Annotated in this window: 48 protein-coding genes, 1 tRNA gene and 1 riboswitch; of the genes, 23 read left to right on the top strand and 26 right to left on the bottom strand. The window is 65.9% G+C overall.

The features are described from left to right. Nucleotides 1-895 precede the first annotated feature (895 nt). The 8 genes from gcvH to AC1RNP_RS04395 form a co-directional block, all read right to left on the bottom strand. Nucleotides 896-1291, bottom strand: a complete 396-nt coding sequence (gcvH, locus tag AC1RNP_RS04430) for a glycine cleavage system protein GcvH (RefSeq protein WP_493050037.1) — start codon at nt 1289-1291, stop codon at nt 896-898. A gap of 68 nt (nt 1292-1359) precedes the next feature. Beyond that, nucleotides 1360-2493, bottom strand: a complete 1134-nt coding sequence (gene gcvT, locus AC1RNP_RS04425) for a glycine cleavage system aminomethyltransferase GcvT (RefSeq protein ID WP_493050036.1) — start codon at nt 2491-2493, stop codon at nt 1360-1362. Between the two features lie 147 nt (nt 2494-2640). Next, nucleotides 2641-3072 carry an NfeD family protein gene (locus AC1RNP_RS04420; RefSeq protein WP_493050035.1) on the bottom strand — a complete coding sequence of 144 codons (432 nt, stop codon included), beginning with the start codon at nt 3070-3072 and terminating at the stop codon, nt 2641-2643. A 3-nt stretch (nt 3073-3075) separates the two neighbouring features. Further along, nucleotides 3076-4032, bottom strand: coding sequence for an SPFH domain-containing protein (locus tag AC1RNP_RS04415; RefSeq protein ID WP_493050034.1), 957 nt, complete (start codon nt 4030-4032; stop codon nt 3076-3078). Between the two features lie 168 nt (nt 4033-4200). Beyond that, nucleotides 4201-5151, bottom strand: coding sequence for a DUF6607 family protein (locus tag AC1RNP_RS04410; RefSeq protein WP_493050033.1), 951 nt, complete (start codon nt 5149-5151; stop codon nt 4201-4203). Between the two features lie 123 nt (nt 5152-5274). Next, the gene (locus AC1RNP_RS04405) at nt 5275-7509 is read right to left on the bottom strand and encodes a TonB-dependent hemoglobin/transferrin/lactoferrin family receptor (protein ID WP_493050032.1); all 2235 of its coding nucleotides are present in this window, start codon (nt 7507-7509) and stop codon (nt 5275-5277) included. A 221-nt stretch (nt 7510-7730) separates the two neighbouring features. Then, nucleotides 7731-7931, bottom strand: coding sequence for a hemin uptake protein HemP (hemP, locus tag AC1RNP_RS04400; RefSeq protein ID WP_493050031.1), 201 nt, complete (start codon nt 7929-7931; stop codon nt 7731-7733). Between the two features lie 70 nt (nt 7932-8001). Continuing rightward, on the bottom strand, nt 8002-8973 hold the full coding sequence (locus AC1RNP_RS04395) for an aldo/keto reductase (RefSeq protein WP_493050030.1): 972 nt from the start codon (nt 8971-8973) through the stop codon (nt 8002-8004). Nucleotides 8974-9321: 348 nt separating this feature from the next. Here AC1RNP_RS04395 and AC1RNP_RS04390 point away from each other — a divergent pair, with 348 nt between their 5' ends. From AC1RNP_RS04390 to AC1RNP_RS04360, 7 genes are all read left to right on the top strand, one after another. Continuing rightward, entirely contained in the window at nt 9322-9885 is a 564-nt protein-coding gene (locus AC1RNP_RS04390; protein ID WP_493050029.1) for a TMEM165/GDT1 family protein, read from the top strand. A 135-nt stretch (nt 9886-10020) separates the two neighbouring features. Then, the gene (locus AC1RNP_RS04385) at nt 10021-11319 is read left to right on the top strand and encodes a NupC/NupG family nucleoside CNT transporter (RefSeq protein ID WP_493050028.1); all 1299 of its coding nucleotides are present in this window, start codon (nt 10021-10023) and stop codon (nt 11317-11319) included. Nucleotides 11320-11336: 17 nt separating this feature from the next. Then, complete coding sequence (locus AC1RNP_RS04380) at nt 11337-12305, top strand: ribokinase (RefSeq protein WP_493050286.1); 969 nt, start codon at nt 11337-11339, stop codon at nt 12303-12305. Nucleotides 12306-12455: 150 nt separating this feature from the next. Next, on the top strand, nt 12456-12617 hold the full coding sequence (locus AC1RNP_RS04375; RefSeq protein WP_493050027.1) for a hypothetical protein: 162 nt from the start codon (nt 12456-12458) through the stop codon (nt 12615-12617). Between the two features lie 158 nt (nt 12618-12775). Continuing rightward, nucleotides 12776-13111 carry a YegP family protein gene (locus AC1RNP_RS04370; RefSeq protein WP_493050026.1) on the top strand — a complete coding sequence of 112 codons (336 nt, stop codon included), beginning with the start codon at nt 12776-12778 and terminating at the stop codon, nt 13109-13111. Nucleotides 13112-13378: 267 nt separating this feature from the next. Further along, nucleotides 13379-15505 (top strand): TonB-dependent receptor, encoded by a 2127-nt coding sequence (locus AC1RNP_RS04365; RefSeq protein WP_493050025.1) that lies wholly within the window; start codon nt 13379-13381, stop codon nt 15503-15505. Nucleotides 15506-15512: 7 nt separating this feature from the next. Next, nucleotides 15513-16619, top strand: coding sequence for a PepSY-associated TM helix domain-containing protein (locus tag AC1RNP_RS04360; protein ID WP_493050024.1), 1107 nt, complete (start codon nt 15513-15515; stop codon nt 16617-16619). Between the two features lie 22 nt (nt 16620-16641). Here the strand turns inward: AC1RNP_RS04360 and AC1RNP_RS04355 are convergent, their stop codons facing one another. Next, nucleotides 16642-17088: a nuclear transport factor 2 family protein gene (locus AC1RNP_RS04355; protein ID WP_493050023.1), complete on the bottom strand. Its 447-nt coding sequence runs from the start codon at nt 17086-17088 to the stop codon at nt 16642-16644. 111 nt (nt 17089-17199) lie between these two features. Between AC1RNP_RS04355 and dusB the strand changes: the two genes are divergently transcribed. Next, nucleotides 17200-18213, top strand: coding sequence for a tRNA dihydrouridine synthase DusB (dusB, locus tag AC1RNP_RS04350; RefSeq protein ID WP_493050022.1), 1014 nt, complete (start codon nt 17200-17202; stop codon nt 18211-18213). On the opposite strand, the gene AC1RNP_RS04345 is transcribed toward dusB, so the two are convergent. From AC1RNP_RS04345 to olsF, 3 genes are read right to left on the bottom strand one after another with little or no spacing between them, the layout of a single operon-like run. Then, entirely contained in the window at nt 18159-19256 is a 1098-nt protein-coding gene (locus AC1RNP_RS04345) for a metal-dependent hydrolase (protein ID WP_493050021.1), read from the bottom strand. The genes dusB and AC1RNP_RS04345 overlap by 55 nt on opposite strands. Nucleotides 19257-19311: 55 nt before the next feature. Next, nucleotides 19312-20127 (bottom strand): UDP-2,3-diacylglucosamine diphosphatase, encoded by an 816-nt coding sequence (locus AC1RNP_RS04340; protein WP_493050020.1) that lies wholly within the window; start codon nt 20125-20127, stop codon nt 19312-19314. Beyond that, complete coding sequence (gene olsF, locus AC1RNP_RS04335) at nt 20124-21824, bottom strand: bifunctional ornithine lipid synthase OlsF (RefSeq protein WP_493050019.1); 1701 nt, start codon at nt 21822-21824, stop codon at nt 20124-20126. The genes AC1RNP_RS04340 and olsF overlap by 4 nt, the downstream gene beginning before the upstream one ends. Before the next feature lie 359 nt (nt 21825-22183). Here olsF and metK point away from each other — a divergent pair, with 359 nt between their 5' ends. After that, nucleotides 22184-23395, top strand: coding sequence for a methionine adenosyltransferase (gene metK, locus AC1RNP_RS04330; protein WP_493050018.1), 1212 nt, complete (start codon nt 22184-22186; stop codon nt 23393-23395). A 107-nt stretch (nt 23396-23502) separates the two neighbouring features. Here metK and AC1RNP_RS04325 read toward each other — a convergent pair whose 3' ends face one another. Both AC1RNP_RS04325 and AC1RNP_RS04320 read right to left on the bottom strand, forming a co-directional pair. Next, nucleotides 23503-25434, bottom strand: coding sequence for an esterase/lipase family protein (locus AC1RNP_RS04325; protein WP_493050285.1), 1932 nt, complete (start codon nt 25432-25434; stop codon nt 23503-23505). A gap of 233 nt (nt 25435-25667) precedes the next feature. Continuing rightward, nucleotides 25668-26084, bottom strand: coding sequence for a universal stress protein (locus AC1RNP_RS04320; RefSeq protein ID WP_493050017.1), 417 nt, complete (start codon nt 26082-26084; stop codon nt 25668-25670). A gap of 200 nt (nt 26085-26284) precedes the next feature. On the opposite strand from AC1RNP_RS04320, the gene AC1RNP_RS04315 reads away from it, so the two are divergent. The 3 genes from AC1RNP_RS04315 (at nt 26285) to AC1RNP_RS04305 (ending at nt 29536) form a co-directional block, all read left to right on the top strand. Next, nucleotides 26285-27697 (top strand): circularly permuted type 2 ATP-grasp protein, encoded by a 1413-nt coding sequence (locus tag AC1RNP_RS04315; protein ID WP_493050016.1) that lies wholly within the window; start codon nt 26285-26287, stop codon nt 27695-27697. Next, complete coding sequence (locus AC1RNP_RS04310) at nt 27697-28704, top strand: alpha-E domain-containing protein (protein ID WP_493050015.1); 1008 nt, start codon at nt 27697-27699, stop codon at nt 28702-28704. Before AC1RNP_RS04315 ends, AC1RNP_RS04310 begins: the two co-directional genes overlap by 1 nt. A gap of 85 nt (nt 28705-28789) precedes the next feature. Beyond that, nucleotides 28790-29536, top strand: coding sequence for a proteasome-type protease (locus tag AC1RNP_RS04305; protein WP_493050014.1), 747 nt, complete (start codon nt 28790-28792; stop codon nt 29534-29536). Nucleotides 29537-29543: 7 nt separating this feature from the next. Here the strand turns inward: AC1RNP_RS04305 and AC1RNP_RS04300 are convergent, their stop codons facing one another. Further along, nucleotides 29544-30863 carry a DUF6056 family protein gene (locus AC1RNP_RS04300; protein WP_493050013.1) on the bottom strand — a complete coding sequence of 440 codons (1320 nt, stop codon included), beginning with the start codon at nt 30861-30863 and terminating at the stop codon, nt 29544-29546. Continuing rightward, a complete protein-coding gene (locus tag AC1RNP_RS04295) occupies nt 30860-31387 on the bottom strand; it encodes a hypothetical protein (RefSeq protein WP_493050012.1) in 528 nt (175 codons plus the stop codon). Before AC1RNP_RS04295 ends, AC1RNP_RS04300 begins: the two co-directional genes overlap by 4 nt. A 300-nt stretch (nt 31388-31687) precedes the next feature. Next, nucleotides 31688-31790: riboswitch (S-adenosyl-L-homocysteine riboswitch) on the top strand. Nucleotides 31791-31829: 39 nt separating this feature from the next. Here AC1RNP_RS04295 and ahcY point away from each other — a divergent pair. The 5 genes from ahcY (at nt 31830) to AC1RNP_RS04270 (ending at nt 37488) form a co-directional block, all read left to right on the top strand. Further along, a complete protein-coding gene (ahcY, locus tag AC1RNP_RS04290; RefSeq protein ID WP_493050011.1) occupies nt 31830-33260 on the top strand; it encodes an adenosylhomocysteinase in 1431 nt (476 codons plus the stop codon). 147 nt (nt 33261-33407) lie between these two features. After that, nucleotides 33408-34241: a methylenetetrahydrofolate reductase [NAD(P)H] gene (metF, locus tag AC1RNP_RS04285; RefSeq protein ID WP_493050010.1), complete on the top strand. Its 834-nt coding sequence runs from the start codon at nt 33408-33410 to the stop codon at nt 34239-34241. 217 nt (nt 34242-34458) lie between these two features. Beyond that, nucleotides 34459-35052 carry a hypothetical protein gene (locus AC1RNP_RS04280; RefSeq protein ID WP_493050009.1) on the top strand — a complete coding sequence of 198 codons (594 nt, stop codon included), beginning with the start codon at nt 34459-34461 and terminating at the stop codon, nt 35050-35052. Nucleotides 35053-35172: 120 nt separating this feature from the next. Further along, nucleotides 35173-36429: a zinc-dependent metalloprotease gene (locus tag AC1RNP_RS04275; RefSeq protein WP_493050008.1), complete on the top strand. Its 1257-nt coding sequence runs from the start codon at nt 35173-35175 to the stop codon at nt 36427-36429. Nucleotides 36430-36576: 147 nt separating this feature from the next. Further along, complete coding sequence (locus tag AC1RNP_RS04270) at nt 36577-37488, top strand: branched-chain amino acid transaminase (RefSeq protein ID WP_493050007.1); 912 nt, start codon at nt 36577-36579, stop codon at nt 37486-37488. Between the two features lie 33 nt (nt 37489-37521). On the opposite strand, the gene AC1RNP_RS04265 is transcribed toward AC1RNP_RS04270, so the two are convergent. From AC1RNP_RS04265 to AC1RNP_RS04245, 5 genes are all read right to left on the bottom strand, one after another. Beyond that, nucleotides 37522-38874, bottom strand: coding sequence for a sensor histidine kinase (locus AC1RNP_RS04265; RefSeq protein ID WP_493050006.1), 1353 nt, complete (start codon nt 38872-38874; stop codon nt 37522-37524). Continuing rightward, nucleotides 38861-39544: a response regulator transcription factor gene (locus AC1RNP_RS04260; protein ID WP_226469046.1), complete on the bottom strand. Its 684-nt coding sequence runs from the start codon at nt 39542-39544 to the stop codon at nt 38861-38863. Before AC1RNP_RS04260 ends, AC1RNP_RS04265 begins: the two co-directional genes overlap by 14 nt. A 397-nt stretch (nt 39545-39941) precedes the next feature. Continuing rightward, nucleotides 39942-40850, bottom strand: coding sequence for a 30S ribosomal protein S6--L-glutamate ligase (gene rimK, locus AC1RNP_RS04255; RefSeq protein ID WP_226469047.1), 909 nt, complete (start codon nt 40848-40850; stop codon nt 39942-39944). A gap of 5 nt (nt 40851-40855) precedes the next feature. Further along, nucleotides 40856-41305 carry an ATP-dependent zinc protease family protein gene (locus AC1RNP_RS04250; RefSeq protein WP_493050005.1) on the bottom strand — a complete coding sequence of 150 codons (450 nt, stop codon included), beginning with the start codon at nt 41303-41305 and terminating at the stop codon, nt 40856-40858. Between the two features lie 233 nt (nt 41306-41538). Next, complete coding sequence (locus tag AC1RNP_RS04245) at nt 41539-41784, bottom strand: hypothetical protein (RefSeq protein WP_493050004.1); 246 nt, start codon at nt 41782-41784, stop codon at nt 41539-41541. 53 nt (nt 41785-41837) lie between these two features. Between AC1RNP_RS04245 and AC1RNP_RS04240 the strand changes: the two genes are divergently transcribed. Both AC1RNP_RS04240 and AC1RNP_RS04235 read left to right on the top strand, forming a co-directional pair. Beyond that, nucleotides 41838-43655 carry an extracellular catalytic domain type 1 short-chain-length polyhydroxyalkanoate depolymerase gene (locus AC1RNP_RS04240; protein ID WP_493050003.1) on the top strand — a complete coding sequence of 606 codons (1818 nt, stop codon included), beginning with the start codon at nt 41838-41840 and terminating at the stop codon, nt 43653-43655. A gap of 404 nt (nt 43656-44059) precedes the next feature. Then, entirely contained in the window at nt 44060-45970 is a 1911-nt protein-coding gene (locus tag AC1RNP_RS04235) for an XVIPCD domain-containing protein (RefSeq protein WP_493050002.1), read from the top strand. A 74-nt stretch (nt 45971-46044) separates the two neighbouring features. Here AC1RNP_RS04235 and AC1RNP_RS04230 read toward each other — a convergent pair. Together AC1RNP_RS04230 and AC1RNP_RS04225 are read right to left on the bottom strand one after the other, a co-directional pair. Continuing rightward, nucleotides 46045-46118 (bottom strand) — tRNA-Gly (locus tag AC1RNP_RS04230). Nucleotides 46119-46212: 94 nt separating this feature from the next. Then, on the bottom strand, nt 46213-48060 hold the full coding sequence (locus AC1RNP_RS04225) for an autotransporter domain-containing protein (protein ID WP_493050001.1): 1848 nt from the start codon (nt 48058-48060) through the stop codon (nt 46213-46215). Between the two features lie 155 nt (nt 48061-48215). On the opposite strand from AC1RNP_RS04225, the gene thiS reads away from it, so the two are divergent. After that, nucleotides 48216-48419 (top strand): sulfur carrier protein ThiS, encoded by a 204-nt coding sequence (gene thiS / locus AC1RNP_RS04220; protein ID WP_493050000.1) that lies wholly within the window; start codon nt 48216-48218, stop codon nt 48417-48419. Between the two features lie 108 nt (nt 48420-48527). Here the strand turns inward: thiS and AC1RNP_RS04215 are convergent, their stop codons facing one another. The 3 genes from AC1RNP_RS04215 to AC1RNP_RS04205 are packed head-to-tail and all read right to left on the bottom strand — an operon-like array spanning nt 48528 to nt 53820. Further along, nucleotides 48528-50054: a CehA/McbA family metallohydrolase gene (locus AC1RNP_RS04215; protein ID WP_493049999.1), complete on the bottom strand. Its 1527-nt coding sequence runs from the start codon at nt 50052-50054 to the stop codon at nt 48528-48530. Continuing rightward, nucleotides 50051-51223 (bottom strand): phosphatidylinositol-specific phospholipase C1-like protein, encoded by a 1173-nt coding sequence (locus AC1RNP_RS04210; RefSeq protein WP_493049998.1) that lies wholly within the window; start codon nt 51221-51223, stop codon nt 50051-50053. The genes AC1RNP_RS04215 and AC1RNP_RS04210 overlap by 4 nt, the downstream gene beginning before the upstream one ends. Nucleotides 51224-51231: 8 nt before the next feature. After that, on the bottom strand, nt 51232-53820 hold the full coding sequence (locus tag AC1RNP_RS04205; RefSeq protein ID WP_493049997.1) for a TonB-dependent receptor: 2589 nt from the start codon (nt 53818-53820) through the stop codon (nt 51232-51234). Between the two features lie 304 nt (nt 53821-54124). Between AC1RNP_RS04205 and AC1RNP_RS04200 the strand changes: the two genes are divergently transcribed. From AC1RNP_RS04200 to AC1RNP_RS04190, 3 genes are read left to right on the top strand one after another with little or no spacing between them, the layout of a single operon-like run. Continuing rightward, on the top strand, nt 54125-54919 hold the full coding sequence (locus AC1RNP_RS04200; RefSeq protein ID WP_493049996.1) for a thiazole synthase: 795 nt from the start codon (nt 54125-54127) through the stop codon (nt 54917-54919). Further along, the gene (gene trmB, locus AC1RNP_RS04195; protein WP_493049995.1) at nt 54919-55713 is read left to right on the top strand and encodes a tRNA (guanosine(46)-N7)-methyltransferase TrmB; all 795 of its coding nucleotides are present in this window, start codon (nt 54919-54921) and stop codon (nt 55711-55713) included. The genes AC1RNP_RS04200 and trmB overlap by 1 nt, the downstream gene beginning before the upstream one ends. A gap of 18 nt (nt 55714-55731) precedes the next feature. Next, nucleotides 55732-57570, top strand: a complete 1839-nt coding sequence (locus AC1RNP_RS04190) for an SLC13 family permease (protein ID WP_493049994.1) — start codon at nt 55732-55734, stop codon at nt 57568-57570. Nucleotides 57571-57671: the final 101 nt, after the last annotated feature.

Below are 57671 nucleotides of genomic sequence, written 5' to 3'. Positions count from 1 at the left end.
GAAACAGCGCCACGGGTATCGGACCCGCGACCAACCGCCGACGCGCCAGGCGCGCCGGTACGGATTCCTTCCGCCTCGCGCATTGGCGCGGGGCAATAAAAAACCCACGGTGCCAGGTAGCGCCGCAGGTGGATTCGGGAGACGTTGCATTTTCGCAGGGGAGACGACGCCTGATTCCACCGTGATGAAATGCCGGGCAGAGGTCTGTGTTGTGCTGCGCGTTTGCGTTGTGGTTTGACTCACTCGCTTCTGTAACAACGTCTGTTGGGGCGAAACCTAATCACGGTTTTTTCAACTGTCAACACCCTCGCGTAAATTTTTTTACGCCCGGGTCGCGGCGAGCGCCTTCCGCCAAACCGGCTACGACGCATCGGCATCGCGCGCCGACATCGACGCAATGCATCGCATCGATCGATCGCATTTCGCAAAACTACTTTTTTTCAGTGGTTTCGTGCGCGAGGCATGTCGTCGTCGTCGTTGCGGACATCTCTTCGAAGCAGTGCCGCCGACGCGCGCGCGACGGTGCGAAGAAGGTGTATCGAACCTGTCCGGTGCCGTGCCGCCGACGACGGATTTCCGGCACCGCACCAGACGTTTTGCGCAAAACTGCGCAAAACTTTTGGCGTCTCCACCCCGCCGCAAACCCGTCGCGCGACCGCTTCGCGAAGTGTTCCGACGCGATCGCGACACGTCGACGACGACGCCGAACGCGTGTTCCGGTTCGGTCGCGCCGGTCGAGAAATGGCATCGCCGAGGACGACGTGCACGCCGCGTCGACACCGCCGAAGACGTCGGCGACGGCAATTCGGAACTCCGAAAACGCCACCGGCCGCACGTGGCGGCCGGTGGCGGGATGTCGAACCGGGTGTGGTATCCCCGGTGCGGCGCGGACGACTCAGTGCTCGTCGTCCTCGATCAGTTCGGCGTAGTCGTCCGGGCTGAGCAGTTCGTTGAGCTGGTCCGGCTCGCTGACTTCGACCACGAACAGCCAGCCTTCGCCGTAGGCGTCCTCGTTGATGGTTTCGGGCTTGTCGGCCAGCGCCGAGTTCACCGCGGTGACCGTGCCGGAGACCGGCGCGTACACGTCGGACGCCGCCTTCACCGACTCCACCACCGCGCAGGCATTGCCGGCGTCGACACTGTCGCCGACGCTGGGCAGATCGACGTAGACCAGATCGCCGAGCAGGCCTTGGGCGTGATCGGAAATGCCGACGGTGACCTTGCCGTCGCCCTCCACGCGCGCCCACTCGTGGGATTTCATGAACTTGAGGTCGCCTGGGATATCGCTCATCGGGGGCTCCGGAACTGGGGAGACAGTGGAAAGATGGTCAGTAGTTTAAGCGAAGGAAATCGGCAGCGTCAGATGCCTTCCTGCGCCTTGCCGTCTCTGACGAACGGAAACTTCACCACGCGCACGGGCACTTCCTTGCCACGGATGTCCACGCGGACATCACCCGCCGCTCCCAACGGGATGTCGCCGGCGGGAACGCGCGCGAACGCGATCGCCTTGCCCAGCGTCGGCGAGAAGGTGCCGGACAGGATCTCGCCTTCGCCGTGGGCGGTCAGCACCTTCTGACCATGGCGCAGCACGCCCTTCTCGTCCATGACCAGTCCGATCATCTGTCGCGGCGCGCCTTCGGCCTTCTGCTTCTCAAGCACGTCGCGTCCGGTGAAGGCCCGGCGCTTGCCAGGTTCGATTTCGTCCAGCGCGATCGTCCACGCCAGCGCCGCCTCGTAAGGCGACACGGTCTCGTCCATGTCCTGCCCGTAGAGGTTCATGCCCGCCTCCAGGCGCAGCGTGTCGCGCGCGCCGAGGCCGGCGGGCTTCACGCCGGCATCCAGCAACGCGTCCCACAGTGCGACGGCCTGTTCTTCTGGCACGATGATCTCGAACCCGTCCTCGCCGGTGTAGCCGGTGCGGGCGACGAAGACATCGATGCCATCGGCGGTCTTCGCCTGCCCCGCGACGAACTTGCCGAGCTTGCCGATACGGGCGCGGTCACCCTCGGCGATCAGGCCCAGCGCCTTCTCGCGCGCGTTCGGGCCCTGCACGGCGATCATGGCGAGTTCGGCGCGCTCCTTCATTTCGACGCCACCGAACTGCTTCGCCTGCTCGCCGATCCAGGCCAGATCCTTCTCGCGCGTGGCGGCATTCACCACGATGCGGAACCAGGATTCGTCGAGGTAGTAGACGATCAGGTCGTCGATCACACCGCCCTGCGCGTTGAGCATGCAGGTGTAGAGCGCCTTGCCGGAGGTCTTGAGCTTGTCTACCGAGTTCGCCACCAGCTTGCGCAGGAAATCGCGCACCTGCGCGCCGCGCAGGTCGACCACGGTCATGTGTGAGACATCAAACATGCCGGCATCGCGGCGCACCTGATGGTGTTCTTCGATCTGCGATCCGTAGTTGAGCGGCATGTCCCAGCCGCCGAAGTCCACCATGCGGGCGCCGAGGGCGCGATGGCGGTCGTTGAGGATCGTTTTCTGGGTCATGGATGCGGCCTGTGGAATCGAAGACCGCCATTATCGTAGGGCGGGCCTCGGCCCGCCATGGTCTTGACCCGCCATGGCTCCGGTGGCGATGGTTTTCGGCGATGTCAAAACCCGCATCGTGACGACAATGGCGGGCCGGGGCCCGCCCTACGCCGGCTCCACCACCAGCTGCATGCCATCGGCGGCGATGATCCGCACCGCGGTGCCGGCCGGCAGATCGGGGCCGACCACGTCCCAGTACGCATCGGCGATCTGCACGCGGCCCTGGCCCTGCACGATCGCGCGTTCCAGCGGCACGACGCGACCAACGAGCGCGGCGGTGCGGCGGTTCAACGTCGGCTGGTCGGAAGGACGGCCGCCGCTGCGGAACCAGCGCCGGCAGATCACGACGAAGACGAAGCTCAGCACGGCGAACAGCACCGCCTGCGCCAGCAGCGGCATGCCCGGGAACAGCAACGTCACCACGAACATCACGCCGGCGGCAAACCCAAACCACATCATGAAAGCGCCCGGCGCCATGGTCTCCGCGGCGATCAGCAGCAGCGCCAGACCCGCCCAGGCATAGACGACCCAAGACATGGCTCAGCCTCCCGCGCGTGGCAGCGGCGGCACGCTGGTGGTCGATGGCTTGTTCAACGCCTCCTTCGCCAGTTCGGCGATGCCGCCGAGCGAGCTGAGGATGCCGGTCGACTCCATCGGCATCATCACGAACTTCTGGTTCGGCGCTTCGGCCAGCGCCTTGAACGCCTCGATGTATTTCTGCGCAACGAAGTAGTTGATGGCGCTGACGTTGCCGTTGGCGATGGCGTCGGACACCAGTTGCGTGGCCTTGGCTTCGGCTTCGGCCAGGCGCTCGCGTGCTTCGGCGGCGCGGAAGGCCGCTTCGCGATTGCCTTCGGCTTCCAGGATCACCGATTGTTTCTCGCCCTCGGCCTTGAGGATCGCGGCCTGGCGAAACCCTTCGGCTTCCAGGATGTTGGCGCGCTTCTCGCGCTCGGCCTTCATCTGCCGGGCCATGGACTCCACCAGATCACGCGGCGGCTGGATGTCCTTCAGTTCGATGCGATTGACCTTCAAACCCCAGGGATGGGTGGCCGCGTCCACCGCCAGCAACACCTTCGCATTGATCTCGTCACGCTTGGACAACGACTCGTCGAGGTCGAGCGAACCGATCGAGGTGCGGATGTTGGTCATCACCAGATTGAGGACGGCGATTTCCAGCGTCGCCACTTCATAAGCCGCCTTGGCCGCGTCCAGCACCTGGAAGAATACGATCCCGTCGACCTTGACCACCGCGTTGTCCTTGGTGATCACGTCCTGGCTGGGCACGTCCAGCACCTGTTCCATCATGTTGATCTTGCGGCCGACGCTCTGATAGACCGGGATCAGGATGTGCAGGCCCGGATCGAGCGTGTGGGTGTACTTCCCGAAACGTTCCACGGTCCATTCGTAACCTTGCGGCACCATCCGCAGCATCTTCGCCAGGAAGATCACGGCGGCGATCACCACGATGACGGCCAGCAGGAATCCAGCGTTCATCTCGCACCCCTCTTTCCTTGAATCCACGCAGTATAGGCGCGGGGAGTACGTTTAGCCCGTGTCTTGCCGGTGGCTGGCGGCGCCCCCTTCTCCCCCGCTTGCGGGGGAGAAGGAGCGGCAAGGCGCTCCGGCGGAATCAGGGCACGCCTTTCTCTTCTCGACTTTTCCTTATCGACGCCTGGCGGGTTCCACCCACTTCTTGAACACCTTGTCGATGTCGCGATCGGACACTTTTTTGCCTTCCTGTATCCGATCGGCCTGGGTGAACAGCGGAATGATCATCGCCATGCCGTCGACCTTGGTCTTCAGACGCAGCCCCGGCGGCTTCGACAGGAAGCCCTCCCAGCGCGCGCGCACCTTCGCCCAGTAGCCGCTGGTGGCGGTCCAGTAGGCGTAGGCGGGCTTGAAGTCGATGTCCTTGGTCTTCTGGTAGTCGTTGAAGCCGAACTCGCGCGCCAACTCGACCTCCGTGCCGTCGGGCTTACGCAGCACCTTGGTGTTGAACTGCTCGTGGGTCCAGCCGCCCGGCGTGAGGGTGTGGCGGTTGATCGCCGAGATCGCGTTGTAGTCGCTGCGCTTGGTGTATTCGCGGCGCGGCAGCGGGCGCCAGCTCGGGTCGCTGGTCCAGGTGGCGATGCCGTTGTCGTAGGTCCAGCGGCCGGTTCCGCAGTAGCGCGGCGCGTCGCTGACTTCGAACACGCACTGCGTCCAGGCGCCCTGGGTCTGCTCCGCCGCAAGTGCGCGCACGGTCCAGGTCTGGTCGGCGGTGAACTCGAAGCGGCTCGGCGCCTCGTATGTCCAGTCCTGGCGCCAGTGCTTGGTGACGTGCCCGCTCTTCTCGTCCACCAGGATGTGCTGGAGCACGATCTTCGTCGGTGTGTCTTCCACCACGATCACCGTCTCGTTGCCGCCGCTACGCATCGCCGGATGGCGTTCGTAGCCGGGCTGCAGCAGCACGGTCTCGTCGAAGGCGAAATCGACGATGTATTCGCCCTGCATCGCCAGGATCGAAGCGTGGTCGCGCTCCGGATTCGAAGCGTTGATGGTGGAGGTTTGCGCGCCCGCGGCGCCGGTTGCGAGTGCCGATAGCGTCAGCATGGCTGCCAATTGCGATTTCATGCGTGTTCTCTATGTTTGTGGAGAGTCCGGTCATCGCACTGCGCCGTCAGCGCAGTGAGGTGGCCGGGTTTTTGATCAGGGAAGATCACGTTTTCAGATGGAGGCATTCGTTCCGGAACAGGCTCACCACTCCAGCGCCAGGCTCACCGCCACGTTGCGCCCGGGCGATGTATAGCGATCGACGACAACGGAACTGGCCGAGACCAGCGGCATGTCACCCGCGTCGAAGTACTTGCGATCGGCCAGGTTGAACACGCCGGCGTTGAGCTTGGCGCCCGGCGCGAAGTTCCAGTGCGCCATCAGGTCGAGCACGCTGTAGCCGGGCGTTTCCCGATACGGCACGCCCGGTGTGGTGGCCGACGGCAGGCGATCCTTGCGGGCGACGAAGCGTCCCGCGAGTTCCGCGCCCCAGGCATCACTGTCGTAAGCCACGCCCAGCGTCGCCGTGAGCGGATCGACCGACGCCAGCGGCTCGTCCGCGGTCTGGTCGTCGCCACGGGCGTAGGCAGCGGCACCGTGCAACGACCAGCCCTGCATGCGCTCCGACAAGGCGCCCAGGTCGACGCCCGCCTTGATCTCCGCGCCATAGATGCGGGCATCGGCGATGTTCTGGGACTGGAACACCTGCAAGCCTTCGGCGTTGAAGCCGATGAAGCGGAACGACTCGATGAAATCCTTGTACTTGTTGTAGTAGGTGGACACGCTGACGTGCACGGCATCGCCGACGAAGCGCACGCCCGCCTCCAGTCCGTTGCTGGTTTCCGGCTTCAGGTCCGGGTTGGCGATCGCGGTGTAGCCGAACTGCAGATTGGTGAAGCCGATGTTGACATCGTTGTACGGCGGCGAGCGGAAACCGCGCGAATAGCCGCCGAACAGCGACCACTTGTCGGCGAAGTGCCACACCGCGCCGAGCTTCGGCGACACGCTGGTCTTGGTGAGATCGGAAATCGCCACGCCCGGATTGTCTTCGCGGAAGATCGCGTCCGACTGCGGCTTCAGTTCGTAACGGTCCACGCGCACAGCGGGAATCAGGCGGAACTTGTCGCCGGCGAGGCTGATCTCGTCCTGCACGTAGATCGCCGCGGTGGTGGTCTTGCTGATCGGGAAGTCGCGGACCGGGAACACGTCGGGCAGCATCGCATTGCTGACTCTGCCGGTGTCCAGGTTGTAGACGCGGCCATCGCGCTTCTGCCGGGTTTCGGTGCGCGAGACATCCAGCCCGTAACTCAAAGTGTGCCGCGCGCTGCCGGCATCGAAATCCTTGTGGAAGTTGGCCTGGATGCCGTACAGGCGCTGATCAAAGTTGAACTCGCGCTCGCGGCGCTCGTTGACGCCGCGCGAAGTGCGGCGCACCTCGGTCGTATCCTGGGTGGTCTCGCTGTCCTGACGGTAGATCTGCCAATCGAGGCTGTCGGCGAAGCCGGCGCCCACTTCGTCCATCTCGTGCGCCAGCGCCACGCGCGCGCGCGTCTGATGGTCGTTGCCGGTCACCAGAAGGTTGTTGGCGCCGGTGAGCGCTTGCAAGCCGCGCATGCTGAGCAGATCGGTGTCGACGCTGTCCTCGTTGCCTTCCACCGCCAGCTTGAAGCGCTGCGTGTCGCTCGGCGCGTACACCAGCTTGCTCAGCACGCTGCGGCCGTCGCGATCCTGCGGATCGTTCTGCGTGCGCTGGCTGCCCGTGCCGCCGACCGTGCCCATGTTCTCGGTCTCCTTGCCCTGGCGATGATTGACCACGACCATCCCCGACCACCGCTCGCCACCGAACGCGGCGGTGGCGCCGGCGGACAGGCCGCTCCAGTCACTCTCGTAGCCGAACTTCAAGCCGAAGTAGGCGTCCTTGCCGTCCTTCAGATAATCCGAAGGATCCTTGGTCACGAAGGAGACCACGCCGCCGAGCGCGTCGGAGCCGTACAGCGAGCTGGTCGGGCCACGCACCACTTCCACGCGCTTGAGCGTGTCGAGATCGACGAAGTTGCGGTTGGCGTTGGAGAAGCTGCCGATCGTGAACGCGTCGGAGACCGGGATGCCGTCGGTCTGGATGCGCACGCGGTTACCGCTCAGGCCACGGATGCGGATGTCGCCGAGACCGAAGCGACCGAAGTTGGAGGTGACGCTGATGCCGGGCTCGTAACGGAACAGGTCCTTCAGATCGCGCGTCAGCGTTTCGTCCATGCGCACACGGTCGATCACATCGACCGTGTTCGGCACGTCGGCGATGACGCGTTCGGTGCGGGTGGCGCTGACGACGACGCGGTTGAATTCGGTGGCCTGACCGGCGCCGGCTTCGGGAGCCTCAGCAGCGAGGACGGCATTGGGCAACGCCAGGCACAGGGCCAGGGAGAGAGGATGGAGGCGCATGGAAGGCTCGCAAAAGTGAAAACGAGGCGAGCTGGCTTCCGGGGACCCGGTGGCGTGCAGCCTGGAGAGAAAGAGGAAACGCGATCGATCGGAACGATCCGGGGAGATCGCTGCGTCCGGCCCCACCCGGATCGCACGACCCGCGACCGCCGCGGCCATGCCGGGACGGTCTCGAAAAATCCTGCGTGGACCGATGCGGGCACCGGCCCCGCGCGCGTCGGCTACTTGGTCAGGATGAGCTTGTCGTTGCGGGTGTGCCGCAGGCGGTAGCACTCGTTGCCGTGACGGATGCGCAGTTCGCGCTGGCCCTGCAGCAGGCGGGCGCTGTCGATCTCGATCACCTCCTGCGAGGCAGCCTGCCGGTCGGCGGCGCGCTCCGGGGAGATGGGGGTGACCTGCAATTGCGGGCGGGCGGCGAGCATCAGCATGGCTCCGTCAATAGGAGCCATAGATGCTAATGATTCTCATTTGAATGTCAACAGTCCGATCAGGTCACTGCATCGCAGTTTCGATGCGCTTCCAGCCCACCTCACCCACCTGCCGCCCGACCTCCAGCGCCTCCAGGTTCTGCAGCAGCTGCTCGATGCGACTGGCGCCGAGGATCACGCTGGACACGTGCGGATTGCGCAGGCACCAGGCGATCGCCAGCGGCGCCGGCTTCACGCCCAGCTCGGCGGCCAGCGCCGTGAACGCCCGCGCCCGCTCCAGCCGGCGCGAGGCGGCATCGCCGAGGATCACGCCCTGCAGGTCGCTGTACTGCGGATTCGCCAGCCGCGAATCCGCCGGCACGCCCGCGTTGTACTTGCCGGTCAGCAGACCGGAGGCGAGTGGCGACCACACCGTGGTGCCCAGGCCGAACGCTTCGTAAAGCGGCGCGTACTCCACTTCGACCGGATCGCGATGCAGCAGGTTGTACTGCGGCTGCTCCATCGTCGGCGGCTGCATATGTCCTTCGCGCGCGACGGCGAAGGCTTCGCGCAACTGTGCCGCCGACCAACCCGACGTGCCCCAGTACAACACCTTGCCCTGCCGGATCAGCGTGTCCATCGCCGCCACGCTCTCGGCGATCGGCACTTCGGGATCGGGGCAGTGGCAATAGAACAGATCGAGATAGTCCACGCGCAGGCGCTTCAACGCCGCGTGGCAACCATCGTGCAGATGCTTGCGTGACAACCCGCGCTGCATCGGTCGCGGTGATTCGACCGCACCGTTGAACGCCTTGCTCGACACCGCGAAGCTGTCGCGCGGCAGGCGCAAATCGGCGAGCACATCGCCCATGACGCGCTCGGCGCCGCCGAAGGCGTAGTTCTCGGCGTGATCGAAATAATTGATGCCGTGATCCCACGCCGCGGCCACCAGATTGCGCGCGTCGCCACGATCGACGGAATCGCCGAACGTCGCCCATGTTCCGAACGACAACACGGACAACTGCAGGCCCGACGAGCCAAGACGACGGTATTCCATGGCGATTCCTCGATCTGTACGCGGACGCCGGCAAGCGTCTGCTAATGAATGAAGCACAGGCAAAGTTTAGCGTTTTGTGGTGAGTGGCTTGTAGAATGCGCGCCACTTCCTTTCGGGGAGTAGCCCACTCACGATTCTCGTGAGGCTGCGCGTCAACATGCTTGGCTGCGATTTTCGACGGATCGTTCGACGAATCGCCTCGCCATGGCGCGCGAGATGTTCCTTCCGTGACGATCACGCACGGAGGCGACGATCGGGCAAGACCGAAGGCGGACTGCGCACGCACCCGGACCGGGCCGCGCGTTGTCGGCCTTCGCATGCGCGAGCGCCCGGTCCTATCGAGTTGTAATGGACGCGCTGTACGTCTCCACGTTTTCCGTCGCCCTCGCCGAGATCGGCGACAAGACGCAGTTGCTCGCGCTGCTGCTGGCCGCGCGCTACCGGCGTCCGTGGCCGATCGTCGCCGGCATCCTGGTATCGACGATCCTCAATCACGCGCTGGCCGGTTCGCTCGGCGCGATGTTGACGCAGTGGCTCTCGCCCGCCGTGCTGCGCTGGGTGGTCGCGGGCAGTTTCCTCGCTGTGGCGCTGTGGACGCTCAAGCCCGACAAGCTGGGCGAGGACGACTCCGCGATTCCCGCGCATGGCGCGTTCATCGCGACGACGATCGCCTTCTTCCTGGCCGAGATCGGCGACAAGACCCAGGTGGCGACGGTGTTGCTGGCGGCGAAGTACTCGCCGCTGTGGGAAGTCGTGGTGGGCACGACGCTCGGCATGCTGCTGGCGAACGTGCCGGTGGTGGTGCTGGGGAGCAAGTTCGCCGACCGCCTGCCGCTGAAGGCGGCGCGCATCGTCGCGGCGCTGCTGTTCCTGGGGTTGGCCATCTGGGTGGCGTTTCGAGGGCTTGGTTAGGCGACCGCAGCAGCCCCCTTCCCGACCACCATCCCCCTTCTCCCGCGTCGCGGGAGAGGGCTTCAAGCGAGTTTTGTTGCCCCGGCTGGCGCCGTGCTCTAGGCTGCGCCGACTCTTGAGAAGGCGGGGAACGGGATGGAGGCATTGGGGCGGATTGGATTCGGCCTGTTCGGGCTGGCGGTGCTGATCGGCATCGTCTGGCTGTTTTCGAACAACAAGCGTGTGGTGAACTGGAAGCTGGTCCTCACCGGCATCTCGCTGCAGATCGCCTTCGCCGCGCTCGTGCTGCTCGTGCCGGGTGGACGCGAAGCCTTCAACGCGCTCGGCAATGGCTTCGTCAAGGTGCTGAGCTTCGTCGGCGAAGGCTCCAAGTTCATCTTCGGCGATCTGATGGACACGTCGAAGTACGGCTTCATCTTCGCCTTCCAGGTGCTGCCGACGATCATCTTCTTCGCCGCGCTGATGGGCGTGCTGTACCACCTCGGCGTAATGCAGCTGGTCGTCCGGGCGATGGCCTGGGCGATCACCAAGGTGATGAAGGTGTCGGGCGCGGAGACCACCAGCGTCTGCGCCAGCGTCTTCATCGGCCAGACCGAAGCGCCGCTGACGGTGCGGCCGTACATCCCGAAGATGACCGAGTCGGAGCTGATCACGATGATGATCGGTGGCATGGCGCACATCGCCGGTGGCGTGCTGGCCGCCTACGTCGGCATGCTCGGCGCCGGTGATCCGGTGCAGCAGGCCTTCTATGCCAAGCATCTGCTGGCCGCCTCGATCATGGCCGCGCCGGCGACGCTGGTGGTGGCGAAGATTCTGATCCCGGAAACGCAGGAACCGCTGACCCGCGGCACGGTGAAGATGGAAGTGGAGAAGACCACCACCAACATCATCGACGCCGCGGCCGCAGGTGCCGGTGACGGCCTGCGCCTGGCACTGAACATCGGCGCGATGCTGCTGGCCTTCGTCGCCTTGATCGCGTTGATCAACTGGCCGCTGACCTGGATCGGCGAGGTGACCGGCCTGGCCTCCATGCTCGGCAAGCCCACCGATCTTGCCTCGATCCTCGGTTGGGTACTGGCACCGATCGCCTGGGTGATCGGCACGCCGTGGCAGGACGCGACCACGGTCGGTTCGCTGATCGGACAGAAAGTGGTGATCAACGAATTCGTGGCGTACCTGCAACTGGCCGAAATCGTCAACGGCAAGGTCGCGGGCGTCGCGCTCACCGAGCAGGGCAAGCTGATCGCGACCTACGCGCTGTGCGGCTTCGCCAACTTCAGCTCGATCGCGATCCAGATCGGCGGCATCGGCGGACTGGCGCCCGAGCGTCGTCACGACCTCGCCCGCTTCGGCTTGCGCGCGGTGCTGGGCGGTTCCGTCGCCACCTTCATGACCGCGACGATCGCCGGCGTGCTCACCTACCTGGGATCGTGATCGTGTCCTCTCGTGCTGTGTCCTCGCGTGTCGTTGTCGTTGGCTCGTTCAATGTCGATCACGTCTGGACATGCGGAACGCTGCCGCGCGCCGGCGAAACGCTGAGCGGACGCTACGCCACCGGTCCCGGCGGCAAGGGCTTCAACCAGGCCATGGCCTGCGCGCGGGCGGGCGCGGCGACGAGCTTCGTCTGCGCGCTCGGCGAGGATGCGGGCGGCCAGCTGGCGCGTTCGCTGGCCGTCGCCGACGGCATCGATCTGCGCGATCTGCGCAGCGACGAACCCACCGGCACCGCTGGCATCTATGTCGATGCCGATGGCCGCAACTGCATCGTGATCGGCGCCGGCGCCAACGCGCAGCTGACCGCCGGACACATCGCCGCGCAGGACGACGCCATCGCCAGCGCCCGCGTCGTGCTCACGCAACTCGAATCGCCGCACGACACCATCGTCGCCACCCTGCGCGCCGCGCGCGCGCATGGCGTGCTGACCCTCTTCAATCCGGCGCCGGCCAACGCCGCGATCTCGCGCGAACTGCTCGAACTGAGCGACGTGCTGACGCCGAACGAAAGCGAATTCGCCGGACTGATCGCCCGCCACGTCGGCGAGCGCATCGAGGACGACGCCATCGCCGCACTCGACCAGGCGCGCCTGCACGCGCTGTGCCGCGACCTGCTGGGCGCGGGCACCGTGGTGGTCACGCTCGGCGCCAGCGGTTGTTTCGTTTCCCACGCCGAAGGCCAGCTGCACGGCGACGAGCGCCCGTTCTATCGGATGCCCGCGGAACAGGCCAAACCCGTCGACACCACCGGTGCCGGCGACGCCTTCAACGGCGCCCTGGCGGCGGCACTGGCGCTCGCGCCGGACGCACCGTTCGCACAGCACATCCGTTTCGCCTCGCGTTATGCGGCGCTATCGACCGAACAGGAAGGCGCCGCCGCATCGATGCCGCACCGCGTGGATGTCGAGGCGCGCTTCCCTGGCTGAATGCGAGCTTTTTCGCATCGCGGCACATGACATCGGCGTAGAGTGATGGTGACTCCGGACGCGATCCGGAATCCGCCGTTGCCGTGCATCGGCTCGGCGCGTCGTTCTCAACACTCCGCTTTCCCACTGCAAGCACACTGGGAGAACGTCATGACTCGCAATCCCTCATACCACCACACGGCCGCTATCGGGTTGTCGCTCCTCATTGGCCTGATCGCCATCGTCATCAGCGGCAAGGCGCATGGTCTGCACGACATCGGATGGGGAACCGATGTGCATGTCGCGAGCGCCGTCTCGAGCGATCACACCTGAAGCGAATCCGCTCAAAAACAATCGTGCCTTGATCCGGTGCGCGGCCTGCATTTGGCGCTGCCTGCATTTCGGGCGGCATCCGGCATACGCCTTCGTTAACAATCCTTGCGCTACCCTGCCGCCGCCATTCCGCCACCCAACCCAAGGAGCCAACGTCAATGGCAGGCAAGTTCGAGATCAGCAAGCGCAGCAACGGCGAATTCCAGTTCGTGCTGAAAGCCGGCAACGGCCAGGTGATCCTCACCAGCGAGGGATATTCGGCCAAGGCCTCGTGCACCAACGGCGTCGAATCCGTGCGCAAGAACAGCCAGGACGATCAACGCTACGATCGCAAGACCGCCAGCAACGGCAAGCTCTTCTTCAACCTGACGGCGACCAACGGCCAGGTCATCGGCAGCAGCCAGATGTACGCGGACGACAGCGGCCGCGGCAACGGCATCGCCTCGGTGAAGGAAAACGCCCCGGGCGCCACGGTCGACGACCAGACCGCCTGATCCACCTCCACCAAACGCTTTACTCCGACAAGGCCCGCTCACGCGGGCCTTGTTCGTTCAGGCGCCAAATCACGGCTCGTCATTCCGGCGAAAGCCGGAATCCAGCCTTTCGGCCGGGTATCCGATTTCTTCAATGAAAGCTGGATCCCGGCTTTCGCCGGGATGACGAACACGGACGCGACACGGCATCCGGACAAGGTCGGCACTATCAAACGAGAATGCTTCGCATTAACATACTTTGGTTTGCCGTCAGGATTCCCCTCCCCCATGCCCTCCCGCTCCCTCCTCGCCAGCGCGCTGCTGACGGCCCTTGTCATGCCCGCCGCCCACGCGGCCGATGACGAGGTCCGCGAACTCGATCGCGTCACCGTTTCGGCCAGCACCAGCCGCATCCCGCACTCCGAGGCCGCACTGCCGAACACCATCACCGTGATCGACCAGAAGCAGCTGCAGGAGCAGCTCGCCATCACCCAGGACATCTCGCAGGTGCTGGCAAACCTGATCCCCTCGTTCGCGCCGTCGCGGCAGAAGCTGACCAATGCCGGCGAAACCCTGCGCGGACGCAAGCCGCTGTACCTGATCGACGGCGTGCCGCAATCAACGCCTTTGCGCGAAGGCGGCCGCGACGGACACACCATCGATCCGGCGATGATCGAGCGCATCGAGGTGATCCACGGCGCCAATGCGCTGCAAGGCCTGGGCGCGTCCGGCGGCATCATCAACATCATCACCAAGCGCGCGCCGCGCAGGGATGGCGACAGCTTCCAGGACGTCTCGATCTCCAGCAGCACCGCCCTGCCGCATGAGCACGACAGCGTCGGTTATCGCGGCTCCTACGTGTTCGGCACGCGCCGGAGCGCGTTCGATTTCGTCGGCGGCGCCTCCTATGCGAAGGAAGGCCTCTACTACGACGCCGATGGCCGCGCGATCGCCGTCAGCGACGTGCAGGGCGATCTGATGGATTCCACCGCCACCAACCTGTTCGCCAAAGGCGGTTGGAACATCGACGACGAACGCCGGTTGCAGCTGACCATCAACCGTTTCGAACTGGAAGGCGACGGCGATTACACCGCGGTCGACGGCGATATCGCCGCCGGCGTGCCGGCGACTTCGGCCAAGGGACAGCCGCCGCTGCAACCGCCGCGCAATCGGTCGACGTCGGTCTCGCTGGATTACACCGACCAGTCGTTGTGGGGCGGCCAGTTCCAGGGCCAGCTGTACTGGTCCGATTTCGAGGGCCGCTACGGCTCCAGCACCTGGATCGACTTCTGGGGCCCGAACACCGGTAACTGGGACGACCAATCGCAAAACGTGTCGAAAAAACTCGGCGGCAAACTCACTTGGTCGCGCGGCGACATCGCCGGCCTGCCGTTGCGGCTGACCCTGGGCCTGGACGCGGCACGCGACGAGACCTATCAGGAACTGGTGGTCAGCGGCCTGAACTGGGTGCCGGAAACCGTCTACACCTCGCTGTCGCCATTGCTGCAGGCCGAATACCGCATCGGTCCGGTGCAGTTGAACGCGGGCCTGCGCTACGAGCACGGCAAGCTGAAGGTCGACGACTACACCACGCTGCCGTTCTACGGCGCCCGCTTCGTCGAGGGCGGCGAACCGACGACCAACGAGACCTTGTTCAACTTCGGCGCGGTCTGGGAAGTCACCGACGCGCTCAAGCTGTACGCGTCGTATTCCGAGGGCTACACCGTCGCCGACATCGGCCGCGTGCTGCGCGCGATCAACCGGCCGGGACAACGCGTCGATCAACTGGTCGACCTGCAGCCGGTCATCGCCGACAATCGCGAGATTGGACTGGACTACGAGGACGAGCGCTGGGTCGCGCATCTGGCCGCGTACTGGTCGGATTCCGATCTCGGTTCGATCCTGATCCGCGACCCGGCCAGCGGCACCTACAACGTCAACCGGCAGAAGACCAAGATCGACGGCATCGAAGCCAATGTCGCCTACCGGTTCACCGAATCGGGCCGGATCGGCGTGGGTTACGCGCAAGCCGATGGCCGTTACGACACCAACAGCGATGGTCGCGTGGATAGCGATGTGTCCGGCAGCAACATCAGTCCGGATCGCGTCACCGCGTTCTGGGAGCAACGCTGGACGGAGGATTTCTCCACGCGCCTGCAGGCCAACCGCGCCATCAGCCGCACCTTCAGCACGCTCGGCAAGGACGACACTCACTTCGACGGCTATGCCACGTTCGACCTGCAAGCCTCGCTGGCGTTGCCGCTGGGGCGGCTCAACCTCGGTGTCGAGAACCTGTTCAACAAGCAGTACATGACCTACTACGCGCAGACTGTCGCGGTGCCGGTCCGCGACGCCGACGACTATTTCGCCGGCCGCGGTCGCACGCTGACGGTGGGCTGGTCGCACCGGTTCTGATCGCGCCATGGCAGCCGCCGCGCCATCCCCACCTCCGCATGCACCGTCGCCGAAACGGCGCGTGCGCGCGATGCTGTCGTGGCTGCACCTGTGGGGCGGGTTGAGCATCGGCATCCTGTTCGCGCTGGTCGCATTGGCCGGCAGTGTGCTGGTGTTCCATACCGAGCTGCTGTGCTGGCAACACCCGCAATTGACCCAACACCAACCGCGCGCCGACGGCCGCGTGCTGGCGATGCTGATCGAACGCTGGCAGCCGCAGGGACTGCGCTCGCTCGACCTGCCGCGCGATGAGCTGCCGGTCTGGCAGGGCTACTTCCAGGATGGCCGCCGCGCCTATTTCGCTCCCGAGGACGGCGCGCTGCTGCTGCAACGCACGCCGCACGACGACGTGCTGTTGTGGCTGCACGAGTGGCATGTCGAACTGCTCGGCGGCAAGACCGGCAAAGCCGTGCTGGGCGTGATCGGATGGGCCGCACTGTGCCTACTGCTGATCGGGTTGTACCTGTGGTGGCCCAAGCGCGGCCGCTGGCGGACGCAGCTGAAAATGCATGCGAACCCGCCTGTACGGCGCTGGCTCACCTGGCACCGCAGCAGCGGCGCCGTGCTGCTGCCGCTGCTGGTGCTGGCCACGCTGACCGGCACGGGCATGGTGTATTCGAACGGGTTCCGGGCGGTATTGACCGTAGTGTTCGGTGGCGACGCGACACGCGTGCCCGCACCGCCAACACGCAAGTTCCCGTCAAGCGAAGCTCGGCCAGAGTGGACGCAACTCATCGCGCATGCCCAAGCCGCTCTGCCCGATGCACGCATCAGCCGACTGTCCGTGCCAAAACCCAACGACGGCGCCATCAATTTCCGCGCCCGTGCCGATGGCGAATGGCACCCGACGGGGCGCAGCGAAATCCGTCTCGACCGTGACGGACGAATACTGCAGGTCGTCGACGCCACCGCGCAACCGCTAGGCAACCGCATGCATCAGGCGATCTATCCGCTGCACATCGGCGTCGCCGGCGGCGCCGTGCTGCGATGGCTGCTCGCCTTCACCGGCCTGATGCCCACGTTTCTGCTGGTCACCGGCTTCCTGTTCTGGCGTCGCCGCCGTGGCAGGCGCTAGCTGATCGGCAGAGTCCGCGCCCTCAATCCGGTAACGGAATCGACGCCTGCGCGAAGCTGTACTGCCAGCCGTCCGCCGTGCACAGATAAAGATCGCTGAACCACAGCCGGTATTCGAACGGCTTGCCCTTGTCGGTACCTTTTGCGTGCAGCAGCGCGGTCACCATCGCCACCTCGCCCACGAAACGCACACTGTGCCCGGAATCGTCCTGGCGCTCGTACACGACATCGTCCGCACGTGCTTCGGCCAGCAGATCGGACTTGCCATACCGCTTGCCCTTGCCGGTGACCAGCACGAAATCATCGGGCAACAGGCGCTCGATCGCCGCGACATCGCGGTTCTTCACCGCGGCCTGGTATTCCTGATCCAGCGCTACGATCGCCGCTTCGTTCTTCGGACATGCCGCAAACGCGGGCAATGCCGTCATTCCCGCCGCCGCCAGCCATACCGCTTTCGTAAAACGCATCATCCCGCATCTCCCTCCATCGACTGTCGCGCAGCATCCGGGGCCGGAACAGGACTTGCTGGCCGCTTTCGGACGCCATTCCCGCCTTCGCGACGCGCGCCTTAGAATGGGCGAATGCGGATCGGCCCCTTCTCCATCGCCCCCAAGGTGATCCTCGCGCCAATGGCGGGCGTCACCGACAAGCCCTTTCGGCTGCTGTGCAAGCGGCTGGGCGCGGGGCTGGCCGTGTCCGAGATGACCACCAGCGATCCGCGCTTCTGGCATACCGAAAAGTCGTTGCGGCGCATGGATCACATCGACGAGCCCGATCCGGTGAGCGTGCAGATCGCGGGCACCGAACCTGGAATCATGGCGGAAGCCGCGCGCTACAACGTCGATCACGGCGCGCAGATCATCGACATCAACATGGGCTGCCCGGCGAAGAAGGTGTGCAACGCCTGGGCCGGCTCGGCGCTGATGCGCGACGAGGCGCTGGTGGCGCGCATCGTCGAAGCGGTGGTGAAGGCCGTCGACGTGCCGGTGACATTGAAGATCCGCACCGGCTGGAACGCCGACAACCGCAACGCGCCAACGATCGCGCGCATCGCCGAGGACGCCGGCATCCAGGCCCTGGCGGTGCATGGCCGCACCCGCGATCAGCAATACACGGGCCAGGCCGAATACGACACCATCGCCGCGATCAAGTCGGCGCTGCGCATTCCGGTGATCGCCAACGGCGACATCGATTCGCCCGAACGCGCCGCATTCGTCCTGCGCCACACCGGCGCCGACGCGGTGATGATCGGCCGCGCCGCGCAAGGGCGGCCGTGGGTCTTCCGCGAGATCGCGCATTACCTGGAAACAGGCGAACGCCTGCCGCCGCCTTCGCTCCAGGAAATTCGCGACATCCTGATCGGCCATCTGGAGGCGCTGCATGCCTTCTACGGCGAGATCGCCGGCGTGCGCATCGCGCGCAAGCACTTGGGCTGGTACGCGAAGGATCGTCCCGAGCATACCGATGAACAGCGGGCTGCCTTCCGCGCCGTGGTCAATCGCGCCGAGACGGCGTCAGCGCAGATCGCGCTGACGCGCGACTACTTCGACGCCCTGGCGACGGGCGCGACTTCGCCGCTGCGCGCCGCGGCCTGATTCCAGTTCTTCGCGACCGCCTTCTCGCCTTCCTCCGGCGACTGCGGCTCCCGCCAGATGCGCTGCCACATCTCCGGCAAGCGCTCGCCCGCCTGCCAGGGCCACTTCAGCTGCTCGGGCGGAATCTCACGCCAGGTCGGGCTGTTGTGTCTGGCCACAGCGAAGCGAAACGTGTAATCAGGCTCGCTGCCCATTCTCAGATCGCTCAGCACGAGTTTGTCATCGTGCGTCTCGGCCTTCTGGAATCCGTGGTTGAACCAGGTCAGCCGCTGTACCACCTTGAAGTCGCGAACCGCAGCGAGCGCTCGTGTATCCGAGGGATAGGCGCGGAAACGGATGTCTCCACGATCCGCGACCAGCGAACGCTCCCCTTCCACGAATCCTTGCGGCGTCATCGCCACCACCCGCCACAGCAGCGTGTTGAACGGCATCGGCACCGAAAAGCGCGGCGCGCCCCCTAATCCGATGCGCGCCAGCGTGCGGTCTGCTTCGCGTTCGATCATCCACTTGGCGGTCAGCGACCAGCCGACGTAGGCCACGCCCAGCGTGATGCCAGCCACGAGCGCGCGCTGCGCCAGCAACCGCTCGCGCGCAAACCAGGCCACGACGAACGCCACCAGCCACGGCAGCGTGAACAGCGGATCGATGATGAACAGACTCGACCACATCAGCGGCCGCATCGGCAGCGGCCAGAACAGTTGCGTGCCGTAGACGGTGAACGCATCGATCAGCGGATGCGCCATCAGGCAGAGCAGGATCGCCCAGAACCAGCGCGTCGGTTCCTGCGACACGCGCCCGCCACGCCTCCGAAAGAAGGCCCAGATGCCCCAGGCGACGAACGGCAACACGAACCAGGAGTGTGTCAGGCCGCGATGACAGGTCATTTCCGCGACCGGATCGGCGAACAGCCGCAGCGGGATCACGTCCAGGTCGGGCAAGGTGTTGAGCGCGGCACCAGCGAGCAGAGCGGCACGCCGATGTCCGCGCGGCGCGATGGCGGCGGCGATGGCGCCGCCATAGAACAGATGGGTAATCGAATCCATGCGCCGATGCTAAGGGTTTCGACGCGAAACTCCAGGGAGCGGAGGCGGGCGTTCTTTAGGCCGCGCGCGCCAGCCCGTCTTCCTGCACCAAGCGCAGGCGCGGCGGAATCTCCGCCAGGATGTCGCCGCGATGCGAGAGCAGCCGCAGCGTGCCGTCGGCCTCCTCGGCCAGCGCGGTCAGGCTTTCGACCCAGTCGCCGTCGTTGGCGTAGATCAGCCGATCCCGCTGCACGAGACCGGCGCGATGGATGTGGCCGCAGACGATGCCATCGAGCCCGCGCCGTTGTGCATCGTCGAGTCCGGCCTGCACGAAGCGTTCGATGTAGCGTTCCGCCGCGCCGCTCTGGCGCTTGAGGAATTCCGACAGCGACCAGTAACGCAGACCGACGCTGCGGCGAATCCGGTTGAGCACCTGATTGCCGGTGAGGATGCGGTAGTACAGCCAGTCGCCAAACTTCTCCTGCAACCCGCCGAAATGGGTGACCGAATCGTAATCGTCGCCATGCACCACCAGCAGGCGGCGCCCGTCGGCGGTGACGTGGATGGTGCGCCGGCGCACCTGCATCGCCGGCAGCGCGAGACCGCAGAAGCGGCGCACCGGGCGATCGTGGTTGCCGGGGATGTAGATCAGCTCGGTACCCTTGCGGCGCAGCGCATGCAGCGCCTCGACCACGTGGTTGTGCGCCTGCCCCCAGCGCGCGCGGCGCTGCGCCAGCCACCACAGGTCGACGATGTCGCCGACCAGGTACAGCCGCGCGCAATCCAGCGTCGACAGGAACGCCGCCAGCTCCTCCGCATGGCAATGCTTGGAGCCGAGATGGACATCGGATACGAAGACCGCACGTCGGCGTTGTGCGGTCGCGGGGCTCATGCGTCGGCCCCGGCTTGCTTGAGATAGCGTTTTCGCTTGTTCGGGCGCAGCTTGTGCATGTCCACTTCGATCAGGCCATCGATCGAATCGCTGAAATCCGGATCGACGCCAAAGGCGAGGAAGCGCGCGCCACCCGGCTCGCACAGGTCGGTGTACTGCTTGTAGAGCATCGGCACCGACGCGCCCAGCGCGGACAGATTGCCCTTCAGCACACTGAACGCGGTATCGGCATCCATCTCGCCGAACGACGGCGGCGCGGCGAAGTACTGGAACGGCTTCAGCGAGGCCACGAGCGGTTCCTGGCAGCCGTAGTAGCGCTGGTAGTAGGCAACGAGCTGCTCGCGCGCCGGCAGCGGCAGCGCGGCGCTGATCGAAACCGGCCCGAACAGGTAACGCACGCCCGGATAGCGCATCAGATACGCGCCGAGGCCGTACCACAGGTAGTCCAGGCTGCGGCTGCCCCAGTATTCCGGGGTCACATAGCTGCGGCCGAGTTCCATGCCTTCGGCGATGTGCGGGATCAGATCGTCCGAGTAGCGGAACAGCGAGGCGGTGTAGAGGCCGGACAAGCCGCGATCGGCCAGCGCGCGCGAGCCGCGCATCACGCGGTAGCCGCCGGCAATACGTTCGGCGTCCGCGTCCCACAGCACGATCTGTTCGTAGTGAGGATCGTAGGCGTCGATGTCGCGGCTGCGGCCGGTGCCCTCGCCCACCTTGCGGAAGGTGAACTCGCGCGCGCGGCCGATCTCGCGCAGCAGCGGCGAATCGGTGCGCAGCCGCGCCAGACGGATCTGCTTGCCGTCCTGGGTTTCGCCGAGCAGCTCGGTAGCGGCGATTTCGGCGCGCAGCAGCTCGACCGGCTCCGGTGGCGCCAGCGGCTCCGGCCCCGGCGTCTGCGTCATGCCCTGCTTGCCGAGCGCGTACAGCGCCTTGCGTACGGTGCGCAGCGCCGTCACCGGATCGGCGTCGGGTTCGATCTTCAGCGGCTGGCCGATGCGCAGGCTCAGCGGGCGGTTGCGGCGTGCGTACATTTCGCGCGCCAGCAGCGCGGTGCCGGCCGGCTTGAACAGGGCCGAAGCGCCGTAGAACAACGCCGAATTGCGCGCCTTGATGCGCACCGGCAGCACTGGCGCACCGGTCTTGCGGGCGAAGCGCACGAAGCCGCGCTGCCAGCGACCGTCGCGCACGCCGCGCAATCCCAGGCGCGAGACTTCGCCGGCCGGGAACACGATCACGCACTGCTCCTGCCGCAACGCCTGCTCGACCGCGCGCAGGCTCTCCGCCCCGGCGCGGCCGTCGAGAATGCGCACCGGCAGCAGCAGCCCGGACAAGGGTTCCAGCATCATCAGCAGATCGTTGGCGATGATGCGCACGTCGCGGCGCACGGTGCCGACGTGCTGCAGCAGCGCCAGGGCATCGGTCGCGCCGGAAGGATGATTGGCGACGATCAGCAGCCTGCCGCGTTCGGGGATATGGCCTTCGCCCGAATCCACGGTGTAGCGCGCCTGCACGTGATCCAGCGCGGCGTCCACGAAGGCGAAGTCGCGCAGGTGGCCGCTCTCGGCCAGGAAGTGCTCGATCGTCTCGAACCGCGACCAGCGCCCGAGCGTGCGCAGCAGCGGACGCGTCAGCGCCGCACGGCGACCGCTGAACCATTGCGGAAAGCGTTGTTGCAGGCGTTCTTCGAGTGACAGCATGGCGGCGTGGGGACGGCCTGGCAGGGACGGGCTTGTTTTAGAGCGGGCCTGGTTGGCCGGCAGCCTGCGCCCGCCCTGCGACATCGATATTGCTGAATTGCTGCGGCAAGATTACAAAGCGGGCCGGTGCATTGCCAGTGTGAACGGCCACGCCGTCCGACACCTCCCGATCCGCGTCGGCGACCGGAAAACCCAGTCACAGCCCCGCACATCCGGCCCGTCAGGCGCCCCGACGACGCCTCTTCACTTTCCCGCTGCTTAATTCCCGGAAAACATCGTTTCCGTCATGATGCGCGCGTCATCCCGCCCGTGTATCATGCGCGGCCATCTTTTCATCCGAATACAAGGATATTAAGCCGATGTCCAGCTACCTCTTCACCTCCGAATCGGTTTCGGAAGGCCATCCGGACAAGGTCGCCGACCAGATTTCCGATGCGGTGCTCGATGCCATCCTGGCCCAGGACAAGCGCGCGCGCGTGGCCTGCGAGACGATGGTGAAGACGGGCGTGGCGATCGTCGCCGGCGAGATCACCACCTCGGCCTGGATCGACCTCGAAGCGCTGACCCGCAAGGTCATCCTCGACATCGGCTACGACAGCTCCGACGTCGGCTTCGACGGCGCCACCTGCGGCGTGCTCAACCTGATCGGCAAGCAGTCGCCCGACATCAACCAGGGCGTCGACCGCAAGAAGCCGGAAGAACAGGGCGCGGGCGACCAGGGCCTGATGTTCGGCTACGCCACCAACGAGACCGACAGCTACATGCCGGCGGCGATCCACCTCTCGCACCGCCTGGTCGAACAGCAGGCCAAGGTGCGCAAGGCGAAGAAGTCGCCGCTGCCGTGGCTGCGTCCCGACGCCAAGTCGCAGGTCACCCTGCGCTATGAAGACGGCAAGGCCTCGGCCATCGACGCCGTGGTGCTCTCCACCCAGCACGATCCGGACGTGAAGCAGAAGGATCTGATCGAAGCCGTGCGCGAGGAAATCCTCAAGCCCGTGCTGCCGGCCAAGTGGCTGCACAAGGGCACCAAGTTCCACATCAACCCGACCGGCAAGTTCGTCATCGGCGGCCCGGTGGGCGACTGCGGCCTGACCGGCCGCAAGATCATCGTCGACACCTACGGCGGCTGGGCCCGTCACGGTGGCGGCGCGTTCTCCGGCAAGGACCCGTCGAAGGTCGACCGTTCGGCCGCCTACGCTGCGCGCTATGTCGCCAAGAACGTGGTCGCGGCCGGCCTGGCCGACCGCTGTGAAGTGCAGGTCAGCTACGCCATCGGCGTGGCCGAGCCGACTTCGATCTCGGTGACCACCTTCGGCACCGGCAAGATCGGCGACGACAAGATCGAGAAGCTGATCCGCAAGCACTTCGACCTGCGTCCGTACGGCATCATCAAGATGCTCGACCTGATCCATCCGATGTATCAGGACACCGCCGCCTACGGTCACTTCGGCCGCAAGCCGAAGCAGATCACCTACACCGACTCGGCCGGCAAGAAGCACACCGCCACCGCGTTCTCGTGGGAGCAGACCGACAAAGCCGAGGAACTGCGCAAGGCCGCCGGCCTGAAGTAATCGGTGCGTCAGATCAACGTGATCGGATCATCATGATCCGCATGAAACGGGCCGCTTCGCGGCCCGTTTCGTTTTTCAGAACTGCGTGCTCATCGGCGCTGCGCCATTCACTCCGTGCCGATCTGCTTGTGCAGGATGCGGCGAATCTCCAGGATCGCCTGTGGCGTCTCCTGCACGCTGTGCCACGAGGTGATCACCAGTTCCGATTCGGCGTCTGCCAGGTGTGCGCTGCGATAAGGCACCAGGCCGTCATCGGAATCGACCAACGGCAGCTTGGGATCGCGCTGGGCGATGATCGAGTTGTAGCGCACGCGTGGCGAGATCGGCAGATCGGCGGCGGCGCGCACGAAGGGATCGGTGTCGCGCAGGTTGTCGATGCTGTTGGGGATCGTGCGCTTGTGCTTTCTCCCCTCTTCTTTCCCGTTGCCTCCGGCAAGATCGCTCAGCACGTCGGCGAAGCGGGTCAGCAGCGTGGCGGGCAATCGGATGAGCTTGCCCACGAAACGCCCCAGCCCGCCATCGGCCATTGATGTGCCGCGATGCGGCGCGGCGATGAAGACGGCGCGATCGACCTGCGGCAGCGGTTCGAACTTCAGCAACGGCTGCAACCGCCGGCGGATGCGCTCTCCACGGTCGCCGGACAGATCGCGGCCGGCCATCACGGCGCCCCACAGCTCGTCGCCCGAGGAAGACACCAGCAATCGCGCCAGCACGCCGCCCATGCTGTGCCCGATCAGCACCATGTGCTGCGAAGCCGGTGCCTGCCCAGCGGGATCGAAATGCTTGAGCGCCTGTTCGACCAGCCTGGCGATTTCCGCGCGGTTCCAGGCGATCGGCATGTTGGTCGGGTAGTAGACCTGCCAGATCTGGTAATGCCGGCGCAACTGCTCGTCGCCCATGATCTCGTTGGCGACGTTCACCCAGGCCTCGGGGCTGCTCGCCAGTCCGTGCAGCATCAGCACGATCCTGCGCTCCGGATCGTAGGGCTGCATCAGGTACAGATGCGGCCGCACGATGCCGCGCTCGCGGCCGAGCATCGAACGCAGCGACTGCTTGGCGAAACCCGAGCGCGCCAGCCACAACCCGTAGCCTGCGGTGAAGTTGGCCGCCAGCGGCAGCCGCTGTCCCTGTATCGTCACTTCCGCTTGCCGATACGGATCGTAAGGCGAGATCAGCACGCGCCGCGTCGCCAGCACTTCCGCCAGCGTCTGCCCGTCGAAGCGCAGCAGCAGCGTCACCGGCATGAACGGCATCTCGCTGAAGGCCGGCGCCTTGTCGTCGCGGCTTTCGCCGGCCAGCGGCGTGCCCGGAAGCGCCTCCGGATACGCGGCCGGATCGCCCACCGCCGCAGGCGACACTTCGGCCACCAGCTCAGCACCGAAGCCATCGCGGCGATACACGCTGCGCACGCCTTCGAAACGCAACGATGATGCCGGCGCGATCGCATCCGGATACGGAACACCACCCGGCATCCGCAGTTCGGTGGCCTCCGCGTTCACGCGCCAGCCGGCGACGTCCATCTCCGTGTCGCGGCGCACCCCGCCATTGCCGGCGATCTGCGCGCGCCAGCGCGCGAACAGGCTGCCCACCACCTGCTGCACCGCGTAGTTGTAGTAGTCGCGGACCTGGGTCTGGCGATCCTCGAACGCACGCGCCCCCGGCGCGCGAGGACTGAAGAACAGATAGGCGTAGGCATAGCGCGCGGCTTCGAGCCATGCGCCTACCGCGGCATCGCTCTGCGCACCCTCCCCTTTCGGCGTGAGGCGGATCGCGGCCTGCGTCCAGAGTTCGGCGGACGTGGACAGCTTGCGCTCCTCGTCCAGCCCTTCGCTCGTGGACAGCGTCCTGGCGCATGCCGGCACGTCCGCCGTGCAGGTCTTGGCTTCGATGCCCAGCACCTGCAGCGCTTCCAGGCTGGCGGCGCTCAGTTCGCCGCTGCTGAGGACGTCGCCCCGCTTGGCCGCGATGTAGTCCTCGGCGCCGAGCGACTTCACCTTCACCATCGCGCAGCCGCCGAGGGTCAGCGACAGGCATGCCATCGCCAGCAGCAAGGCGGACGAAATGCATCGGCGCGCGCTCCGATACGTCACGGCGAAGCATCCGACGGCAACTGGCCCGGAATGTTTGCTCGAATCGATTTCGGGGGAGAGTTCAAGAAACGGCGATGCAATCGGATCATGCCGGCATGATCCGACAAACCCGTCCCGTCACGCAAAGCGATCATCAAGGCCGCATGAACGCGGAACGGTTCCTCGCCGCCGCATCCCTGCGATCAGCGCACGACCGTCACCGGCACGTGCGAACGCGCCAGCACATCGGTGGACACCGAGCCGACCAGCCAGCGTGCCAGCGCGCCGCGTTCGCTGTGACCGATGACGATATGGTCGATGCCGTGCTGCTCGACCTCGCTCAGCAGCACATCGCCGGGACTGCCGTTGAGCACGGCTGTCTCGACGAGCGCGGCCGCGTCCGGAGACGAATCGACCAATTCCCGAAGCAGTTCCTCGGCATGTTCCGGACCGTTGTCGGCGACCAGCACCGCCATGCCCTCGATCCCGCTCACCGCCGGCTGCAGCACCATCAGCACGCGCACGCGTCCGCCGAACGCGCGTGCCAGATCGACCGCAAGCCGGAACGCCCGCTTGGCCGAGTCGGAACCGTCGTAACCCACAAGGATTCGTCTGGACATGGGAATGCGCCTCCACCGTGGTTCGGGCCGATGTTCGCGGGACCATCTTCTCCCCTTTCTCGTGATCAGCCAATTAACGCCCGGCGGACGATCACGCGGCCTTGATGCCCCGGCTTGATGCAACGCAACATCTAGGCAAGCCCCGCCGCACGTGGTATCAGTGGAACCGGGAATGGCCCCGCTGAACGCAAGGCCACTGCATGCGGACCGGTTACGACGAAATGCACGCTGCCGACGGCGACGTCCGTCCGCACTACCATGCCTTCGACGACTGGCTGCAACAGACGCCCGCTCCCGCGGTCGAACACAAACGGCGCGAAGCCGAAATTTCCTTCCACCGCGTCGGCATCACCTTCTCCGTCTACGGCGAGGAATCCGGCAACGAACGGCTGATCCCCTTCGACCTGGTGCCACGCATCGTGCCCGCCAGCGAGTGGAGGATGCTCGAAGCCGGCCTGCGCCAGCGCGTGCATGCGCTGAACCTGTTCCTCGGCGATGTCTACGGCGAACAGCGCATCCTGCGCGATGGCAAGGTGCCGCAATCGCTGGTGCTGGACAACGAAGCCTATCGCCACGAAATGCGCGGCCTGCAAGTGCCGGGCGGCGTCTATTCGCATATTTCCGGCATCGATCTGGTACGCGCGGGCGACGGCGAGTACTACGTGCTGGAGGACAACCTGCGAGTGCCTTCCGGCGTGTCCTACATGCTGGAAAACCGCCGCATGATGACGCGGCTGATTCCGGAACTGTTCGCGCGCCAGCAGATCGCGCCCGTCGAACGCTATCCGGACGCGTTGCAGGAAATCCTGCGCCAGGCCGCGCCGCCCGGCATCGACAATCCCACCGTGGCGATCCTCACGCCCGGCTCGGCCAACTCCGCCTATTTCGAACACGCCTTCCTGGCACAGCAGATGGGCGTGGAGCTGGTCGAGGGCGCCGATCTGTTCGTGCGCGACGACACCGTCTACATGCGCACCACGCGCGGCGCGCAGCGCGTGCACGTGATCTATCGGCGCATCAACGACGACTTCCTCGATCCGACCGTGTTCCGGCGCGAATCGCTGCTTGGCGTGCCCGGCCTGTTCAACGCCTATCGCGCCGGCCGCGTGACACTGGCGAACGCGCCCGGCACCGGCGTCGGCGACGACAAGTCGGTCTATCCCTACGTGCCGGAGATGATCCGCTTCTACCTCAGCGAAGAACCCATCCTGCACAACGTCCCGACCTATCAGCTACGCAATCCGGACGACCTGCGCTACACGCTCGAACATCTCGACGAACTGGTGGTGAAGGAAGTCCACGGCGCCGGCGGCTACGGCATGCTGGTTGGGCCGGCGGCGAGCAAGGCGGAGATCGAGGAATTCCGACGCCGCATCCTCGCCACGCCCGACAACTACATCGCGCAGCCGACGCTGTCGCTGTCGACCTGTCCCACCTTCGTCGAGAGCGGCCTTGCGCCGCGCCACATCGACCTGCGCCCGTACATCCTGAGCGGCCGCCGCATCCACGTGATGCCCGGCGGCCTCACACGCGTGGCGCTGCGCGAGGGTTCGCTGGTGGTGAACTCGTCGCAAGGCGGCGGCACCAAAGACACTTGGGTATTGGAGGGCTGATGCTCTGTCGGACCGCCAACGATCTGTACTGGGTCTCACGCCACATGGAACGCGCGGAGAACACCGCGCGCCTGATCGACGTGACCTTGCGCATCGCGATGCTCCCCGAGCGCCTGGACCGCGGCAAGGCCGAGGCCGCGCCATGGCGCCGCGCGCTCGACGCGCTCGGCATCGCCGACGACTTCGTGCAGCGCTACGGCATCATCGACGCCGACGGCGTGCTGCGCCACCTGCTGCTCTCGCCCGACAATTCCTCCTCGATCTACAGCTGCTTCCGCGACGCGCGCGAGAACGCGCGCGCGCAGCGCGTGGCCATCACCTCGGAGATGTACGAGGACCTCAACACCTCGTGGCTGGAGATGCGCAGCCTCAACGCGGCACGCATGCGGCGCGACGGCGTCAACAGCATCCTGGAATGGGTGAAGGGACGTTCGGCGGCGTTCCGCGGCGTCACCATCGGCACGCTCGGGCGCGGCGAGGGTTATCACTTCCTGCAGCTGGGCGCCTTCATCGAACGCGCCGACTGGGCGATCCGCCTGCTCGACATCACCGGCAGCGACAGCGACCTCCCCGAATCCGGCGAAGCGCGCGATGCCGTGCAGTACTTCCAGTGGAGTGCGCTGCTCCAATCGCTGTCGGCGTTCGAGACCTATCGCCGGATCTACCGCGAATCGGTCAGCCCGGCCGGCGTCACCGAACTGATGCTGCTGCGGGACGGCAACCCGCGTTCGCTGCAGACCTGCACCAACACGCTGCACGGCGTGTTGCGCACGCTGGCCGGCGGCGACGGCCTGGAAGTCGTGCGCCAGGCTGGCGCGCTGTCGGCGTTCACGCGCTACGCGCGCATCGACGAGATCATCGCCTCCGGCCTGGAAACCTGGCTGCAGGATGCGATGGCGCGGCTGACGCGGCTCGGCGATGAAATCCATCGGCACTTCATGCTGGCGGCGGAACAATCACTGCCGCAAGCCGTGCCGCAAGCACAATCGCACTCCCAGTCGCAATGACGGCCCTCACCGCAGCGCGCTTCCCGTACCGGCGCTGCGCGAGGCAAAATTACCGCGATTCCCCCATCGAGCCCTCGGCGCACCCATGACGTATTGCATCGGCCTCAACCTGGAGCAGGGCCTGATCCTCGCTTCCGATTCGCGCACCAACGCCGGCGTCGACGACGTTCGCCGCAACGGCAAGATGCGCGTCTACGTCAGCGAGGGCGAGCGCGTGATCGTGACCCTGTCCTCGGGCAACCTGTCGCTGACGCAGAACGCGGTGAACCTGCTCGAGCATCGCGCCAACCACGACCCGGAACGGCCGGGCATCGGCAACGCGCGCTCGATGTTCGAGGTGGCGCAGCACGTCGGCGATGCGCTGCGCGAAATCCGGGCACGCGATGCCGCCTACCTGCGCGACAGCGGCGTCGACCCGAGCGGTTCCTTCATCGTCGGCGGCCAGATCAAGGGCGAGGCGCCACGGCTGTTCCTGGTGTATTCCGAAGGCAACTTCATCGAAAGCTCGCCGGAAACGCCCTACTTCCAGACCGGCGAGAGCAAGTTCGGCAAGCCCATCCTCGACCGCGTCATCTCCCCGCGCACTTCGATGACCGAAGCCTGCAAGTGCGTGCTGGTGTCGTTCGATTCCACCATGCGCTCGAACCTGTCGGTCGGGCCGCCGCTCGACCTGCTCCTGTATCGCCGCGACAGCTTCAACGCGAACCTCAAGCAGCGGCTGGAAGAAGACGATCCCTACCTGCACACCGTTCGCACCGAGTGGAACGAGACGCTGCGTCGCGGCGTGCGCGATCTGCCGGGGCCGGCCTGGCTGACGGATCTCCCGGACTGACGCCGGCCTAGCCGATCAGCAGGCGGACCACGCGCACGCCGGCCGCGAGCGCGACGACGAACACCGCAGCCTCATACGCGCGCTGCCCGTAGGCGGTGCGCAAGGCCAGGATCATCTTCGCCACGACCAGCATCAGCGCCATCTGCCCGACGAACTGGACGCGGTCACCGGAGGCATACACCGTCGGCGCGAAACCGAGCATCGCCACGGCCGCCATGCCAAGCGTCAGCGCGACCAGGGAGAACATCGCGTCGCGGCCTGTCCGCCCCGCCGCGACGATGCAGGCGATCAAGGCGGCCGCCAGACAGAACAGGCTCCACGCCGACAGCGCATAGGCGCGGCTCGAACTCGCCTGCAGCGCCAGCGGCTCCGGCAGCACGTAGAACGCGGCCAGCGCATGCCCGAACGGCGGCAGCAGCCGCAGATGGCCCAGCAGCAGGAACGCGATCGCGATCGCCATGACCGCCTGCGCGATCCGGCCGATCGGCCGCTTCATCACCAGCGCCAGGGCAAGCAGGCAGGCCGCGACCATCAGCAGGTTGTGCGGATCGGTCAACCCGTCCATCACCAGGCCCAATCCCATGCTGATCTTGTCGGGAATACCGAGATCGCCGAAGTTGGGGAATCGCACCGACGTTTCCACACGATAGCGGGCCTCCGATCCCGGCGCCGCGAACACCAGCGCCGCGCTCGCGATCGTGACGATCACCTGCACGAAATCCCAAACACCCGCTTGCCGCAATGTTCCTTTGCGCAACAGCAACAACGCGCTGGCGAGCACCATCACCAGCGCCACCTGCTCGTTCTGCACGGACAGGATCGCGGCGATGGCGAATCCGATGCGCTCGATCGGCGCGTGCGGTTTCTGTTCGACCAGCCCGATCAGCGCATAGGCCGCCAGCGCCACCGTCCACAGATAGTTGACCGATCCGGTCACCCACCAAGCGGAATAGAGCAGCACTTCGTGCGACACCAGCATGAAGAGGCAGAACATCAGCGCGGTGGCGACCGACGAGGACATCTCCTCGCGCGCGGTGGCGAGGCGGCCGCCCGCGTAACACAGCAGCAGCAGGAAAGCCGCGTTGCACAGCTTCCACAGCCACAGGTGCCGTGTCAGATACACGAGCGCGGCCTCGACGAGGATCCTGCCGGACCAGTGCTCGTAGCGGAACGCCATGAAATCAAGGAGGCCCTGCTGATCGAGCACCCGGCCGAAGAAGCTGTCGTCGTTCACCCAGCGATTGCCGAACGCGACCACCTGCAAGGCCACGATCGCGGCGACGGTGAACAAGAAGAACAGGCGCCGGGATTTCCAGATCGGCATCATGGCGCGCCCCCGATCCGGCATTCGAGCGGAATGAGCGCTTTCACGCGCCCGTCGTCATAGGCCACGTGGAGTGTGCGTCCGCGCAGGGACTGATCCGCGGCCGCGAGATTGAGCGAAGCGGCGAACCCAGGCTGGACGTAATGGTCCGTTCCGCCCAAACGATGCGCGAGCATGTCTTCGATGTCCGAACGTGTCTGCAACACCGTGCGCAGCGCGCGTGCTTCCCCGCTTGCCGCATCGATGGCCACCACGCGCACGCTGCGCCGGCCCATGGCCGCGCCCTTGCGCGCGATCCAGCCACGCACCGCGATCTTGCGCGGCGTCACCCAGCACCCATCGATCGCATAGGCGACATCGGCCGGCGCGCCGATGGCATACCCGCTGACGTCCACCACCGGCGCCGCGTTGTCGCGCCGGAACAGGAACCAATGGAACAGCGTGGCGGCGAGCGCGGCCAGCACCAGGCCGAGCGCTGTCAGGCGGCCGATCGCGGCGATGCCGGATCGGGCAGATGAATGCGCCATAGGAAGCGCGCCCCCTGTAGAGGTATTCGACAAGCCGTGGTCTCCGACACGAACTGGAGCGCACGGTCCATCCACGGGCGCCGGCTGCCGGTCAGCAGCCGGCGCGGACAATAGCAGAGCGCCCTTGAAGGCGACTACTCCTCCGGATGACAGCCCGGCTCCGATGTTTCGTGTCCCGCGGTGACATCGCCAATCCCCTCCCGGACATGCCGATCACCGCCCTCCGACCCGCCCGGCCGACGGCGCCGAACCCGCCCCGGTTCATCCCTTCATCGCGAGAAAGCGATAGAATTCCCCCGCCTCGCCGAGGGGCGCTGCGACCGTACTCCCGCCCGTGCCCCGCACGGATGCCGGGGAGGCGGCCAGGCTCGGCGTCGCGTCACCGTAACGGCGCCCGTGACTGCGAGTCCCACGGACTCACGACAACGGAGCACCCCCCTCAATGAACGCCGTAGCCAAAACCTTCTCTGCCGAAGGCGATTACAAGGTCGCCGACATTTCCCTGGCCGACTGGGGCCGCAAGGAAATCGACATCGCCGAGCACGAGATGCCGGGCCTGATGTCGATCCGCCGCAAGCACGCCACCGCCAAGCCGCTCAAGGGCGTGCGCGTGACCGGCTCGCTGCACATGACCATCCAGACCGCCGTGCTGATCGAGACCCTGAAGGACATCGGCGCCGACGTGCGCTGGGCCTCGTGCAACATCTTCTCGACCCAGGACCAGGCCGCCGCCGCCATCGCCGCCACCGGCACGCCGGTGTTCGCATGGAAGGGCGAGACGCTCGAAGAATATTGGGACTGCACGCTCGCCGCGCTGACCTTCCCGGGCAACAAGGGCCCGCAGCTGGTCGTCGATGACGGCGGCGACGTCACCCTGCTGATCCACAAGGGTTACGAACTGGAGAACGGCTCGAAGTGGGTCGACGAACCGGCTTCCTCGCACGAGGAACAGGTCATCAAGAACCTGCTCAAGCGCGTCGCCAAGGAACGCCCCGGCTTCTGGACCGAAGTGGTCAAGGACTGGAAGGGCGTGTCCGAGGAAACCACCACCGGCGTGCATCGTCTCTACCAGATCGCCGAGGCCGGCAAGCTGCTGATCCCCGCGATCAACGTCAACGACTCGGTCACCAAGTCCAAGTTCGACAACCTCTACGGCTGCCGCGAATCGCTGGCCGATGGCCTCAAGCGCGCGATGGACGTGATGCTGGCCGGCAAGGTGGCCGTGGTCTGCGGTTACGGCGACGTCGGCAAGGGTTCGGCGCACTCGCTGCGTGCCTACGGCGCGCGCGTGATCGTCACCGAGATCGACCCGATCTGCGCGCTGCAGGCGGCGATGGAAGGTTTCGAGGTCAACACCATCGAGGACAGCCTGGGCAAGGCCGACATCTACGTCACCACCACCGGCAACAAGGACATCATCACGCTGGCGCACATGCAGCGGATGAAGGACCAGGCCATCGTCTGCAACATCGGCCACTTCGACAACGAGATCCAGGTCGATGCGCTGTACGCTTCCGGCGCCAAGCACACCAACATCAAGCCCCAGGTCGACAAGTACACCTTCGACAACGGCAACAGCATCTTCCTGCTCGCCGAAGGCCGCCTGGTGAACCTCGGCTGCGCCACCGGCCACCCGAGCTTCGTGATGTCGAACTCGTTCGCCAACCAGACGCTCGCGCAGATCGATCTGTGGCAGAACAAGGACGTCTACGAGAAGACGGTCTATCGCCTACCCAAGCAGCTGGACGAAGAAGTCGCGCGCCTGCACCTGGAAAAGATCGGCGTGAAGCTGACCAAGCTCACCAAGGAACAGGCCGATTACCTCGGCGTGCCGGTGGAAGGTCCGTACAAGCCGGATCACTACCGCTACTGATGTTTCTTCGCTCCTCCCCCCCGCTCGCAGGGGGAGGTCGGAAGGGGGTCGTGAGGCGCGAAGCGCCGAACTTTCACGCAAAAGCCGAAACCCCTCCCCAGCCCTCCCCTGCAGTCGCAGGGGAGGGAGTCCTTTCGGAAGGCCTGCATGCTCCCCATCTCGTTCGAGTTCTATCCGCCCAAGACTGACGAGCAGCGCGATCAGCTTGATCGCACCGCGAAGAAGTTGAAGACGCATGCGCCGGATTACGTCTCCTGCACGTTCGGCGCCGGCGGTTCCACGCTCGACTACACGCCCGAAACCGTCGAACGACTGCACCAGCATCACCGCCTCGACGCGGCACCGCACATCTCCTGCATCGGCGGCACACGTGCCGAGCTCGGCACCCTGCTCGCGCGCTACAAGGCGATGGGCTGCCGGCGCATCGTCGCGCTGCGCGGCGACCTGCCCTCGGGCATGGCGCGCACCGGCGATTTCCGCTACGCGACCGATCTGGTCGAATTCATCCGCCGCGAGCACGACGGCTTCTTCCACATCGAAGTGGGCTGCTATCCGGAAACGCATCCGCAGGCCGAGCATGCGCTGGCCGATCTGAAGCATTTCAAGGCCAAGGTCGACGCCGGCGCCGATGGCGCGATCACGCAGTACTTCTACAACGCCGATGCGTATTTCCGCTTCGTCGACGATGTGCGCAAGCTGGGCGTCACGATTCCGATCGTGCCGGGCATCATGCCGATCTCCAATTTCAGCCAGCTGCGCCGCTTCTCCGAAGCCTGCGGCGCCGAGATCCCGCGCTGGATCAGCAAGCGCATGCTCGCTTACGGGGACGACATCGATAGCATCCGCGAGTTCGCTGCCGATTTCGTCGCCGCGCTGTGCAGGCGCCTGATCGACGGCGGCGCGCCGGCGCTGCATTTCTACACGCTCAACCTGGCGAAACCGACGCAGTCGGTGCTGGCGCGGCTGTCATCGGCAGCGTAAGTCCGCTTATCTGCGCGATCGTAAAATCCGGGACGTCCATCGGTGTCCCGGGAAAGAGCCCCTTCAAATCAAGGGGCGCCGCCGCAGTGGCGGGGCTGTGGCAATGACACGCCCGGAACCCAAAGCCTGCGCCACAAACTTTGGATCTCGATCTGGCACACGGCAGATCGAGCAGCCCGCACTTCCAGGTGCGGGCGTCCGACGCTACGCTGCGCCGATGCCGCCGTTCCGCCTCGCCTGCATCCTGCTGCTGCCGCTGGCCTTCGTCTGCTGGCCGGGTCGCGCCGACGCGCAGATCAAACGCTGCACCGGCCCCGACGGCAAGTCGATCTTCACCGACCGCAACTGCAATGACGTCGGCGCCACCGACGCGCTGCCGCGCGCCACGACAGGATCACCCCAGGTCGGCGGCAAGCCCTATGCGCGCGGCTGCTCGCGCAGCGTGCGCGACCTGATCTACGAACTCACCGCCGCCATCGACAGCCACGACACCAACCGGCTGGCCGGGCTCTACAACTGGTCGGGCATGTCGAACAACGGCGGCTACGCGGTGCTCTCGCGCCTGGACGCCATCGCCAGCCGGCCCCTGGTCGACATCAGCCCGATCCTGCCCGCGCCGCAGGTCAGTGTCGACGCCGAGGGCAACATGACCGTCAGCGGCGATGTCGATCCCGCCAACTACCCGGAGGCGCAGATCCGACGCACCCCGGTCGCCCTGCGGGTCGACCAGACCTCGCCGGGAGGCGCCACCTCCCTGCGCACGGTGTTCGGTTTGCGCAAATACATGGGGTGCTGGTGGCTGACCCTGTAAACGGGTTGCCTTGAGGACGCGCATTGCTGCACCTGCAGCTTGCCTGTATGCGGAACGAGACGGCAGCGTCCGGAGCGTGACCTTAGTCACGCGAATTCTCCTCCACTCCGGAATCTCCTCATGCAACGATCCCTCCGAATCGCTGCCGGCTTGGCCGGTCTCGCCCTCGCCGGCTCCGCCGCTGCCGCCGGGAAACCGCTGTTCGTCGCCAGCCCCGCCGGCAAGGCGGCCGATGTCCGCAACGAGCGCGCCCTGGAAACCCTCTTCTCGCATCCCAGCACGCTCGACGTCCGGGTCACCTCCGTGGACGCCAGCGCCAGCGACGGCGACCAGATCGAGCTGGTGCTCGGCGGCCGCGTCCTGACCGCCGACCGCAGCCGCAGCGAGCGCACCGCGCGCGGCGACACCGTCTGGTACGGCCACGTCCGCGAGACCGCCACCAAGCGCGCACCGACTGTGCGCGAGACATCGGCCGATCCGCTCAACGACGTGGTGCTGGTGCGCCACGGCAACCAGATCACCGGCAATGCCCGCGTCGGCGGCAAGCTGTTCCGCATCCGGCCGCTGCCGGACGGCACCACCGCCGTCGTCGAGGTCGACGAATCGCGCATGCCGGCCGAACATCCGGATCAGGCCTATCGCGAGATCCTCGACGCCGCCAGGCCCACGGCCAACAAGAAGGGCGGCCTCGTCACCCCGACCGCGATCGATCCGGGCGCGACCGCCACGATCCGCGTGCTGGTCGTCGCCACGCAAGCGGCGGTCAACGCCTACGGCGGCGACATGCAGGCGCTGGCCGAACTCGCCGTGGCCGAATCCAACCAGGGCTACGCCAACTCGAACGTCGGCATCAACATGGTGCTGGCCGGCTATAGCACCGTGAGCTACAGCGAAGTGGGCATGAGCACCGACCTGTCGCGTTTCCGTGGCACCAGCGACGGCTACATGGACGGCATCCACACTACCCGCAACGACGTCGCCGCCGACGTCGCCGTGCTGATCGGCAACGACAGCTCGGCCTGCGGCCTGGCTTCGGGGATCGGCTCCACCGCGTCCACCGCCTTCGCGACCGCCTACTGGGACTGCGCCACCGGCTACTACAGCTTCGCCCACGAGATCGGCCATCTGCAGTCGGCTCGCCACGATCCGGCCACCGATTCCAGCACCTCGCCCTACAGCTACGGCCACGGCTACCGCCATCCGCAGAACCAGTGGCGCACGATCATGGCCTACAACTGCTCGTCGAACTGCCCGCGCCTGAACTACTGGTCGAACCCGGACAAGACCTACAACGGCGCGCCGATGGGCACCACCGACAAGAGCCACAACCAGCGCGTGCTGGTGAACACCAAGGCGACCATCGCCGGCTATCGCTGACACACACGCAACTCCGGCACCTCGACGCCGCGCGGGCTGACCCGCGCGGCGTTTTTGTTGCCCCGCGCCGCCGTTCGTCCCGGACACCCGAAGCGCGAGCGGCGAACAGCCCTTAAACTATGCACCCCTTCGCGAGAGCCGACGCCCATGCAATACCCCGAATGGATCTGGCACAACGGTGCGATCAAACACTGGGCGGAGGCGACGACGCACGTCATGTCGCACGTCGTGCATTACGGCTCCTCGGTGTTCGAAGGCATCCGCTGCTACGACACGCCGAACGGCCCGGTCATCTTCCGCCTCACCGACCACAACACGCGCCTGTTCGCCTCGGCCAAGATCTACGACATGGCGATGCCGTATTCGCTGGAGCAGCTCAACCAGGCCTGCCGTGAAGTGATCCAGGCCAACAACAACACGACCGACTACCTGCGTCCGGTCGCCTATCGCGGCCTCGGCGGGTTCGGCCTGTCGGCCGATACGCCCACCGACGTCGCCGTCGCCACCTGGAAGATGGGCCAGTACCTCGGCGCCGGCGTGCTCGCGCAGGGCATCGACGCCTGCGTCTCCAGCTGGCAGCGCTTCGCGCCGAACACGCTGCCGGCCGGCGCCAAGGCCGGCGGCAACTATCTCTCCGGACAACTAGTCGCGCGCGAGGCCCGCCGGCTCGGCTTTGGCGAAGGCATCGCGCTCGCCTCCACCGGCCTGCTCAGCGAAGGCGCGGGCGAGAACCTGTTCCTGGTCTTCGACGGCGCGCTGCACACCACGCCGGTCAGCGCCGCGCTACTCAACGGCATCACCCGCAACACCATCATCACGCTGGCGCGCGACGCCGGCATCGACGTGATCGAACGCGACCTGCCGCGCGAATACCTGTACCTGTGCGACGAACTTTTCATGTGCGGCACGGCGGCGGAGATCACGCCGATCCGCTCGGTCGACGGCCGTCAGGTCGGCGCGGGCAAGCCGGGGCCGGTGACGCAGAAGCTGCAGGAACTGTTCTTCGGCCTGTTCGACGGCAAGACGCCGGACAAGTACGGCTGGCTCGAAGCCGTGTAAAAAAACTCTCGTGTGACGGCGCCGCGCGAGCGGCTACGCGCTCGCGCCGTTGCCATTCCTTTCCGGCGTGAACGACAGCGTCGCCACCACGCCTTTTTCTTCTCCCGGCACCACGCGCACGCCCCAGCCGTACAGCGCGCACAAGCGACGCACGATCGACAGACCGATGCCGCCGCCCTGCGAATGCTCGGCGTGGGTGCCGCGATAACCGCGCTCGAACAGGCGCGCCGCATCCTCAGCGCTCAGGCCCGGGCCGGAATCGATCACCTCGACCGATTTCTCGCGCAGCCGCACGATCACCTCGCCCTGTGCCGTGTACTTCACCGCATTGCCGATCAGATTGCCGAGCGCGACGTTCACCGCCGCCTCCGGCGAGTCGACCACCAGTCCGCGCTGGCCTTCGATGCGCAGTTCCAACGGCTTGCCGCCAAGCTGGCTGCGATGCGTGTCGAGCAGTTGCTCGGCCACCTTGGCCACATCGGTGTTGCCATGGCCGCGCTCGTTGCGCGAGAGCAGCAGCAACGCGCTGATCAGGTCGGTGCATTGCTGCTCGGCGCGCTGGATGCGCTGCAACCGGGCGCGCGTCTTCTCGTCGAGATCTGGCTTGGACAGCAGCAGCTCCACCGCGCCCTTCACCACCGCCAGCGGCGTGCGCAGTTCATGGCTGACGTCGGCGTTGAACTCGCGATCGCGCTTGACCACCTCGGTCAGGCGCGTGGCGTAATCGTCCAACGCCGAGGCGAGCTGGCCGACCTCGTCGTCCGGGAAATGAGCGGCCAGATTCTGCGGCTCGGCGTTCTCGCCGGATGTCTGCAGGCGGCGCGCAAGCTCCGACACCGGCTTCATCACCCGCGACGCCGACCACCAGCCCACCACCAACGAAAGCAGGGTGAAGGTGATCACCGAACCATACAGGGCACGATTGAACTGCTCCTGGCCGCGGCTCGCCTGCGTCATGTCATACGCGAGGAAAAACCATTCCTTCTGCGTTTTCCGCACCGCCAGCTTGTACGAGAACGCGCGCCCCTGCTCGTCCTCACCGCTGAGGTTGTGGATGCCGTCGCCCAGTTCGTACCAGTCCGGCTGATCCGCGCGCAGCGCCTCGAAACGGTCTTGCTTCACCACGCGCGCCAGCATCTGCTGCACCGGCAGATCGGGGCTTTGGTTGGGATTGGTGTAGTAGCGCCGCGCGTACTCGTCGATGTTCTTGTTCATCACGTCTTCGACCAACGTGTTCTCGACACGATTGCGCGTCCAGTTCGTGGCGAAGGCGAACAGCGTCGTCAGCCCGAAGCCGAGCAGGACGAACGACAGGATGATGCGGCTTCTCAGCCGCCGGCGATAACGAGTTTTTCGTCGCCGGGTGCGACCGTCAGGCGTTCGCATCGGGCGCGGCGATGCGGTATCCGATGCCATGGCGGGTCTGGATCAGCGGGGTCTCGAAGGGCTTGTCGACCACGGCGCGCAGGCCGTGGATGTGCACGCGCAGCGAGTCGGAGTCGGGCAGTTCCTCGCCCCAGACGCGGGTTTCCAGTTCCTGCCGTGTGACCACGGCGGGCGAAGCTTCCATCAGCGCCTGCAGGATCTTCAGCGCGGTCGGATTGAGCTGCAGCAGCTTGCCCTCGCGGCGCACTTCCAGTGTGTCGAGGTTGTATTCGAGATCGCCTACTTCGAGCACGCGCGTCTGCACGCCGCGGCCGCGGCGCGCCAGCGCGTTGAGGCGCACTTCCACTTCCTGCAGCGCGAACGGCTTGATCAGGTAGTCGTCGGCGCCGGAGTCGAAGCCGGCCAGCTTGTTGTCGAGGCTGTCGCGCGCGGTGAGCATGAGCACCGGCGTCTGCTTGCGTGCCTCGTTGCGCAGCTTGCGGCAGACCTCGAGGCCGTCGATGCCGGGCAGGTTGAGGTCGAGCACCACCGCGTCGAAATCGTGGACGACGGCCAGATGCAGGCCCGTGACGCCGTCGGCGGCGAAGTCGACCGTATGGCCGCGGTCTTCAAGGTAGTCGCCGAGGTTGGCGGCGATGTCCTGGTTGTCTTCGATTACGAGGATGCGCATCAATCGGTTGTCCTTTGGGGTCAAGGTCAGACCCGTGTCACGGGCCGCGGTTCCCCTGCGTGAGCAATCTTGGATTCTGTCACACAGGACGGCGCCCTCGCTGAGCACGCCCGATTCCTGCTCGACCGGGATCTCGGTGCAGACAACAAAAGGCCCAAGCGAGGTCGTCGCCTGGGCCAAATAAAGGACTGCCCCGATTACCGTAATCCGCTGACTGACCTGAAGGAACGACCTGGAGAGAGCGGAGAAATTCCGGTCAAGTCACCTTACGGGCCGGGGGGTTAGATGGCTGTTAAACCGGCTTCCGATTTTCGGCTGCATCCCCCAACCGGGTTCAGAAAGTCATGAAAAACGGTGTAACTATTTGTTTTTAATGACTCAAAGGGCTCGGGAAGGTTCAGCCAGTCTTCCGCCGGCGCGTCTGCCGGGCCGGCTGCACCTGGGTGGCGATGTGGTCGATGATGTTGCCGGCGATGTCGACACCCGTGGCCTGCTCGATGCCTTCCAGCCCCGGCGAGGCGTTCACCTCCAGCACCAGCGGCCCGCGCTTGGAGTGGATCAGATCGACGCCCGCAATGCCCAGGCCCAGCACCTGCGCCGCCCGCACCGCCACCGCCTGCTGCGCCGCGGTCGCCAGGGCCGCCTTGCCGCTGCCGCCGCGATGCAGGTTGGAGCGGAAGTCGCCCGCCGGCGCCTGCCGGCGCATCGCCGCGACCACCCGGCCGCCGACCACGAAGCAGCGCAGGTCGGCCCCGCCCGCCTCCTCGATGAATTCCTGGACGAGGAAGTTGGCGTACAGGCCGCGCAGGGTCTCGATCACGCTGCGCGAGGCCGAGAGCTTCTCGGTCAGCATCACGCCCGACCCTTGGGAGCCTTCGTTGAGCTTGATCACATGCGGCGGCGCGCCAAGCATCGACAGCAGATCGGTGGTGTCGTCGGGGTTGTCGCCGAACACCGTCGCCGGCAGATCGATCCCCTCCGCCGCCAGCAGCTGGTGGCATTGCAGTTTGTCGCGCGCGCGCGCGATCGCCGTCGACGGATTGGGCGTGTAGGTGCCCATCAGTTCGAACTGGCGCAGCACCGCGCTGCCGTAACGCGTGACGGAGGCACCGATGCGCGGGATCACCGCGTTGTAGTCGGCAATCGGCTTGCCCTTGTAGTGCATGTCGAAGCCGCTGGCGGTGATGCGCATGTAGCAACGCAACGGATCGAGCACGCGCACGCTGTGGTGCCGCTCGCGCGCGGCCTCCACCAGGCGTCGGGTCGAATAGAGCAGGCTGTTGCGCGAAAGGATGGCGAGTTTCACGAGCGTCACGCAATGGACGAGTGGAGGGGCCGCGGCGGTTTGCCGTGGACGGAAGACTGTGCGGGGTCGACCATGAACGTACCCGCCATGGCGCTGCGCCCGAGCAGCATCGGGAACAGCATGCCGCCGCGATCGGTCAGATTGATTTCAATCTCGCGCTCGACGCCGGCCAGTTGCAACTGCGTGCGCAGGAAGGGACGGCGCGTGCGGTGTCCGCCGGAGTCGACCACGTCGCGCTCCTCGATGAGCGGCGCGATCGCCTCCACGACATGGGAGGGCCGCGTTTTCCACGGCGTGATCCTGAAACCCACCCACGGCGCCCCGCCTTCGGTGAAGCGCCACTGTGCATCCACATGCAGCGCCGAACTGCGTGCACCGGTATCCACCTTGGCGCGCAGACGCGTGATCCCGAGCGATGGCAGCACCACCCATTCCCGCCAGCCGAGCACGATCATCGCTGCTGTACCTTCGTTACTTTGCGGGGACGTCAGTGTGGGGAGAAGCGCCGAATAAATCCGTTATTCCGTCCCGGCCACGCGAACAACCATCGGGAAATCAAAAACCTAGCCAACGCGGGTCGCTCCGACGCTCCGATTGAAACATTCCAGATTAAAAACGGCGGCACGCCAGAGAGCGTGCCGCCGTCGGAATCCGGAACGGATGACAGGAGTCGAACCGTGCTCATAGCTTAGCCGGTGCCGCCGCGCACGTCATCAAGGATGCGCGGCGGCGACCGCCCGCTTTCGACATCGAAGCGATGAATCTCCGACTCCCACTTGCCACCGATGGAATTCGGGTGCCGCACGGTGAGCTCGGTGGCGCCGCGACCGGCACGGAATGCGACCGCGTTCAAGTCCTCACTCATGATTTCGACGGACACCATGCCGTTTTCTCGCGCACATGCCCCTTCGGACGATGGCGTGCGCACCGGCACGGTGGCTCACTGCGGGCACGCCGGGGCTGCTCCCCGGTTCAGGGAGTCACCACATGTCCATCGCATCTCGCGCGCTCCAACGGCCCGCGCGCCGCTTGGCCCGACTACTCCTGCTGTCCGCGCTGTCGTTGTCGTCGCTGTACGGCGCGGCAGCACTGGCCTCCACCGAAGTGACCGGTTTCGGCAGCAATCCCGGCAATCTGCGCATGTTCAAGTACGTGCCCGCCGGTCTGCCGGCCGATGCGCCATTGGTGGTCGCCATGCACGGCTGCGTGCAAAGCGCCTCCAGCTACGACGCCGAAACCGGCTGGGAAATGCTGGCCGAACGCTGGCGCTTCGCCGTGGTGCTGCCGCAACAACAGAGCGGCAACAACGTCCTCTCCTGCTTCAACTGGTTCGAACCCGGCGACACCACGCGCGGCCAGGGCGAGGCGCTGTCGATCAAGCAGATGATCGATCGCATGCATGCCGATCACGCCACCTCGACCGGTCGCGTCTACGTCACCGGCCTCTCCTCGGGCGGCGCGATGGCCGCCGTGATGCTGGCCACTTATCCGGACGTGTTTGCCGGCGGTGCCATCGTCGCCGGCCTGCCCTACCGCTGTGCGACCTCGTCCACGCAGGCATCCAGTTGTATGTCGCCGGGTGTCGACCAGACGCCGCAGCAATGGGGCGACAAAGTCCGCGCAGCCAGCACGCACGGCGGACCGTGGCCGATCGTTTCGATCTGGCAAGGCGATGCCGACACCACGGTCAAGCCAGTGAACGCAACCGAGCTGATGCAGCAATGGACCAACGTGCACGGCATCGACCAGACACCCGACGTCGAGGACAACGTCGCCGGCTATCCGCACAAGGTCTACCGCGATGCCGCCGGCCACGCACTCGTCGAGACCTACACCATTTCCGGCATAGGTCATGGCGTGCCGGTCGATCCCGGCAGCGGCGAAAGCCAGTGCGGCACCGCCGGCGCCTACGTGCTCGACGCGAACATCTGCTCGAGCTACTACATCGCCCGCTTCTGGGGCCTGGACGACCTCGACCCGAACCCACCTCAAGTCGCACTGACCGCACCGACCGATGGCGCCGCGGTCAGCGGCACGGTGACGCTCGCCGCCGATGCCAGCGACGACATCGGCGTGGAGCGCGTCGAATTCCTGCTCGACGGCGGCCTGCTCGGCAGCGACGCCAGCGCGCCCTACTCCCTGCAATGGAACAGCACGACCGCCAGTAACGGCGCACACCAGCTACAGGCGCGCGCGCACGATCTGGCCGGCAACAGCGCGTCCTCCGCCGCGATCACCGTGCAGGTCAGCGGTGGCGGCGATGTGCCGCTGGTCGTGGAATTCGACAACGAGGATGCCAACGATGGCTACGTCAAGGCCAATGCCGACGGCAGCGGCGCCGTGGTCGGCACGTATGAATCCAGTTTCGGCCTGGCCAGCGGTCGCGGCGCCGACGGCAAGCTCAACCGCAGCGTGCTGTCGTTCGACACCTCGTCGCTGCCCGACGGCGCCCAGATCGTCGCCGCGACCCTCAGCGTCGCCTACCGCAGCGCCAGCGGCGACCCCTGGAGCCAGCCGGCAGGCAATCGCCTGCTGATCGACGTGAGGCGCGGCTGCTTTGTCGGCTGCACGATCGAAGCCGGCGACTATGCCGCCGCGGCCGACGCCAACGCGGTCGCGGAACTGACGCGCTTCACCGGCGGCCGACAAAGTTCCAGCGTGTTCGATGCAACGGGATTGGGGGCCATCAACCGCACAGGACGCACCCAACTGCGACTGCGCTTCGAACAGGCGCAGACGAGCACGAACTACCTGTGGATCGATCGCGGCGCCAGCGCCAAGCTTCGGGTGGAATATCGGCCGTAAGACGTAAATGCACAGCGCGCGGCACGTCGATGGCGTCGCCGCGCGCGATCCGAGGAACGGATCGCGCCTCGCCAAGCTCATCACCACACAGGCGAGAGTGATCGGAAAAGTGGAGCGAGTGAATTGAACTCGCGCAGAGCATGCGCCAGCCCGCCTGGGAGAGGCGTCACCTGAAGGCGCAATGGCGCCGAGCTCTCTAAAACATCGTCTTTGTCTGCTTGCCAGCATTGGGCGAAGTGACGCATTGCGCACTTCAAAATGACGATTGGTGGACCCGCGTCACGATTTTGAGCGCGTCCATACGGTCAAACTGAGTCCATCGGGCCGACACATCGTCGCCACTTCGCCAAATTTCCCACTGTGATGCGCGCGTGGCCGCGAGGCCCGCGACAAGGAGGCTGGACATGCCCAAGGACTACGAGAACCCACTCAATCCCGATAACGAGCAGACACCGTGGGAAGCCGCGCGCAAACCCGGCAATGCCACCCAGTTTTACGACCAGGTCGGCAGCGGCACCAAGGCGCTGACCGCCGTGCCAATGGATCTTCTGCGCGTCAATGACGCGACCTTCTTCCGCTCAGACGACCGGGAGCCAAAGGATATCTTCCGCGACGGCTTCGCCCCGCGCGACGGCCAGGGCATCGTCTATCGCCTGATGAAGCAGGACATCCACCCGCGCACCGCGGTCTGCGTGACGGGTTCGCTGGAGGCCGCGTCGCTGTTCCCGATCAAGGTGGACCGCACGCGCGCGGATTTCGATCCGTCCCAGAAGGAGGCGCCGGAGAAAACTTACGTCTACGTCGTCGCGCCGAAAGTATTGTTCGACACCCACGACATTCAGGCGCGCTTCGCGGCGCGCGCAGTCCGCGACCAAGGCGCCGAGCAGCAGACCATGGCCACGGACAACCTGTTCGGCCTTGAACGCGCCGCACCGCGCATCGCGCCGGAGGATGTCATCGGCGCGTTCACCATCAAGCGCACGTGGGCGGGCCGGGACTATCTGGAGGGCGGCACCTATGAGGTGATTGGCTACCAGTCCAACTCACTTGCCCTCGCGCACGCCGACAAGGACGCGACCTTGCGTGCGCACTATACCCCCGGCACCATCGGCGATCTGGCGGTGAAGACGGACGTGCCGGAGACCACCGCCACGCTGGTGACGCATTACAAGGACAATGGCAACGTCGCCGCCCCGGCACCCGGTCCGGCGCTGGATTCCACGGTGTCCGATGCCTTGCGCGATTCGCAGACGGCCGCGCAGGAGTTGGTGCGCGCCACGCGCACCGAACAGGTCGAGGCCTGGAACACCTGGAAGCGCGGCGTCTCCAACCCCGAGCAGGGCATCACCGCGGACATGCCGGTGACGGTGCGCAAGATCGACGACCGCACCGCATTCCTTGCGGAGATCGAAAAGTTCGAGCTGCGCATGGGCAAGACCGACGAGCGCAACGCCATCGCGCGCAAGAAGCATTTCGACGAGGGCGACAACACGCCCGGCACCGAGCAGTACGTCGCCTACAAGAACAACGTGCCGGTCGGCTGGATGACGCTGGACACCAGCGCCGGCGCACGGATCGACAAGATCTGCACCGACGCCAAGCCCGCGCATGACGCGGGCGTGGGCACCAAGCTGTTGGTGGAGGCCGTCGGCGCGTCGCTGCGCCATGGCGGCAACGGCACTGTGTCCATGGCCGGCCCGGACACGCTGAAGTACGCCAGTACCGATGGCGGCCTGTATGCGCGCATGGGCTTCCACGACGCGGGCGGCCGCAGCGAACTGTTCCCGTCCAACCACGTCCGCCGCGATGCCGACGGCACGCCGACGCATCCGTACTGGGAGTCCACGCGGGTGCCGCTGGGCACCTTCAACAAGCGCGGTGATGAGCAGTTCGGCCAGCGCATGGCCTACGTGCAGGACGCCGATCACCGGCTCGAGCCGACGGCCGCGCCGCAGCTCACGGCGCCGGAGCGTCCGAAGCTGTTCAACGACGCGATGGCGGCGATCAACAGGCTCGGCCCGGTGAACGGCCTGCACAGCGACTACGACCGCGCATGCATGGCCGCGTCGCTGGCCGTCTCCGCGCGCGAAGGCGGGATGACGCAGATCGACACGGTGGTGCCCGGCACCAAGAACAACCTCATCGCCGTGCAGGGAGATCCCGCCTCCCCGGCGTGCCAACGCGCATCGGCCAATATCGCACTAGGCACAATGGCATCGCTGGACACCAATCTCGAGCGGCTGAACCACTCGTCCGCGCCGGTGGTGGCGACACCCGACCCGATCGCGCGCGAGGTGGTGGTGGCCCGGCATTGAGGTGCGTCGGGGATCTTGTTTCGTCACTGAAAACGCCTGCCAGATAGGGACTTGCAGGCATTGAGAGATGAAGCTGGAGCGGGTGATGGGAATCGAACCCACGCTAGCAGCTTGGGAAGCTGCAGTTCTACCATTGAACTACACCCGCGTCGGGGCAAGTCTATGCCCGCCGAACGCGTCGTGGCAATCGCGGGCCCGGTGACGGGCCCGAATCGCTTCGCCCGCCCCGGCGGGCCGTTGGATCAGAAACGCTTGCCGAGCGTGGCGAACAGACTGGCGTTGTGATCGCTGCCACGCTCCACGGTGGCGCTGCCGCCGAAGTTGGCATCCAGCCCGAAGAACGGAACGCGCGCGCCGACGGTGAGCGTGCCGTAGTCGCGATCGCTGCTCAGCCCCGGCACCGCGTAGTTCGGCGTGCCGGCCAGTGATTGCGAGCGCGCAAAAGCTTCTTCGTCCGGCTTCTCGAATTCGTGATCGTAGGTGAGCCTGGCATACGGCGTGAAGCCGGAGTCGGCGGTGTAGCTCGCCTGCCAGCCGGCACTGCCGATCAGCGAGTCGTAGCTCTGGCTGGGATAGGCCAGCGACGACGACAGTTCGGGCAAGCTCTCGCGGTAGCCGTCGACATCGATGCGCTGCGCGATCAGGCTGAGCACCGGCCCGTGCCGCACCGGGCCTTCGCTGCCAAGATTCCAGCCGGCGTTGACCGCCGCGGTGATGTTTTCGCCGTCGGGACGCCCGTGGTGATGGCGCATGGCCGGCCCGATCCAGACCTCGCGGTCGACGTCGTACTTGATCTGCGTGTAGCTCAGCTGACCGTTCACCCAAAGACCATTCTCGCCATACCAGCCGACGAATCCACCGAGCGTGGCGTCCTTCTGATCGAAGCTGCCGCGGCGCTCGCCGAAATCCACGTTGCCGCTGCCGAAGCCGGCGAACGCGCCGTACACCCAGCTGCCGCGCATCCAGTCCACACCGCCGCTCAAAGACGGAATCGTGCCGTCGTAGGCATCGCCGTGATTCACGCGCTGGGAATCGGCGCGCAGACTGGTCCACCAGCGCATGCCGTCGCCTTCCGGCCGTTCGGTGAGATGCGTCGCCACGATGTCGGCACGAGCACGGCCCGTGGCCGCCGCCGAGCGCGGCAGCACGGCGATCTGGCGCGGCGCTTCGAGCATGCTGATCGCGAGCTGGCTGAGCATCGCGTGCGCGCCGCCGGTGGGATGCACGCCGTCGGCGAACAGATAGGTGGTCTGCACGTCCGGTTCGACGAAGGAACCGGGATTGCAGAACTGCGAGGAATCGTTCGCCGGCGGCGGCTGCATGCCGCAGCCCGGCGTGGTGACGTTGCGAAGCCCGTACAAGCCCGGATTGGCGACCGCTTCCTGCAGGAAGTGGAAGGTGTCCACCGGAATCACGCGCAGCCCCTGGCTGGCAAGGCCGTCGAACAGCGACTTGTTGTAGAAGTCGGCGAGCGCCGTGCCCGCCGCCATCAGGGCCGGGCCGCCACTGCGCGCACGCGGCGTCAGGCCGATGTCGGGCAGGGTTGGCACCAGCACGTAACGCGCGCCGGCGGCCTGCAAGGTGCTGACGATGCCGATCTGCGCGGTGACGGCGCCATTGATGATTTGCAGTGCGTTGCCGGGATCCGCCTGCACGGCGAACAGATCATTCGCGCCGCCCCACACCGTGTACAGCGCCTTGGGATCGGCCCGACCACCGTGTGCGGCGAGATAGTTGTTCATCTGCGTGGTCAGCGACGGGATCGTGCCCAGCGGACTGCTGACATCCACGCCCACGCGCGCACCGCCGGCGGCATAGTTGTTGCCGTTCTGGCCGTTGCCGTTGGGCGTGGCGCTGCTGCCGTAGTACTGGGCCACCAGTTCCGACCACACCAGATTCGGATTGGTGGTGAAGCGTCCCAGCAACAGACCCGACGGGCCGAGCAACGGGCGGAAGTAGCCGGAATCGGAGAGGCTGTCGCCGAAGAAAACCGTCTGCGAATAGGGATGGTCCCCGGCGAAAGCGGGCGCCGCGACCAGGGCGAGTGCGGCGGCAAGCGCGCGACGGGCGGGACGAGACAACAACGACATGGACGGGATCTCCTTGAATCCGGACGACGCCTTCAATGACAGGCGTATGACAGTCCATTATCGTTTCATGCACCGCAACATGGATACACGCTGCGTTGCGGCATGGCCGACGCCCGCCGGGTGCGGACATCGCCGCGAGCGGCGACAATACGCGCATGAACATCCTGCTCAACGGCGACACCTTCGCCCTCTCCGACGACAGCCCCACCATCGCCGCGCTCCTGCAAACCCAGCATCTGGCCGAGCGCCGGGTCGCGGTTGAAGTGAACGGGGACATCGTGCCGCGCGGCCGGCATGGCGAGTACCAGCTCCAGCCGGGTGACCGGGTGGAAATCGTGCATGCGTTGGGAGGAGGCTAGCGCGCCCGGTTCTGGCGCGGCTTTAAAACTTGTCATTCCCGCGAGGGCGGGAACGACAAGCCCATGCAAACGCGCGACAGAAGATGCCGAACCCGTCCGGTCGCTCGTCTATTTCTTGAGATTGACGTAAACCGGATTCCCCAGCAGCCACAACTTGCCATCGCCGCCACGCACATTTACCCGCACCCAGTGCGGTTTGCCGTCGCTGCTCCATGAGAACTGGAATGCCTGATCGGCACGCGTGACCGCCGGCTCGGCGATCGGCGTCACCACCCGCCCATCCTGGACCACTTCCACGCGACCGCCCGCCACGTTGCATGCGCGGACCGTGAACTCGACCATCTCCCCGGCAGCGGCGGACAACCTGTCCCCCATCTGCGCCGTCGCATCGCCCTTGCGCGCACTGAACTCCAACCGGCGATCACGACTCCCCTGCACATCGACGAACACGTGCCCGGCGCGCAACCCGTCGAGCAGCGCCGGCATCGACAACGCCGGCGCCCGCACCACCGTCGTCGGAATTCCCACCGGACCCCCACCGATGCTTGGCTCCAGCTGACTCGCATTGTGATTGTCGCTGCCGCCGATCGCCGTCAGCCTGTGCCCCGCGCTCAGCAGCGCCTCCCAGAATGGAATCCCGGAGTACGGCGTATCGGCATCCATGCCGTTGACGACTTCCACCGCCTGCAGCAAATCCGGATCGGCCTGCGGCTGTGCGGTCCAGCCACAGCCCATGCAGATTTCCCCGGAAGGCCGCACCGGATGATTGATCGAGACGATGCCGTGCAGCGAAGCGGCATCACGCAGTAACGCGTTCCAGTCTCGGGACTGTCCATCGACACGGAAATCGAGCGGCGCCACCGTTCCGATCAGATTGGCGTGACCGCTGAAGGTGGTGACTTCCCGCCCAGGCACCAGCAGCAGGCGATCGAAATACGGCTGCAGTTCGCGGATCGCATTGGCCTGCGATGTCGTGTTGTGATCGGTGATCGCCACGAAATCGAGACCGCGCGCCACGGCGGCCTGCGCCGTCAGGAACAACGGACACGGCACCTTGGCGCCGGCCTGGCTCTTGCAACTGCCGTCGCTGTGCGCGTCGTGCATGTGCAGATCGCCGCGATACCAGCCGGCCTCGTTGCGCAGTGGCGGGTTGGCGATCTCCGGCTGCCAGTACGGCGTATTTTCGCGGCCAAACCAGATGCGTGCCGAATATTCCGAACGCGTTTCCTTGCGGATGTTCGGAATCCCGAGCAGCAGGGACCATTTGCCTGGACGGATCGGCCCCGGCAGATACGACGGCGTGGCATCCGTCGCCGCCACGGTGAAGACCGTCTTGTTGCCACCGCTCCAACCCCGAAAACCGTCCTGACCGCGGAAGCCATCCGGCCCGAGCAGGCCAAGGTCGATCGTGGTCTTCTCTTCCTTGCCGTCGTATTCGAATTGCACCGTGATGCGTGCGGTACCCGCCGGCACGTCGAACGGAACCGTGCGATAGCGCTGATGGTCCGCGCCGGTGATCTCGCCGCGCAGCACCAGGTCAGGGTTTGCATCGGCCGCCCTCGCCTTCCCCACACACGACAACGACGCCGCGACCAGCACGGCAATGGACAGGAAGATCCTGGCGACTGAATTCATGGTGCTCGCTCCGTTGAAAACGACCGGCAGGCGTCGCGCGATGGATTGCAGCGGACGAACCCCTGTCCGGGAAATACGACCCGATACCGGCCCCAGCGCGGGTCTGGTTGCGGGTAATCGGTGGAAACCGCCTGCGCACCGCTGGCGAAGGCCGCCTCACGCCGCCGCGTGTCGTTTCGGCGCGCCTCGGCGGTGTCCGCATCCGCGCGCGTGCGCACGATGAATCCATCGGCCACCGCACGGGCGATGCGCTCGCGCTGCGACAACGGATCGTTCAACGTCAGATAGGCGGCGGCTGGCGATGACTCGTCGGTGTTGACGAACATCGCCCTGCCCTCCAGGGAACGGCGGTCACCACGGTACAGCGCGACTTTCCGCGCGTCCTCATCCAGCGCAAAGAAGACCTTTCCGCGCGCCTGCGCCAGGGTCGGCCAGCGATTCGCCTGCACTGCCTCGCGCAGAGTCGGAAAGTCCCCCTGCACCTGATCGGGAACGATCAGCTCGCGCTTCGAAAAGATTCCCCGTATCTCGGCATCCAGCGCATCGAAGGCCTTCACATCGAACGGAAGCGGCTGCACAGCGCCTGCGCCAGCCTTGCCGTCCTTGGCATTGATCAGGATCAGGATCGGCACGTGCCGCGGATGCGCGCGCGACCAGTCGCGCACACTCCTCAGGCAGGCACGGAAGGTGACGCAGCTGCTGCGGAAATCGATGTCCGACAGATGCATCGTCTTGAAACCGGGGCGCCGCATCTGATCGAGCTGCGCGGTTGACCATGGTGGTTTCGGATAACCGTGCCGATGCGCACCCGGCGGATGCAGATAGCGACCGCCTTCCGGATCGGAGTACACATCGAGTTCAAAGCTGCGCAGGCCCGCATCGAGCTGCTCAGCCAACGGACGATGGCCGTAATCGATCGATTCGGCGCCGACGCGATCCACTTCGCGATGTGCCGCCATCTCGTCCGCCGGCAACGGCAGCTTGTAGCTGTTGTGCGTGCCGATCACCTGCACGTCGTTCATGCGCAAACGGTTGTCGAGCACCGACGCCGCGCACGGGCCGCTGCGCGGCGGGCGTGCCGCCTCCAGATCGCAGGCCATGGCCGCCCACGGGGTGATCGTGAGCAGCCATCCGGCGATGCGAACCAGGTTGTGCGTGTGCCGATGCACGCCCACGGTCAGAACTTGTACATCACCGCGAAACGATACGACCGTCCCAGCAGCGGCCGCGCCAGGAAGGTATTGGCGCCCGCATCGGCGCTCTGCAACTCGCCCGCGCGCGGATTGCCTTCGGTCAGGCCCAGCGAATTGTCGAGGTTGTCCGCGTAGAGGAACAACGACAGCTCCGGCGTCACCTGCCAGCGCGCGCTGGCGTTGATCACGTCGTAGGACGGCAATCGCACCGAGTTCGCCGTATCCACGAACCGCTCACCCTCGTATTCGTAGGCGACCTGCAGGCGCAGCCTGTCGTCAAACAGGTTCACGCCGGGCACCACTCGGAAGCTGTTCTTGGGCACGCGGATCAGCTGGTTGCCGACGTAGTCGCGCAGCACCAGGGCACCGCCGCCCACGCTTTCGTAATAACGCAGATTCCGGTACTGCGGGTCCTGCACGGTGGCGGTGAGCTGCATGTCGAACCACTGCACCGGATACCAGTTCGCTTCCAGCTCCAGGCCGAAGGTGCGAGTGCTGGCATAGCCCTGCTCCTGCACCAGCGTGTTGTTGAGATCGAACTTGGCGTTGCTGAAGCCGACGTTGTCGTACTTGGTGTAGAACGCGGTGGCGAACAGATCGAAGTACTGATTGCTGAACTTGTAACCCACCTCGCCAAGATCCATCGTCTGGATGATCGGCCGGGTGTTCGGATTGCTCTTGTCCCTGCTGATGCAGCCTTCCACGTCATTGGGATCGCAGCTCGAATAGCGCGTGATGTAGGTCGACAGGTTGGGCAGGCGGAACGCCGAGGTCCAGCGCGCGAACACGCCGGAGTTTTCATTGAACTGCCAGTTGGCGCCGATCGTCCATCCGAGCTTGTCGAAGCTCTCGTCGTAAGTGGCATAACGCCCGGAACCGGCCAGGATGTTCGACGTCGCGAAGGTGCCGAGGTCCACCGTCGGCTTGGCGCGCACTTCCGTCCAGCCCTCTGTGCTCACTTTCTCCCAGCGCACGCCGGCATCGACGCGCAGCTTGTCGTTGACCTGCCATTCGTCCGACACATAGAACGCGTGCGTGGTGGAACGGCCGCTGGCGTTTTCCCATTCGTAGCCGTAGCGATAGATGCCGTGATCGGTCGCGGTGCCGACCGGATTGCCGTTGGCATCCACGGCCACGAGGTCGAGCAGTCGTGCGTTGTCGCGCACGTCGGTCAGTACGTTGGAGGAATAGCGATCGAAATCCTCGTCGATACGCGCGTAGTAGTAGCCGAAGGTGACATCGTGGCTTTGCTCGCCGAAGTCGAAGCTGCGCATCAGGCGCGTATCGTTGATCAGTTCCTTCACCGGAATCGTCAGGCCACGCAGCCCGCCAACGGAGAGCAGGCCGTTGCCGTTCTGGTTGACGGGATCGAACACCTGCGTCGGATCATTGGCGTAACGCAGCTGCCATCCGGTGGCGCCGGGAAACCGGCTCAAGGCATTCGCCGGCAATTGCGCGAAGAACTTGGACTGGCTCCACAGCTGCAGCGGGAACATGCCGTTGCGCTGCGTCTCCGTATCGTTGTAGCGCAGCGCCTCGGCCAGTTTCCAGCCCGCGCCGAGTTCATAGTCGAGCTTGACAGTGAACTGATCGCGCTTCACTTCCGTGCCGCGGCTGTTGTCGAAGTCGTACCAGCTGCCATCGCCCTGCAGCATGCGGATGCGCTGCGTTTCCGGCCCGGCCATCGTGCCGTAGTTGCCGTCGAAACCGGGCACCGCGCGGATCTCGCCATCGGCGTACGTGCGCATCGGGATGCCGAGGAACAGCGCGACGTTGTCGTTCATGTGCTTGTAGTCGACGCTGAAACGACCACGCTCGAAATCACGGCTCAGGTTGATGCGGTACTGGCCGCCATGATTGGCCTGGAAGCCGGGATCGCGGATGCCGTCGTCGCTGCGAAAGAAGCCACCGACGCCGAGCTTCCAGCCGCTGTTGCCGAGCGGTGTGCCGAAGAAGGCGTCATAGCGCGCCAGGCCATAGTCGCCGACCGTCATCTTGAACGTGCCTTCGGCCTGGTCGCCGACCACGCGCGGCACGAAGTTGATCGCGCCGGCCGGCGCGTTGGAATAGAACACCGACGAAGGGCCACCGCGCACCACTTCGATGCGCTCGATGGTCTCGTCGAGGCGGAACGCCTGGTCGCCGTTGAGGAAGCCCAGTGCGGGATCGTGCTGCACCGGCACGCCATCCTCGAGGATGTTCACCGAGCCGTAACCGTCGACGGGAATGCCACGCGCGCGGATGTTGCCGCTGGCCTCGCCGCCGGAGGCTTCCACCCAGAAGCCGGGCACCGATTTCATGGCCTCGGTCACCGAGGTCGGCGCCTGCAGGCGCAGGCGATCTTCCTCGATGCGGGTGATCGAATAGCTGCTCTCGGCCTTGCTGCGTTCCCGGGTGCCGGAACGGCCGGTGACGACGATCTTGTCCAGATCCACCGCCCGGTCCTGCGACGCGGTGGGTGTGGCGGGTGTGGCATCTGCGGCCTGCTGGGCCTGGGCGAGGGGGCTGGCGGCGACCGTCAACGAAAGCGCGAGGCGAATCGCGCCGCGGAGAGTGCGGGGCTTGCGGGGCATGCGAAGGTCCAAGGAGATGAACGGGGGCTGTGCGAGGGGCACCGCCGCATCGTGATCGACAATGCTTAAACCTTCGTGACACGAGACGGTCACGCGCGCTCGACGTCGCGTACACACGCGGGGACCTTTGAAAAACCGTCTTCCTGGCTGTTTTCCTCAGCGTAACGACCGCAATGAATTCGCGCTTCGCGCCCTGTCCACTCGCTCACGCGATCGGCCAGGACGATCCGCCCTGTATCGCGGAACCCCCGAAACGGCGAGGTTTTCCGACCACAAGGCGGCGTCGATGCGACATAATTCAGGGATGAATCCCGCCTCCGTTCTGGACCCGCTCGTCATCGCGGGCAAGCCCTACACATCCCGCCTGCTGACCGGCACCGGCAAGTTCAAGGATCTCGAGGAAACCCGCGCGGCCACCGAGGCCGCCGGCGCCGAGATCGTCACGGTCGCCATCCGCCGCACGAACATCGGCCAGACGCCTGGCGAGCCGAACCTGCTCGACGCGCTGCCGCCCGATCGCTACACGATCCTGCCCAACACCGCCGGCTGCTACACCGCCGAGGACGCGGTGCGCACCTGCCGACTCGCGCGTGAGCTGCTCGACGGCCGCAACTTGGTGAAGCTGGAAGTACTCGGCGACCAGAAGACGCTGTTCCCGGACGTGGTGCAGACACTGAAGGCCGCCGAGCAACTCGTCGCCGACGGCTTCGACGTGATGGTCTACACCAGCGACGACCCGATCCTGGCCAGGCGCCTGGAGGACATCGGCTGCGTCGCGGTGATGCCGCTGGCCGCGCCGATCGGCTCCGGGCTTGGGATCCAGAACCGCTACAATCTGCTCGAAATCGTCGAGAACGCCAAGGTGCCGATCCTGGTCGATGCCGGCGTCGGCACCGCCTCGGATGCCGCGATCGCGATGGAACTCGGCTGCGACGGCGTGCTGATGAACACCGCGATCGCCGGCGCGCGCGACCCGATCCGCATGGCGCGCGCGATGAAGCTAGCGGTGCAGGCCGGACGCGACGCCTTCCTCGCCGGCCGCATCCCGCGCAAGCGCTTCGCCAGTGCTTCCTCGCCCGTGGACGGCCTGATCGACTGATGACCCCGGGCGCCGAAGACAACGGAACCGGCGACAGCGGAACCGATGACCGGCGGGCCTCCTCGCCTGCCTCGCCGCAGCGCCAGCCCTTCACGCGCCAGGAAGGTCATCGCGCCGTGCGCAGCTTCGTGCTGCGCCAGGGCCGCTTCACGCCGGCGCAGCAGCGCGCCTTCGATCAACTGTGGCCGCGCTTCGGGCTCGATTACCTGGGCGAGCCACGCGACTTCGACGCCACCTTCGGCCGCCATGCCAAGCGCGTGCTGGAAATCGGCTTCGGCAACGGCGAGGCCCTGCGTTATGCCGCATCGCGTGACCACGATCGCGATTACATCGGGATCGAGGTCCACGCGCCGGGCGTCGGCCGACTGCTCAATGCGCTCGCCGAGGACGGCAGCGATCACGTCCGCATCTATCACCACGACGCCGTCGAGGTGCTGACGCACGAGATCGCCGACGGCGGCCTCGACGAGATCCGCATCTACTTCCCCGATCCCTGGCACAAGAAGCGCCACAACAAGCGCCGCCTGGTGCAGCCGGAGTTCGCGCGATTGCTGGTCCGCAAGCTCACCGTCGATGGCCGCTTGCACCTGGCCACCGATTGGCAGGACTATGCGGAGCAGATGTGGGACGTGCTCGATGCCACCCAGGGGTTGCGCAATCGCGCCGGCGCGCGTGGTGCGGTGCCGCGTCCCGACTGGCGTCCGCAGACGCATTTCGAAACACGCGGCCAGCGCCTCGGTCATGGGGTGTGGGACCTGCTCTACGATCGCGCGGCCAGCGCGCAGCACGCTTGATCGGCTGACGACCGGGAAATGGACAGCACCCTCGCCCTGACCACCGACATGGAGATCGTGCTCGGTCTGGTCGGCCTGACGATGTTGCTGTTCCTGTTCGAACGCGTGCGCGCCGACCTCGTCGCGCTGGTGGTGCTGGTGCTGCTAGGCCTCACCGGACTGGTGGCACCCGAGGACCTGTTCAACGGTTTTTCGTCAAACGCGGTCATCAGCGTGATCGCGACCATGATCCTCGGCACCGGCCTCGACCGCACCGGCGCGCTCAACCGCCTCGCCGCCTGGCTGCTGCGGCGCGCGCGCGGCGTCGAGCAGCGGCTGTTGCTGCTCACCTCCTTCATCGCCGGCCTCAACTCCTCGATGATGCAGAACCCGTCGGTGATGGCGCTGTACCTGCCGGTGGCTTCTCGCATCTCCTCGCGCACCGGCGTGGCGTTGTCGCGGCTGCTGCTGCCGATCGCGGCCGCGATCGTGATGGGCGGTGCGCTCACCATGGTCGGCAACTCACCGCTCATCCTGCTCAACGATCTGCTCGTCGCCGCCAACGCCAACCTGCCTTCCGGCGTCGCCACGCTCGAACCGCTGCACATGTTCGCGCCGATGCCGATCGGCCTGGCCCTGCTGCTGGCCGGCCTGGCCTACTTCCACTTCTTCGGCGACAAGGAACTGCGCGGCGACATCGACAAGGGCGTGACACCCGCGCGCACGCAGAGCTACTTCTCGCAGGCCTACGGCATCGAAGGCGACGTGTTCGAACTGACCGTCGGTGCCGACAGCCCGCTGGTGGGCATGTCGCTCGGCGAAGCCGAAGCCCTGCACGGCGCACCGCTGCTGCTGGCGCTGAAGACCGGCAACGAATCACGCCTCGCACCGCCCGGCGATGCGCGCATCTGGGTCGGCAGCGTGCTCGGCGCGATGGGCCCGCGGCCGAAGGTGGCGGACTTCGCGCAGAACAACTTCCTGCGCCTGTCCGCGCGCCTGCGCGAGTTCGGCGATCTGTTCAATCCCAGTCGCGCCGGCATTTCCGAAGCCGTGGTGCCACCTACCTCGAGCTTCATCGGCAAGACGTCCGCACAACTGGAACTGCGCAAGAAGCACGGCATCAGCCTGCTCGCCATCAACCGCGACAAGGAAGTGCTGCGCGAGAACGTGCGCACTGTGCCGCTGCGCGCCGGCGACATGCTGGTGCTGCACAGCATCTGGCAGGACCTCGCGCAGACCGCGGCCAGCCGCGACTTCGTCACCGTCACCGACTATCCGAAGGGCGAGCAGCGCCCGCACAAGTTCAAGGTCGCGATGACGATCTTCGCGATCACCATGCTGATCGCGCTGTCATCTAGAATTCCGACCTCGATCGCGCTGATGGCGGGCGTGGCCGGCATGCTGATCACCGGCGTGCTGAAGATGGATGAGGCCTACGGCGCGATCAACTGGAAGACCGTGTTCCTGATGGCCTGCCTGATCCCGCTCGGCTGGGCGATGGATTCCAGCGGCGCGGCGGCCTGGATCGCCGGACACACCATCGAGCAACTGCCCTCGGGCGTGCCGGTCTGGCTGCTGGAGATCGCCGTCGCGCTGCTGACCACGGCGTTCTCGCTGGTGATCAGTCACGTCGGCGCGACCATCGTGATGGTGCCGCTGGCGATCAACCTGGCGTTGGCGGCCGGGGGAAATCCGACTGGGTTTGCCCTGATCGTCGCGTTGTCGGCATCCAACAATTTCATGACCGCGTCGAATCCGGTGATCTCGATGATCACGGGGCCGGCGGATTACACCGCGAAGGAGATGTGGCGGATTGGCGGGCCGTTGTCGCTGATCTATACGTTGATCGTGGTGTTGATGGTCAATCTGTTGTTCTGAATCTGTTCGCGCTGTTGTTCTGAATCTTTTTGCGGTCTTGATATGGACGGATGACGCCTCTTTATCCGTCGTCCCAGCGCAAGCTGGGATCCATTTTGCCG

Source organism: Luteimonas sp. GW821-FHT14E02 (genome assembly GCF_058803905.1).
This window is presented reverse-complemented; position numbering and strand designations above follow the sequence as displayed.

Excerpts from the sequence above, each read along its gene's own strand:
- gcvH (WP_493050037.1), bottom strand. The coding sequence starts at position 1,291 with ATGAGCGATATCCCAGGCGACCTCAAGTTCATGAAATCCCACGAGTGG.
- gcvT (WP_493050036.1), bottom strand. The coding sequence starts at position 2,493 with ATGACCCAGAAAACGATCCTCAACGACCGCCATCGCGCCCTCGGCGCC.
- AC1RNP_RS04420 (WP_493050035.1), bottom strand. The coding sequence starts at position 3,072 with ATGTCTTGGGTCGTCTATGCCTGGGCGGGTCTGGCGCTGCTGCTGATC.
- AC1RNP_RS04415 (WP_493050034.1), bottom strand. The coding sequence starts at position 4,032 with ATGAACGCTGGATTCCTGCTGGCCGTCATCGTGGTGATCGCCGCCGTG.
- AC1RNP_RS04410 (WP_493050033.1), bottom strand. The coding sequence starts at position 5,151 with ATGAAATCGCAATTGGCAGCCATGCTGACGCTATCGGCACTCGCAACC.
- AC1RNP_RS04405 (WP_493050032.1), bottom strand. The coding sequence starts at position 7,509 with ATGCGCCTCCATCCTCTCTCCCTGGCCCTGTGCCTGGCGTTGCCCAAT.
- hemP (WP_493050031.1), bottom strand. The coding sequence starts at position 7,931 with ATGCTCGCCGCCCGCCCGCAATTGCAGGTCACCCCCATCTCCCCGGAG.
- AC1RNP_RS04395 (WP_493050030.1), bottom strand. The coding sequence starts at position 8,973 with ATGGAATACCGTCGTCTTGGCTCGTCGGGCCTGCAGTTGTCCGTGTTG.
- AC1RNP_RS04390 (WP_493050029.1), top strand. The coding sequence starts at position 9,322 with ATGGACGCGCTGTACGTCTCCACGTTTTCCGTCGCCCTCGCCGAGATC.
- AC1RNP_RS04385 (WP_493050028.1), top strand. The coding sequence starts at position 10,021 with ATGGAGGCATTGGGGCGGATTGGATTCGGCCTGTTCGGGCTGGCGGTG.
- AC1RNP_RS04375 (WP_493050027.1), top strand. The coding sequence starts at position 12,456 with ATGACTCGCAATCCCTCATACCACCACACGGCCGCTATCGGGTTGTCG.
- AC1RNP_RS04370 (WP_493050026.1), top strand. The coding sequence starts at position 12,776 with ATGGCAGGCAAGTTCGAGATCAGCAAGCGCAGCAACGGCGAATTCCAG.
- AC1RNP_RS04365 (WP_493050025.1), top strand. The coding sequence starts at position 13,379 with ATGCCCTCCCGCTCCCTCCTCGCCAGCGCGCTGCTGACGGCCCTTGTC.
- AC1RNP_RS04360 (WP_493050024.1), top strand. The coding sequence starts at position 15,513 with ATGGCAGCCGCCGCGCCATCCCCACCTCCGCATGCACCGTCGCCGAAA.
- AC1RNP_RS04355 (WP_493050023.1), bottom strand. The coding sequence starts at position 17,088 with ATGATGCGTTTTACGAAAGCGGTATGGCTGGCGGCGGCGGGAATGACG.
- dusB (WP_493050022.1), top strand. The coding sequence starts at position 17,200 with ATGCGGATCGGCCCCTTCTCCATCGCCCCCAAGGTGATCCTCGCGCCA.
- AC1RNP_RS04345 (WP_493050021.1), bottom strand. The coding sequence starts at position 19,256 with ATGGATTCGATTACCCATCTGTTCTATGGCGGCGCCATCGCCGCCGCC.
- AC1RNP_RS04340 (WP_493050020.1), bottom strand. The coding sequence starts at position 20,127 with ATGAGCCCCGCGACCGCACAACGCCGACGTGCGGTCTTCGTATCCGAT.
- olsF (WP_493050019.1), bottom strand. The coding sequence starts at position 21,824 with ATGCTGTCACTCGAAGAACGCCTGCAACAACGCTTTCCGCAATGGTTC.
- metK (WP_493050018.1), top strand. The coding sequence starts at position 22,184 with ATGTCCAGCTACCTCTTCACCTCCGAATCGGTTTCGGAAGGCCATCCG.
- AC1RNP_RS04325 (WP_493050285.1), bottom strand. The coding sequence starts at position 25,434 with ATGGCATGCCTGTCGCTGACCCTCGGCGGCTGCGCGATGGTGAAGGTG.
- AC1RNP_RS04320 (WP_493050017.1), bottom strand. The coding sequence starts at position 26,084 with ATGTCCAGACGAATCCTTGTGGGTTACGACGGTTCCGACTCGGCCAAG.
- AC1RNP_RS04315 (WP_493050016.1), top strand. The coding sequence starts at position 26,285 with ATGCGGACCGGTTACGACGAAATGCACGCTGCCGACGGCGACGTCCGT.
- AC1RNP_RS04310 (WP_493050015.1), top strand. The coding sequence starts at position 27,697 with ATGCTCTGTCGGACCGCCAACGATCTGTACTGGGTCTCACGCCACATG.
- AC1RNP_RS04305 (WP_493050014.1), top strand. The coding sequence starts at position 28,790 with ATGACGTATTGCATCGGCCTCAACCTGGAGCAGGGCCTGATCCTCGCT.
- AC1RNP_RS04300 (WP_493050013.1), bottom strand. The coding sequence starts at position 30,863 with ATGATGCCGATCTGGAAATCCCGGCGCCTGTTCTTCTTGTTCACCGTC.
- AC1RNP_RS04295 (WP_493050012.1), bottom strand. The coding sequence starts at position 31,387 with ATGGCGCATTCATCTGCCCGATCCGGCATCGCCGCGATCGGCCGCCTG.
- ahcY (WP_493050011.1), top strand. The coding sequence starts at position 31,830 with ATGAACGCCGTAGCCAAAACCTTCTCTGCCGAAGGCGATTACAAGGTC.
- metF (WP_493050010.1), top strand. The coding sequence starts at position 33,408 with ATGCTCCCCATCTCGTTCGAGTTCTATCCGCCCAAGACTGACGAGCAG.
- AC1RNP_RS04280 (WP_493050009.1), top strand. The coding sequence starts at position 34,459 with ATGCCGCCGTTCCGCCTCGCCTGCATCCTGCTGCTGCCGCTGGCCTTC.
- AC1RNP_RS04275 (WP_493050008.1), top strand. The coding sequence starts at position 35,173 with ATGCAACGATCCCTCCGAATCGCTGCCGGCTTGGCCGGTCTCGCCCTC.
- AC1RNP_RS04270 (WP_493050007.1), top strand. The coding sequence starts at position 36,577 with ATGCAATACCCCGAATGGATCTGGCACAACGGTGCGATCAAACACTGG.
- AC1RNP_RS04265 (WP_493050006.1), bottom strand. The coding sequence starts at position 38,874 with ATGCGAACGCCTGACGGTCGCACCCGGCGACGAAAAACTCGTTATCGC.
- AC1RNP_RS04260 (WP_226469046.1), bottom strand. The coding sequence starts at position 39,544 with ATGCGCATCCTCGTAATCGAAGACAACCAGGACATCGCCGCCAACCTC.
- AC1RNP_RS04250 (WP_493050005.1), bottom strand. The coding sequence starts at position 41,305 with ATGATCGTGCTCGGCTGGCGGGAATGGGTGGTGCTGCCATCGCTCGGG.
- AC1RNP_RS04240 (WP_493050003.1), top strand. The coding sequence starts at position 41,838 with ATGTCCATCGCATCTCGCGCGCTCCAACGGCCCGCGCGCCGCTTGGCC.
- AC1RNP_RS04235 (WP_493050002.1), top strand. The coding sequence starts at position 44,060 with ATGCCCAAGGACTACGAGAACCCACTCAATCCCGATAACGAGCAGACA.
- AC1RNP_RS04225 (WP_493050001.1), bottom strand. The coding sequence starts at position 48,060 with ATGTCGTTGTTGTCTCGTCCCGCCCGTCGCGCGCTTGCCGCCGCACTC.
- thiS (WP_493050000.1), top strand. The coding sequence starts at position 48,216 with ATGAACATCCTGCTCAACGGCGACACCTTCGCCCTCTCCGACGACAGC.
- AC1RNP_RS04215 (WP_493049999.1), bottom strand. The coding sequence starts at position 50,054 with ATGAATTCAGTCGCCAGGATCTTCCTGTCCATTGCCGTGCTGGTCGCG.
- AC1RNP_RS04205 (WP_493049997.1), bottom strand. The coding sequence starts at position 53,820 with ATGCCCCGCAAGCCCCGCACTCTCCGCGGCGCGATTCGCCTCGCGCTT.
- AC1RNP_RS04200 (WP_493049996.1), top strand. The coding sequence starts at position 54,125 with ATGAATCCCGCCTCCGTTCTGGACCCGCTCGTCATCGCGGGCAAGCCC.
- trmB (WP_493049995.1), top strand. The coding sequence starts at position 54,919 with ATGACCCCGGGCGCCGAAGACAACGGAACCGGCGACAGCGGAACCGAT.
- AC1RNP_RS04190 (WP_493049994.1), top strand. The coding sequence starts at position 55,732 with ATGGACAGCACCCTCGCCCTGACCACCGACATGGAGATCGTGCTCGGT.